The sequence below is a fragment of the Flavobacterium piscis genome, assembly GCF_031457575.1.
GTDB classification, from domain to species: domain Bacteria; phylum Bacteroidota; class Bacteroidia; order Flavobacteriales; family Flavobacteriaceae; genus Flavobacterium; species Flavobacterium piscis_A.
On sequence record NZ_JAVDWQ010000018.1, the window covers coordinates 1 to 57,671 of the forward strand.

A 57,671-nucleotide genomic window follows, 5' to 3' on the forward strand; every position below is an offset into this window, starting at 1 on the left:
AGAAAAAATAGTTTATAAATCGTTTAACAAAAATCAATTGCGGTTATCTTTCGAGTAACGCGATACCTCGAGGCTCTGCCTCGGGGTAATTCATTAGCAATAGATGGTTTTTACTGGCTGGATTAGTTACTTCGGTTGTTTTGCCATTTTTGGTTTACACTAAAATTATTTGGGTTGACCCTACTCCAACTCCAAATTGGAATTTTTCTTCTGGCTATGTACCACAAGCCATTACAGAAGACTCTTTTCAAATAAATTGGGACATGGTTTCATTAATCATTTATGCTATAGGATTTTCGGCCTTTATGATAAAATTTGCAATCGATTTTTATAGTTTAAATTTAATTTTAAAAGGTAAAAAAATTGAACAGCAGGCTGATTTTAAATTCATTGATATAAAAGAAAACATTGCTCCTTTCTCCTATTTTGATTACATCGTATACAATTCATCAATGTATACTGATTCTGAACTGGAGAATATTCTGGAACACGAAAAAGTGCACAGCGATCAAAATCACACTATGGATGTTTTAATTTCAAGGTTGTTTTGTGTCTTATTCTGGTTCAATCCTGTTATCTGGTTATACAAAAAAGCCATTCTTCAAAACCTTGAATTCATCGCAGACAATGAAGCTGCTAAAAAAATATCCGACAAAAAAGCATATCAATACACGCTTTTAAAAATAACAACACATGAAAGCTGTGTTGCAATCACCAATCATTTTTATCAATCATTAATCAAAAAACGAATTGTTATGTTAAACAAAAATCAATCAAAAAAAGGGAATTATTGGAAGTATTATGCTATAATTCCAGCACTTGTAGGCTTTGTGTTATTATTTCAAATTGAAACAATCGCGCAGGAAAAAAAGATAGCTAAAGAAGTTTCTGAAAAAACATCATCTATTGATGTTTACAAAATCAGAAAAAACACCACCGACCAGGAATTAAAAGAATTTACTGAAAAATTAAAGCAAAATCATAATGTAGACATTGTGATATCTGATGTAAAAAGAAACTCTAATAATGAATTAACTGCGATTAAAGTAGACGTTGAAAAAGGTACCGGAAGAGACCAAACCATCCAAATTGAAGGTAGCAATGCAATTAAAAGTTGCGGAATAATAGTCATTACAGATAATAAAGGTTCGAAAAAAATCAATATAATTACAAATGATGATCAATTTCAAATTGCCGAAACAAACGAAGAAAATCAAGAAATTAAAAACATCAATGAAAATTTAACAATACCAACTCCCCCAACACCACCAACACCTCCTGTTTTTCCTAATGGACCAATGCCAATTGCACCTATGCCGGATATGTCTAAAATGCCAAAACCTCCGGTAGCGCCATCAAATCATAACGACAAAGTCGCAATGAAGAATTTTGAAAAAGAAATGGCTGAATTTGAAAAAAAAATGGAAGCTTTTGTACCCGATATGTCAGCTTATGAAAAAGAAATCGAAGAAGTGATGGAAAAGCGTTCGGCTATATTTGAAAAAGAAATGGAAAAATATGATATCGCCATGCAAAAGTTTGATGCCGATATGCAAAAATACAGCCAGCATCTTGAACAAAAGTACGGTAAGGATATGAAGCAATATGAGATCCATATGAAAGAATACGAGAAAAATATGAAGCAACATGAAAAAGATATGAAGATTCATGAAAAAGAATTAAAAAAAATGCAAAAAGAAAGTAAACGATCATAATTCTATTGTTACTTTCTGTAAACCAAAAAGACTTTGCGAAACTGCAAAGTCTTTTTTTATATCTTTGAAAAAAATAATCGTGATGTATAAAATTTTAGCCAAAATAAATAAAGTCCTTTTACCCAGTTTTACTAAGCAAGGTTTAGATATTTCAAAAGCCAAAAAATGGCAAATGGCGATTATTGGATACCGTTATTTTGTAACTAAACGTGCTTTAGATTAATTACAAATATCTTTCTGAAATTACTCTCAAATGATGATTCTGGTGTCCGGTAATAATAAAACCAATTGCTCTTACTGAAATACTGGTATTTGAAGCTGTACCTAAAAATAATAATTGTTCTTCATTTAAACTTTTAAAAAAACTAATTGTAGCTTTTCTGACGTTTTCATATTCTGAAAGTAAACTTTCAATTGAACGGTTATTGGCAAATGCAAACGGAACATAATCATTTTCTTCAAACCCCGGTAAGGGTGTTTTATCACCACGGCTAATCCTCAGAGCACGATACGCAAAAATACGTTCCGTATCCATCATGTGCAAAACAATATCCTTGATTGTCCATTTTCCTTCCGCATATCGATATTCTAATTTATCCGAAGGTATTTTTTTTACAAAATTGATTAACTGTGGCAAACCATCAATAAGCCCTTCCAATAAGGTCTTGTTTTCAGTTGCGTTTATATAGGTTGCGTTAAAAACAGAATATTCATTTGATACTAAATCTGAAGCCTGCATAATTTTAAAATTTAAGCGGAGTTTCTACTTGCATTTGTATTTCCAAAAAGAGAACGCGTAACGATTTTTTCATATACTTTTACCAAATCTTCGTTAACCGCTTTTTCTTTGTTTAATTCATTAATTCTTAGAAGAGCGTATTGTTGTATCGTCAACAAAGGCAGCACAATACGTTCTCTTACCTGAATAGATGCTATACCATCAGGATAATTCTCCATCAGGGTTTTATGACCCGCAATTTTAAGTAGAAGACGTTTGGTTTCTAAAAATTCATCATATATTATTTGCCAGAATTCACCAAATTCAGGATCATTTCTCATGTATGCTGTTAATGGTAAAAATGATTTTGCTAATGACATCATGCTATTTTCTAAAAGCGTTTTAAAGAATAGGGAGTTATGGTATAAATCATTCACTTTATTCCATTGATCAGTTTCCTCAAAATGTTTTAGAGCCGATCCTACGCCAAAAAAGCCCGGTACATTTTGTTTCAGCTGACTCCATGAACCAACAAAAGGGATTGCTCTTAAATCTGCAAAATCTAACTGTTCAGATTTACTTCTTTTTGACGGACGGCTTCCAATATTCGTTTTAGAATAGTATTTTAACGTACTCATTTTTTCCAGATACGGAATAAATTTTGGATGATTTTTAAAACTTAAGTATTTTTCATAACCCAAACCAGCCAATTGCGTTAAAATCTGTGTTTCTTCAGAACTCAATTCGTTTTTTCCTTTACTGAACACCTGGTTTGTTACACCGGCACTTAATAAATTTTCAATATTATAACGGCAGGAATCTAACGTTCCAAAATTAGAACTAATCGTTTGTCCCTGAACTGTAATCTGAATTTCGTTATTCTCTATTTTTGGCCCTAAAGAAGCATAAAATTTATGTGTTTTTCCGCCACCACGTGCAGGAGGCCCACCACGTCCATCAAAGAAAATAACTTTAATTCCATATTTTCTTGAAATTTCTGTAAGCGATATTTTAGCCTGATAAATACTCCAGTTTGCCATTAAATATCCACCATCCTTAGTTCCGTCTGAGAAGCCTAACATAATCGTTTGTTTATTTCCTCTCTCCTCTAAATGCTTTGAATATTCAGGATTTGTATACAATTGCTCCATAATATCATGCGCATTTTGCAAATCGTCAACGGATTCAAAAAGCGGAATAATATCAACTGTTGGATTTTCCCAATTATTTAATCGGATCATGGCAAAAGTCTCCATTACATTCAATGCACTTTCGTTATTACTGATTATATATCGATTAGCGCCAAATTCACCATTATTTTCCTGAATCGTTTTAATTGCCTGAACAGATTCTAAAGTAGATCTTGTTATTTCATCTTCGAAGTCACCAGGATTTAAATCCCCTTTTACTTTTGATAAAACATCTATTTTTTGATCTTCAGTCAATTCAAAGTAATTCTTAGGAAATATATTTGAACCAGAATTCAGGTAAAAATTCACAACGTCCTTAAATACCGCATTATGAATTTTACTGTTTTGGCGAATATCCAAAGTAGCAAAATGGAATCCAAATAAATTAATTTTAACTAAAAATGCTTCTAACTCATCCAGATATAATGATTGGTGCTTTTCAATAATAATTGCCCGAATTTTATTTAATTGAGAGAGTAATTCCTCTAATGTAATATAAATTTCACCTTTAGAATAAAAAACAGATCTATAAAGTTTATGTTCAAGTTCAGAAACCAAAGTATCTACACCAGAGAAAGTTAGTTTTCTTTTTAAACTCCTCATTTCAATATAATAACATTTCAAAATAGAAGTACGTAAACGTTCCGCTACTTTTAAAGTAATTTCTGTTGTAACAAAAGGATTACCATCACGATCTCCTCCCGGCCAGAATCCAAGTTTTATTAATTGATTTTTAATAGAATTCCCCTGTAAGATATTTTTTTGTAAATAATGAACAATTTCACCAGAGGTTTCATAAAAAACATTCTCTAAATACCATATTAAACTCACTGCTTCATCATAAGGATTAGGCTTTTCATTTTGTATAAATGGAGTTTTACCTAATTGAGCCAGCAGTTGTTTTATTTTTAATAAGTCATTGGAACGGATAGCCTCTGTCAAATCATTTATAATTCCAAGAACAGGGCCAGGGTAAAATTGTGTTGGGTGCGCTGTTAAAACCGTTCTTACGTTGAAACTTTCAAGGAATTCAATCAGTTCATCATCTTTTTCTTTTGCGTCTGATTTTTCTTTAATGTCGCGAAGAGAACCACGTCCTTCCATATTGTTTACTGCCGGAAAAGCAGCATCCTCAATAGCATCAAATAATACGATTTGGCGCTCAATATATTGAATAAAACGAAACATTAAATCAATCCTTTCCGTTTCTGAAGCATTATTTAAAAACTTATTGGAAAAAAAATCAAAAATTTCTTTTGGAGTTTCCTGTTTTTTAAACCCAGTCTCACAAGTTTCTGTAAATAAAGGCAGCAAAACCCCTGTATTATCTATAGAATCAAAAGGTAATGTTATAAATACACTATTGTAAATATGATATTTAGAAAGAACATCCTGATTGAAACGCTCAATTTTAGGTAACGTGTACATGTCTTTTTGTAGTTGGTTGGTTAATTAGTCATAAAAAAACCTCAAGCAACAACTTGAGGTTATATTTTAATATAGCATTCAAGAATATTACATGTTTTTAAAGATAGTATGCATCAAACGCTTCTTATCGTTAATACTTTCTTCTAATGAAATCATGGTTTCAGTTCTATAAACTCCCTCAATATCATCAATCATAAAAATCACCTCTTTTGCATGCTTGGTATCTTTTGCCCTGATTTTGCAGAAAATATTAAACTTTCCTGTAGTTACAGATGCTACCGTTACAAATGGAATTTGGTTAATTCGTTCTAATACAAATTTAGTTTGAGATGTATTATTAAGAAATACACCTACATAAGCAATAAATGAATATCCTAATTTATCGTAATCTAAGGCAAGTGAAGACCCCATTATTATACCTGCATCCTCCATTTTTTTTACTCTAACATGTACAGTTCCAGCAGAAATCAACAATTTTTTGGCTATGTCAGTAAACGGAACTCTCGTATTGTCTATTAACATATCTAAAATCTGGTGATCTACTTCATCTAAACGAAATTTACTCATAATTCTTTAATTAATATTACTAATTTGCTGTTACAAAGGATAAAAATATATATAAAAAATAACAAATTCACATAAAAATTAACTTTTTATCAATCCATTAACAAATTTTATGTTTTTATCCAAATAAAAATCTGCTTTTTGATTCACTTTCGGAAAATCATCAATATCATCTGAATAAACAGCTCCTTCACCGTTATATTCATAATGACCTAAATAATTTTCTAATTCACCAACTTCTGCAATATAGGCGTTAAAATGAATCTCATCTTCAATCAATTCTTCTTTGTATTGTGCGACAAAATTCGTAATAATTTCAATACCATCATAATTTATTTTGATATTTTTATACATAAAATCATAAAAAACCGCTTTATTTTGTGAAATATTCAAATAATCAACAATTCCATTATCAACTATATCGTTTTCGAAAAGTGTTTTAAAAGCTGTTACAAATGAGAAAAAGATATATTTCCTTGTTATTTCACGCGAATAATCATTTTCAAAATGACCTGCTTCAAACAAAATAGTTGGTACTCCCAAAAATTGAAAAGTATCACCTATACAATTGATATTAAATGAATCATCAAAACGACCAACCTGGCCGGGAATAAATTTTTGCAATTCATTATTCATTGCTACAATTAAATTGATTGCTTTCAATCTGTTTTCATTAATTTCTCTCTCTTCATTAAAAGAAGGAGCTAAAAAAGAAACTGTTGCAGGTTTGCCGGAATCACCAGTGCCAAAAATTGTTCGTTGATCATGCAGATTAAAACAATAATGAGGTTTAAAAACTTCGAAAACATGACGTAAAACTTTACTTTCCGGCTGAGTCAGATCCTGAGAATCACGATTTAAGTCAATATCGTTCGCATTTGCACGTGTATACAACGTCGCTCCATCAGGATTTAGTATCGGAATACAGTAAAAAGTAAAACTTTTAAGCATATTTTTTGCAAAATCACTATCACTATTTAATAGATTGATAAAATCAAACAAGGCTTTTGTAGTAGTACTTTCATTTCCATGCATTTGGGACCATAAATAAATACGTGTTTTTCCTGTCCCGATTTCGTAACTATATATAGGTTTGTCTAAAACAGACTGACCTATAATTTTAACCCGGTTATCAATATTTAATTTATCCAATAATGGCTTAATGTGGTGTAATGTCAAATAACGCCCCCCTATAGACTGCTCTTTGTATTGATTGAATAATTCTTCTAAATTCATTGTGTTTTGATTTGTTTACAAAAGTAAACATCTTTATTTTTACAATTGTAAACTGCCGAAAAATTAATTAATTTAGATTTGTAAACACTTTATTAGCCCTCAATTGGTTCTTATTACCACTGCCTGTTTACAATTAACACCTATTGTTAAATATTATTACATAATTGTAATAATCAATTAGTTATGAATCATTATCTACACGTATAATTTAAGTTATTTAGTCTTAAAATTATAATTTACAACTGTAAAATTGGTTTATTACTTTCTTTTAATTACATTTGTAAACAATGGGTTGTTCAAAAATAATTTACAATGGTAAACATAGACGATTTTATAAAAAGGCTCGAAATAATACTTGATTATTATGGATTAAATGCATCTTCTTTTGCTGATAAAATTGGTGTACAACGTTCCAGTATGTCTCACCTGCTTTCAGGCAGAAACAAACCTAGTTTAGATTTTGTAATGAAAATTTTAGAGGTTTTCCCCGATGTTGATTTGTATTGGATCTTAAACGGTAAGGGAGATTTTCCAAAAAAGGATGAACAAATTATAATACAACAAAAAGAAAATTTTTCAGATATAATAAAACCAGTTGCTCCTGCTTTCCCAAATGAAAATTTTACAGAACAAGATTTATTTTCAAAAATTAATTTTGAAGATGACAAAAAAATACAATCCAATAGTAATATGGAAATTAAAGATTCCAATAATCGACAAGCTGAAGAGGAAATTGAAAGAATTGTTTTTTTTTATAAAAATGGCACATTTAAGGTATACATACCATAATTTAAAATTTAGCCCACATTTGAAAATTTTTTATTTTATTTTTCATTTAAGCAATTCTCACGAAAGTTTAAAAATTCAGCGATTTTATACTTGAAATCCTTTTTCCGGAATTTTGCCCACCACTCCAATATAATGTTTTTTTAAATTTTGTAAATCTGTTTCGTAATTTCCGGTAGGAAAAAAAGCTTTTCCAAAATTTACTTCTTTTCTGCCCCAATCAAATGCAACGGGAATAATTGGCACATTTGCCTTAAGGGCAATATAATAAAACCCGCTTCTGATTTCTGTTACTTCCTTTCTGGTGCCTTCGGGTGCAACAGCCAAACGAAAAATTTCTTTTTTCTCAAAAATAGAAACAATTGCATCAACCTTATTCAATCCTCCGGAACGATCTAAAGGCTCACCTCCTACACTTCTAAAATAATACCCAAACGGAAATTTAAATAACTCTTTTTTTCCTACCCAATTCATTTCCAATCCGGATATGCCTCTTGTAAAAATTCCCAGATAAAAATCATGATTGCTTGTATGGGGCATTACCATCATCACACATTTTTTTACTTCAGCATTTTCAATCCCTGCTATTTTCCAGCCCATTAGCTTAAAAAAAAGGAATTTATATAATTTTTTCTTCATTTAAATTTAATATATCTGGCAAAATAAAAGATTTAAATATTAAATTTGGTAAAAAGCTTAAAAATGATTCAAAAAATATTTAGTTATTTTATTCCAATAAAAATATTTAAAAAAAAATCGATACGCAGTAAAATAATTGAAGTTACGTGGGCAAATGGAGAATTGGTTTTAGATTCTGAAAACACAAATTACTCTTACGGTAGCCTGCAAAGAATATTAAGATATGGTTTACGAAATATTGGTTACCAAAATATCCTGAATATGCATCACATTTTACTATTGGGTGTTGCTGGCGGAAGTGTTATTAAAACATTAGTTGATGAAATAGAGTATAAAGACAGAATAACTGGTGTTGAAATTGATCCGGATATGATTCAGATTGCAAATGAGTTTTTTAATTTAAATGAAATCAAACAATTAGAAATTATTATTGATGATGCTTTTGATTTTGTTTTAAAAACCAGGGAAAAATATGATTTAATCATAATTGATATTTTTGAAGATACACATATGCCTAATTTTTTATTTGAAAGTTTTTTTACTGATAAAATTTGTTCTCTTTTAAATACGAAAGGATTTGTTCTTTTTAATACAATGATTCTTGATGAGAGCCATAATATCAGAAACAGAAAATATATTGCTAATATTGATATGGAAGCCTACCCAACAAAAATGCTGCCCCGTATAGAAGTACACAACGAATTGATAATTATTGAAAAATTAGCTTAATACCATTTTATGAAAACCTTTTCCTCTATCTTAAAATCTTTACCTCCCACAAAAGTTATTGATCCGGATATTGATTATTCAAAGTATATTCCGTTAGATTTATCTGTTACTAATAAGGAATTAGCTGAAAGCAGTCTCCAAAATTCTGAAGATTTCGAAGTTTTTATTTTAAATTTTTTAGAAAAAAACAATGGTAAAGTGGCCTATGGCGGTTACATCGAAGGCCGTAATATATACAAGAGAAGCAATATTTTCAGAAACGATACTATTTCAGAACGGAATATCCATATTGGTCTTGATTTATGGATAAATGCCGGAACATCAGTTTTGGCTGCTCTTGACGGAAAGATATACAGTTTTAAAAATAATACCGGAATAGGCGACTATGGTCCAACAATTATTTTAGAACATGAAATAGAAAATGAAAAATTTTATACTTTATATGGACATTTATCGTTAGAAAGTATAAAGAATCTTACCGTTGGCACTTTTTATAAAAAAGGAGAAAAACTTGCGACAATTGGAAATTCACAAGTGAATGGTGATTACGCACCTCATTTACATTTTCAGATAATTAAGAATATTGAAAATTATTGGGGCGATTATCCCGGAGTTTGCAGCAGAGACGATTTGAATTTTTATATTGAAAATTGCCCGGATCCAAATTTATTATTAAAAATAACATAAATAGTTATGAAGAAAGCAGGATTGATTATATGTTTGTTGCTATTAATTGGTTGTAAATCGAAAAGTGTGAGCAGGGATACTGATGATTTAAAAATCAAAAGGGTTTCATCTCCTGAAATTAATTCGAATCAGCAAAAAAAAGCCTATGATTTAGGGAAACGCGTTTTAGAAACATGCAATACTTCTAAATTTAAACCCTTTAACGAAACTGAAGTTACAAAGTCTGTAATGGATAATACTACAGAAGATCGTCTGACAAAAACCTGCCAGAGGTTTCGACAATATTATGGAAGTTTTGTTGATTTGAAATTAGATGGAGTTTACAAAACCAAACAGGAGACGATTTATCGCTATCGCGCATTGTATACAAAAAAGGTAGCAAACAAAGAACTTCGTGTTTTTGTGAATGAAGAAAATTTGATCTCTGCTATTAAATCAATGGATTGGGATGAAAAATTTGATTCTAAAATAATTGATAACTAAAAAAACTATGAATTTAAAATTATCCCTGCTTTTCTTTATTTTGATTTCGACTTTTGCAAAAGCCCAGCAAACACTGAGTGTCAAAGGTTCAAAACCTTACCCGGTAACTGAAGAATATATTTTTATTTGTGAAAAATATGTTTATACCGGAGAAATTTATGTACAAATTGCAAAAACAGAAAAAGGAGGAATTTTAAAATTAACTATTTCAGTACCAAATGATAAAGCCATGATTTCCGGTGGAGTGTATGTTGATCTGGCTGATGGCGATGCAATTGCCTGTGTTGATAAAAATGTGAAAGAAACAACAGATGGAAAAACGACTTCATATTACTATTTTACCCCTTCAGAATTTACAAAACTAAAAAAAACAGATATACAATCTATTAGATTTATTATTACGGGAAATTCAAAAGCATTTGGAAATCAAACCGGATATTTTACTGCGGTAAATAGAAAAAATTATTTTTCTACTGCTTTTGATAAATCTAAGAAAACTTTTGACACCGCAGCAGAAATTAGCCTTCTATAAGAGTTTGATTATCAAAATAAATATTACTTTTATAATCAAATTTCTCAAAATGAATTCAAACGAAAATCTAATCGCTAAATTTTACACAGCTTTTGCAAATGCTGATGCAAAAACAATGAATGAATGTTATCATCCAAAAATTCATTTTGTCGATCCTGCCTTTGGACTTTTAAAAGGAGAACAGGTTTCTAAGATGTGGGAAATGTTACTTTTAAAAAGCAAAGGAAACATCAAAATTGAATTTTCAGATATTAAAGCAGACGATTTTACAGGATCTGCCCTTTGGACAGCAACTTATTATTTCAGTAAGACCAACAGAAAAGTTGTTAATAAAATTTCCTCTCAATTTATATTTCAGGATGGGCTCATTATCAAGCATACAGATAGTTTTGATGTTTGGAAATGGTCAAAACAAGCCTTTGGGTTTACAGGATATTTACTAGGATGGACAGGTTTTTTTCAGAAAAAGATTAATGAACAAGCATTGTTATCACTTGAAAAATTCCAACGCTCTAAATAATTTTTAATCAATTCCATTTTTTAAATACAGCACCTTATTTGTTTTTCTGCAAACTGAAAGGCTGCAAAATTCTAACACTATATTAATTATTAGCCACAAATTTTCATAAATTAATCCCGAATTAAAATGATTAATGTCCTAAATTTTCTAATTCTTTAGGATCGTGTTTGTGTTTAAACAAAATTGCAAAGGCTATTGCAATAATAAAAGCATAAGCAGCAAAAGATAACCAGATGTTATGCCAGTCCTTCATTAAAATTTCCTTACTAAAAATACCATCTGTGGAAATTGAATTTCCTTGGGATTTTACAAAATTTAACATTTTAGAATTGGATTCTTCTGTTTGTAAAAATGACGCTAACTCAGACGATGTTGTAAAAGATTTAGTAAAATATTTATCAATTGCCCAACCTGATGTCAAACTTCCCAGAACTGCTCCCACTCCATTTGTCATCATCATAAATAAGCCTTGCGCAGAGGAGCGGATTTTAGAATCGGTATTGCTTTCTACAAACAATGAACCAGATATATTGAAAAAATCAAATGCCATCCCATAAACAATACAAGATAAGATGATCATCCATAAACCACTCACCGGATCTCCAAAAGCAAATAGCCCAAAACGTAAAACCCAGGCTAACATACTGATTAACATTACTTGTTTGATTCCGAAACGTTTTAGGAAAAATGGAATTGCCAAAATAAATAATGTTTCAGAAACCTGAGAAATCGACATAATAATAGTCGAATATTTAATGACGAAAGAATCTGCATATTTTGGAAAATGCTTAAATTCATCAAGAAAAACATCACCATAAGCATTTGTTAATTGTAAAGCTCCACCCAAAAACATAGAGAATATAAAAAACAAAGCCATCTTATAATTTCCAAATAATTTAAAAGCTTCCAGTCCTAAAGTTTCAACCCACGAAGCATTTTCTTTTGTCAGACGTTGTGGTTCGCATTTTGGTAATGTAAAAGAATAAATTCCTAAAACTAAAGCTCCAATTCCTGCAATGTAGAACTGAAATTCAGTTGCTTTACTATCTGTTAAATTAGTAATCCACATTGCCACAATAAAGCCAATAGTCCCCCAAACACGAATAGGTGGAAAATCTTTTACTATATTTTTATTATTTAATTTTAACGAAGTATATGAAATTGAGTTACTTAAAGCAATTGTGGGCATATAACAACACATTGCGGCAAGCATAACATATATAAAATTATCCGGAGTAGTAACCTGAGCAATACCAAATAAAACAACTGCATATAAAATATGCAAAACACCATATAATTTTTCTGCATTTATCCACCTGTCGGCAATTATTCCTGTCAAAGTTGGCATAAATAAAGAGGCAATTCCCATCGTACCGAAAACAAGACCAAATTGTGTCCCTTCCCAATTTTTCGTTCCAAACCAATAATTTCCAATAGTAATAAGCCAGGCTCCCCAAACAAAAAACTGAAGAAAACTCATTACAATCAATCTGTTTTTAATTCCCATAGGATGAATTGTCTTTAAAATAAATGAAGCGGTAAAACTACCATTAAAAATGAGATCTACAAAAAATTAAACTGTTTTAACAACTTCGTTTACCAATTCTAAAACAATGGCAAATTGTTCTTCCCTACTCAGATAAGAATTGTCAATTTCTATCGCATCATCGGCAATTATCAAAGGTGAATCTTCACGGTGCGTATCAATATAATCTCTTTCAACCACATTTTTTAAAACCTCTTCATATGATACGTCGTCCCCTTTTTGCTGTAACTCATCAAAACGTCTTTGGGCACGTGTTTCAGCACTGGCTGTCATGAAAATTTTTAATTCGGCTGCCGGAAAAACTACAGTTCCAATATCCCTTCCATCCATTACAATAGCTTTATTGATTCCCATTTCCTGCTGCTGTTCGACCAGTTTAGTACGAACTTCTGAAACCTCGGCTACCTTACTTACAAAATTGGATACTTCAATTGTCCTGATTAGTATTTCAACATTTACATCATTCAGATACATTTCTGCAAAACCCAGATCTGTATTAAATTTAAATTCTAATTTAATTTTTGGCAAAGCCTCTATCAAAGCCTTTTTATCAAAAAAATCAGTTTTAATGTACTGATTTTGCATTGCAAATAAAGCAACAGCACGGTACATTGCACCAGTATCAACATATACATAAGATAGTTCCTTAGCTAATTGTTTGGCTAAAGTACTTTTTCCTGTTGATGAGAATCCATCAATTGCAATGGTAATATTTTTCAAAATGTAATTTTATTTTAAAGTTAACTATTTTATGGTAAATGATTTTCAATCCTTATTGAAGATTCAACACAAGTCCAAACAGGCTTGTATTTCCTGCCAAAGTATATCTTGAATACGAATAATTGAATTTTAATCGATTCATTTTTAAACCAAAACCTAATGAAATTCCTGAAAAATTTCGCTGTTCTTCTATTCTTAGTTCTTCGGCTCTTCTAAAATTATATCCCAATCTGATATTAAATGGCTTTTTAGGGAAAAGTTCTACTCCAAAAACGACATGTCTTAAGGCATTGTTTACAAACGAAACTTTTTCTTCGTTTACAGAACCATCTATATTAGTCACTCCACGTGCGGAATTAGAAAAGGCAATATTCCATTGCTGCAAGTTTTCCAGTGATAGGTGCCAGCGAACAGGGACATGATCTAATTCTTGTGAAACACCAGCTATAATTTCGAGAGGCAATTTTTCATTAATTCCAGAATAAGTAGTGAATTGTGTTCCAATATTTCGGATTACAAAAGCCCAGTTCACATCATTTCTTTCATCAATAAAAAGAAATCCTAAATCAAGCGCACCACCAAAAGAATTGTAATTTTCTAAAGTTGATGTAATTAATTTTGCATTTGCACCCACATGTATATCGGTATATGGAATGTTATAAGCGTATCCAAAAGAAAGAGCTCCCTCGCTTCCCGTGAAATCAGATGTTGCTTGTCCATTTTCATCATAACCTTCAAAAGTACCATAATTTATATAGCTTATTCCGGCGTAAAAAGTTTGAACATGTCTATCGTAAGTGTATGCGTAAGAAGCTGTACCATATGATGCTTCACCATAATAATTCCCGTAATTCATTGCCAGGTGATTATCCATATCGGGATTTAAAGTAGCGGGATTAAACATTACCTGATTAACATCATCATCATATAGTGTAATTGATTTTCCACCTAAAGCTGCTTGTCTCGGAGAAGTGGTTAAGTTTAAAAATTGATACGTGTAACGTCCTCCTATTTGCCCGAAAGAAACCGAACAAACAAAAAATATAAAAATCAAAACAAGTTTTTTTAACATGTTTATTAGGAGCTATTACTGTATAAAAACGCAGCTGCGAAGATAAAATTATAAATCTATAAAATTAATTAAAATCATATAAATTCGAGATTGAGGTGTAAATAAAAATTATGCCCTAAACTAAAAAAGACCGATTAAAAACTTTAATTATTTAAGCCATTTCTTAAAATTAACTAAACCTATGGGGCTGAAGTCTAAAGATTTGGCTGGCAGACTGAACGCCTGCCATTATTTATCAGCTACAAATTACACGAATTAGCACTAATTATTTTTAGAGGCTAAAGCAAAATACACTAAAATACATAATTGTAAACTATGTCTGAGACCAATAAATTTATATTTCTACAATTTCAAATCTTCAATATCATTGTAGTGCACTTTCTGGCTTACAGTTCCCTTTTGTAAAACAACTATACTGGGATTTGCCCTTTCGATTGTTTTTAAAGTTGTTGCGTCACAAAAATAGAAGTCAACATTTAGTCCATATTGTTTTTTTGCTTTTGCAATTTCATCCGCTCCGGAAGCTGTCATGGCAATTACTTTATACCCTTTTGCTTTTGCTTGCTGATTTACTTTTTCCAGCTTTTTCATGCCGGACGCTTCAGACAAAGTCAAATCGTAGGCAACAAAAATTAATAATTTTGGTTCCTTCAATAACTCTTCTTTATAATCTGAATCCTCTTTAGTCATCGTAAAATCATGAATTGGAGGTACATAACCTTCCGTGATTATTTTATCTTTTCGATCAACAAAAACTGCACCTTCCGGAATATTCATCAAATCTTTTTCTGTAAACTCTTTATCAACACCATTTACTTTGTAAATAAAAATCATTTCAACAACTGTTTTTGGTGCCCCTTCAGGAATTTCCATACCTTTTTCAATATTTGATCCAACCTTGTAAGGTCGAAAATCTTTTATTGGGTTGTGATTTAAAACCCAAACGGCCATAAATGCACACAGAACTACGCTCACATAAACTGTAAAATTAGTTTTAGGGGTTGAAAATAATGGTTGTATTAATTTTTGATTGAAGAATAAAATCAGAATAAAGAATAATAAAACAATATCTTTAGTAAATGACTGCCAAGGTGTTAAGTGTAAAGCGTCTCCAAAACAGCCGCAATCTTTTACCACATCAAAATAAGCTGAATAAAAGGTAAGAAAAGTAAAAAAGACAATTAAAAGTAATAATGCCCAAATTGTAATTTTTGTTTTATACCCAACCAGTAACATGACACCCAAAACTACTTCGAAAATCACCAGAAAGATTGCTAAACCTAAAGCTAAAGGCTCTAAAAATGGCATGTTAAAAACTGGCTCGCTAAAATATTCGGTTAATTTATAAGAGAAACCAACAGGGTCATTTAATTTTATCAATCCGGAAATGATAAATAATATTCCGACAAATAATCTTGAAAATTGGGTAATGATATTCTTCATTTCTATAATTTGGGATTTAATTTGAAATTATTGTTTTGGTGCAAGCGGATTCAAAATCAAAGCAAAAACTGAGTAATTGATCATATCCTGATAGTTGGCATCAATTCCTTCTGAAACCAGCGTTTTGCCTTTATTGTCTTCAATTTGCTTCACTCGAAGTAGTTTTTGCAAAATCAAATCGGTTAAGGAACTTACTCTCATATCACGCCATGCCTCTCCATAATCATGATTCTTGGCTTCCATTAATTCTTTGGTTACCTTAATCTTAGCATCATATAATTCGGTTGCTTTTGTTACATCCAAATCAGGCTGATCAACCACACCTAATTCCAATTGAATTAAAGCCATAATAGAATAATTGATAATTCCGATAAACTCTCCTTTTTCATCTTCATCCACTTTACGGATTTCATTTTCCTGTAAACTTCTTATTCTTTGCGCTTTTATAAAAATCTGATCTGTTAGCGAAGGCAGTCTTAAAATACGCCAGGCACTGCCATAATCTTTCATTTTATTGATAAATAAGGTACGGCAAACCGTAATTACATTATCATATTCAAGGGAAGTATTCTTCATTTATTGCTGTATATTTGCTAAAATTTCTTCAAAAATAAGGATAATATTAAAGAGTTTCAAGTTTCAGGTTTTCTTTGTTTCAAGTTTTTTGAAATAAAGCTTCCTAAACCTGAAACAAAGAAAACCTGAAACAAAATTATGACAATTAACTGTAAAGGCCAGCTTATTGATTTGTCGATTCCTAAAGTAATGGGGATTTTAAATATTACCCCTAACTCATTTTTTGATGGGGGAAAATATAAAAGCGATGATGAAATTATCTCACAAGTTGATAAAATGCTTATTGATGGTGCAACATTTATTGATATTGGAGCTTATTCAAGTAAACCAAATGCCGAATTTGTTTCAGAACAGGAAGAAACTGAACGTATAGTTCGTGTTATCAAATTAATATTAAAGCAATTTCCGGATGTAATATTATCTATTGACACTTTTAGGGCTGAAGTTGCAAAAATAAGTATAGATAATGGTGCAGCAATTATAAATGATATTTCTGCAGGAGAATTAGATACTAAAATGTTTGATGTTATTGGGCGGTATAATGTACCTTATATAATGATGCATATGCGCGGTAACCCGCAAACAATGCAAAAACTCACTCAATATGACGATATTGTAAAAGAAATGCTCTTCTATTTTTCTGAAAAAGTAAAAAAAGCCAGAAGTTTTGGAATTAATGACCTGATTCTCGATCCTGGTTTTGGATTTGCTAAAACCACTGATCAGAATTATGAAGTTTTACAAAAAATGGATTTTTTTAATCTTTTGGAATTACCAGTTTTAGCAGGAATTTCGCGAAAATCCATGATTTACAAAACATTAAATAATACAGCTGAGGAAGCTTTAAATGGTACAACCGTCATTAATACAATTGCTTTGACAAAAGGCGCTAAAATACTTCGCGTTCACGATGTAAAAGAGGCAATACAATGTGTGACTCTGTTTAATAAAATTAACTTATAGGAATTATGAAATATTTTAGTTTACTGCTTATTTGCCTACTTTTTTCTTGTGGAAACAAAGAAGATATTTTATTGCCAAAATCAAATGTTTCGATAGTTAAAAATGTTGAAGACCTCTCGCCTATCTACCTTTTTTTTAAATCAAAAGGTAAAGATACTCTTGCAGAAGTAAATCGTAAAAACAGCATTATTTCAACCAATTGGATTTTCAATATAGACAAACGTTTACCTTTAAAACTAATAATTCCTGAAGTAATAAAACTTCAGGAAAAAAAGCGGGCAGAAAAGGCACATAAAAATGAAAAAGCCCAAAATTATTACTCTTATGCAGATTCAATAAGTAAAAATTTAGCTTTTTTGCCTTTCACCAAAGTGTATTATAAAATGGAAAAACCATCGAAATTGTATAGTTTTTTACATTTTAAAAAAAATGGAATGATACAATTTCATGAATCTAATGAGTATGATTTTCCTAAAAAAGAATTAGAAGATTTTCTAAATAATCTACGAATTGAACATGAATATGAAATTATATTTTCTTTTGATAAAAACATGTCTTATGGAGAATATATTCAAAATAAAATACTCATTAGAAATTTAGTAATCAGTAAAAAAGGAATGTGGATAAACCATGATAAAGAGTTTATATTCTAATAATTCCAACTTTAGCTGCCGTTGCATTCGCTTGTGGTATTAATGATTTTAGATTAGATATTCTTGTTGCATCAGACGGGTGGGTACTTAAAAATTCCGGAGTTCCGGCCCCTCCTCCTGATTTAGCAGACATTCTTGTCCAAAATGCAATAGAATCATCCGGGTTGTAGCCTGCTATTGCCATAAGTGTTAATCCAATTTTATCAGCTTCACTTTCATTGCTTCTGCTAAAAGGCAGCATAACTCCCACTTCAGAACCTAAACCATAATATTTTTGCCACATTTGTTGCTTTTCTGCAGTTTGACTTCCTGTTGCAACTGCTACACCAACTGCTCCTAATTGCTGCAATTGTGCAGCACTCATTCTTTGAGCACCATGATTGGCCAAAGCATGTGAAACTTCGTGCCCCATAACTGTTGCTAAACCTGCATCGTTTTGTGTAATAGGTAAAATTCCTGAATAAACAACAATTTTACCTCCTGGCAGGCACCATGCATTTACTTCTTTATTATCAACCAATTTATATTCCCAACGATAATCTTTAAGATATTGTGTTTGTCCTAAATAAGTCAGGTATTTTTCAGCTGCCGCTTTGATTCTCATTCCAACATTTTCTACCTTTTTAGCATCAGCAGTTCCTGATATTACTTTATTTTCTTTTAGAAAAGTATCGTACTGTTGGAAAGATGATGGAAATAATTCGCTATTGGAAACAAAATTAAGATCTTTTTTTCCTGTAATAGGGTTTGTTGCGCAAGAGAATGCTATCAGTAATACAAAAGCCGATAGAGATAAATATTTTTTCATAATTTTTCTGTTTGAATAGTACAAATTTAATATAATTGATCTTTTAATTTTTATATAATTTAAAGTTAAAGTATTAAAATTATAATTCAATCAGGTAAGAAAATTTCTTCATTAGTTTAAAATTATGATTGTCACATCGTTTCTACATCTTTTATTTAACTAATTTGTTAATATATTTTAGATAAAAAGAATAAATTTAAATTCTATTGTGTTAATTTTAACAGCTTTATTAAAGCATAAAATTTATTTTAATCCTCAGATTTACAAGGCTCTAAATTTATTTATGCATAACCTGATCGCATGGTAATTAATTTTAAATCTCTTTTTTTATTTGTTTCTTTATCATTCACAATCTCTTTGTATTCACAAATAGACAGTAATGATAAAAAACCATTATCTGTTGAAAAAAAATCATTGGAAGCAGAAGAAAAAAAAACGGTAACAGGATTATATACCCTATATAACAAGGGACAGGAAAAAATAGCTTTTAATAATGCCAAAACTTTTTTAAAAAAAGCGAAGTATCCTGCTAATAAAGCCAGCGTTATTTTATTACAAGCTTATTATTATGACAAAAAGGCTATTTTAGATTCTTCAATCTACTTCACTAACGAAGCATTAAAATACAATACTAAAATAACTAATGACTCCTTAAAAAACAGACTTTTTTCTTTGGGCTATAATTTAATGGGACTGAATTATAAAAAGAAAGGATTATTTGACATTAGTAAAAAATGGCATTTAAAAGGGCTTGAAGTTTCACAAAAATATAAAGAAACCAATTTATATTATACTCATTTGCATGGATTGGCCGGCGTTTATAATGCTTTAGGAGACAATGCAAATGCTTTAAAATCATACAAGGAATGTTTAGAGTATAAAAAAGATGAAGAAATATGTTTGGGCAGTTATATCAATATAGGCAACATCTATTCTGATTTAAAAGAGTATGACAAAGCCAATTATTATTACAATCAAGGAAAACAACTAAGTGAAAAAACAAATAATCAACAAGCGAAAGCTGTGATTACACTTAGTATTGGAGCAAATTATCAATTACAGCAAAAAGTAAATGATGCTATTAGCATGTATAGTGAAGCTGTGACCATAGCTGATAAAAATGAATTAAACCAAATAGGATTAATAGCACGTGGTAATATTGGGGATACTTATATTGATTTAAAAAAATATAAAGAGGCAAAAGATATTTTTTCGGCAGCATTACAAAAAGCCATTACTTTTGGCTATTTGGACAATCAGGTATATTTTTATGATGAATTAAAAAAAATCGCTCTTTTGCAAGATGATTATAAATCTGCATTTGCGTATTTAAATAAATCTACCAAATTAAAAGATTCAATAAATAAAGCCCAGCAGATTACAGAAATTAACGAGTTAGAAATCAAATATAAAACTGCTCAGAGAGAAAAAGAAATCAGGCTGTTACAATTTGATAATACTACTAAGAAATTAAAACTTGAAAAACAGGAAGAGGCTATTGAAAATATGAATCTTCAGGAACAGATTTCCCAGAAAATAACTGAAAATACCATATTGTTTTTTCAGAATTCATCTCAAAAAAAACTGAGCGAAATATCTTTACTTAAAAAAGACCAACAGCTTAAGTCATTAGAAATCAATCAACAAAAAGAAACTAAATTATTAACCATTTTTGGGTTTTTAATTGTTTTGATTCCTATCATTGGATTATTACTTCAATATTACAAAAGATTAAAGACACAACGTTTACTCAATATCCAACAAGCTGAAATAAGTACACAAAATATAAATAATCTTTTAAAAGACCAGGAATTAAAATTAATCAAGGCATCAATTAGTGGGCAGGATAAGGAAAGACAGCGTATTTCACAAGAATTACATGACAGTATTGGAGGGAATTTAGCAGCAATAAAACTGCAATTGAACCATTTAGTAATTTCCAGTTCACCAAAAATTAAAAACCTTACTGCTTTATTGGATGAAACGTATCAGCAGGTTCGAAATCTATCGCACACTCTGATACCAAAGAAATTTAAACACCATAAATTTTGTGAAGTATTAGAATCTTATCTCACTAATATTGGGGAAGCCAGTAATGTAAAAACCACTTTTACTGTTTATCCCAAAAAAGATATTGATACATTGAATGAAGAAATTCAGATTGAAATTTTTAAAATAATTCAAGAGCTCCTAACCAATACAATAAAACATGCGAACGCTTCAAAAATTGATTTACAGCTTAACCTGATTGAGAATATACTGAACATTTTATTTGAAGATAACGGAATTGGTTTTAATACTGATAATCACAAACCTGGAATTGGTTTTCTAAATTTAGAAAGCCGCATAGATAAATTGAACGGTTCATTTGTAATAGACTCTAAACTTAAAAGAGGTACTATTGCCAATATTGAGATTCCGGTTTTATCAATATCAAATACTGAAAGTGAAATGACAAAAGGGATTAATGTAAAAAAACAACTTGATAACCTGACTAAATTATAACCAAAAATATCTTTGATCAATGGAAAAATTAAAACTTATTATTGCCGACGACCATACGATGTTCCTTCAGGGAATTACTTCATTAATAGAACATGAATCTTCAATAAAAATAATTGGCAAGGCAATAAATGGTATTGAGGTTTTGAATATCTTAAAAATACAAAAGGCAGACATGATACTCCTGGATATCAGCATGCCTGAAATGGATGGAATTGAATTGAGCAAAATCTTAAAAAAAGAGTATCCATTTATAAAAATTATAATCGTCAGTACACACAGCAATGCGAAAATAATTTCAAGATTAATCAGGATTGGTGTAAATGGCTATTTGCTGAAAAATGCTGAAAAAGCAGAATTATTGGAAGCAATTTATACTATTGCGGAAGGCAAAAATTATTTTTCTAAAGATGTAGAAGAGCAATATCTGAGTAACAATCAGAAAATTGAAAAACAAATTTCAAATTTAACGGAATTAAGTTCCCGTGAAAAAGAAATTTTAGTTTTAATTGCCCATGAATACAATACTGCTGAAATTGCTGAAAAGACCTTTATTAGCCTTAACACTGTCAATACTCATCGTCGTAATCTATTGTCAAAACTGAATGCTAAAAATACAGCCGGACTTGTAAAATATGCGGTTGAAAATGGATTAGTTGATTAACAAATTATTACTGATTTGAAATGAAAATTAATTTCCATAGTACCTCATAAACATCTGACTAAATCTGCCAAATCTGCGCGGAATAATGTAAGTGCGCAGATTTAGTAGATTTTATAAAATTATATTATTAAAGTTTTTTTTAAGCCTATACCATTATAAATTTAGTATGACTTTTTAAAATAATAGTTTATCTGATGTTTTCATAAACCGTTCTGTTATTTATCGGTTGTATTTCACGGAAATTTTCTTCTTCATATTTAGTTGCATAGCTCTCTAACTGGTCATCTGTCATTTCGATATTATTCTTGAATACAATCCAGGTTACCGGTCCCTGGTTTGGTGTTGAATCCAGATTTGGAGTTGTAAGCGAACCGTTGTAGCTATAATATTTTCCAGTATCTGAAGGCAGGATAGAATTCAAATAAAAAATGTCTGTCATCGTATTTATTCCTGTAGTTGCTGGAGATGCGTCGATAAGGGTTTTCATGGCACTACTAACCGATCCGCTTTTGATAACAACCCCTAAAACGGCATAAGCTCCTGTTTCTGATTTGTTTACAAAATGAAGTTCCATTGTACCATATTCTCCGTTTACATTATGCTCGCTATGACGATGAAAATGAAACTGTTGTAATTCATATTTCAATCCCTTAATCATGATATAATTGTTTGCTTTATCAGTAGTTGACAGATTAACTCTTAGGTTTTCGTTTGTATTTTCCACACTGTTTAATGTTATTGCATTATAATGGATAACAGGATCTGTAGTATTCATTTTTTCAGTATCACTTGTATTGATGCTAATAGGTGATTGTCCCTGAATATTGGTTGTTCCAAGAGGGAAATTATAACTTACTATTCCTTCTGGAAATTCCGAATTCAAATTTTCATTCGATTCCTCTTTATTACAAGAAATAAACATTACTGTTACTATTAATGCGATACCTATTTTTTTGATACTTGCTTTCATCTTTTTAAATTTTTAAATCTTTATTTAATTATAGTTTTTGTGCATTTTCTTTAAAAAAAAACCAATAAAGGAACATTCAGACAAAAGATTAAATCGAAATTTACTTCATGATTAATCTGTTTTGACTGTTCTTTGGCTTTTGAACTAAAGGTTTTAGCGGATAATTAAATTAAAGAATTGGTGGACGAAAGACAGAAGAAATAAGGTTGAAAGAATAACAGGTGCTTTTAGAAAGCGTTTTGTTTTGTTGATTACCAAAAACAATTAAACCAGCAAAAAGATTCGCTAGCTGGATTTTCAGGTTCTTTTTTTTGAGGAAACTATGAACCCTGGATTTTTTATGATTATGAGAATTTTTCTTCTCGCCTTTTTGTTTTTTATTGGATAAAGCGTTTGATAGAATTGGCTTTTTTTGAAAAAAAACATTCGAGATATAGCTACTACTGGTTTTGATTGAAGCATCTCCTTTAAACAAATCACCAGATTGCTTAAAGGATATAAAAAGACTTATCGAGATAATAAAAATCCCAAGTGAAAAATAAAAATGTAATGTTCTTTTAAATATATTTTTCAACAATTTTGTTCTGGTTGTTTATTTTAATATTGGTTCAGCAATTTGACTGCAAATTTGCTATAAAACATTCCCACAGCAATATTAATTAACATAATTTTATTTGTTGAAGTAAAGCCTAATGCCTTAAAAACCTATCTCTCAAAACCGTTACCTAAACGGTAATTCAATACTAATCCGAAGGTATCAGGAAGCGCAACATTTTCCAAAGATTTATTGTATGTGAAAATTATTCTTGAATTTGAGTTTATATGAAATCCCGCTAAAAAATTTAAAGCATTTGAAGTACGATAACCTCCTCCTAATTCAATTTTGTTTTTATAGTTTACCAATAAATTTATATCGGCCTGAAATGGTGCTCCCTCTGTATATTTTGCCAAAAAGCTCGGATTTATAAGTACTTCTTCAAAAAGACTGGTAAAAAAACGATACCCGAAATAGCTATAATATGTATTTTTTAAACTGGTGTTGTTTTTAGAATTAAAAGTACTGCTTAATAGATTTGGAGCTGATATACCAAACGAAAAAGCATCTTTATTGAGCAAAAATCCTACTCCGAATGTGGGGGTAAAACTATTTATGTCCTCCTGAAACTCGGGATCATTTTCTAAACCTAGTTCGGATAAATTTTCATTATAAATCATCGCCCCCGCAGTTATTCCAAACGAGATAATATTGGGATCATATGCCCACCATTTTCCGTATTTATAATCGGAATCATAATAAATTTTATATGAATAGGAGCTAAAAAAGCTCATAGTATTGGTAACACCAATCTGATCGTGCGAAATTCCTGCTGCCAAGCCAATTTTTTCTGATCTTGTTAAGGCATTTACAGAAATATCAAAATTTCTTGGACTTCCGTCAACCGAATTAAAATATCCATTCGTTGTCAAAGCAATATCAACATCTTCATAATATCCGGCATGAGCAGGATTTATAAGGACAGTATTATAATTGTAACTGGAAAAAACAGGTGTTTGCTGGGCTGTGATTGTATTAGAAAAAAAAGCTATGAGTAATGCTGTTGAAATTATATCAATTTTACTTTTCATGAATTAACGTTTTAAAACAAGGTATCCCTTTAGTTTTTTGAAATGGTGATGTGTTGAATTGGGATTAATTTCGAAAAAATAGGTCCCTTCAGGAAGCTCATCTGCTCCAAGATTTCTTCTTTTATTGGCAATTCCGCTAAACACATTTGTGGTATTATTATACCCTGTCGTCTGAAAAACCAAATCACCCCAACGATTATAAATTGAAATTTTGTTGTTTGGATATTCTGTAATTTTGTCAATTACCCAAAACTCATTAATACCATCGTTGTTTGGGGAAATACCATATTTAGTCTCATCTTTTTCTTTTGATATAACCGAAATAACAACAGAATCCTGAACTTCACACCCCTCTTTATTTTTGAAAGAAACCGTATAACTAGTAGTTTCAGCAGGATAAACTACAGGATTATAAACCAATGCATTAAACATTCCTTTTGTCGGACTCCATTTGAAGTTTCCTTCTTCTGTGGCAATGGCTTCTAATTGTACTGATTCGCCTTCATTTATTTCTATATCATTTCCGGCATCTACAAGCACAACATCTGAATGAATTTGAAAGGAACAATTTGAAGCATTTAATGAAACATCAGTTGCAGTAATGTTTATGGTCATTCCATCTGTATAAAAACTTCCTGCAATTGGGCTTTGCCTGATGATCGGATTCGGATCTTTATTATCCGTTACTGATACAATCGATGTGAAATCCGGAACTTTATTTGTGCTGCACGAAACTCGTTGATTTGGCAAACAAGTAATAACCGGGGCTTCTGTATCTGTATCTCCCGTAGTATTAATAATAAAAGAGCAATTCGATTCATTTCCGCTGTCATCTGAAACCGTCATCTGAACAATCATTCCATTGCTAACAAGGCTGCCTGATGCAGGAGTCTGAATTAAAGTTAAATTTGCATCACAATTATCCGAAACTACAATCATATTTCTATAGTCCGGAAGTGTTGCATTAGCGGTCAATGTTTGATTTTCGATGCAGATAATAACGGGTTTAGTCGCATCTGCGGAAGCATCAACTTTAAAATTACAGGTTGAAGCATTATTAGAAGCATCTTTGGCAGTAATTGTAACTGTCATTCCAGTAATAAAAGGACTCCCTATTGCAGGGTTCTGAGTAACTATTGGATGACTATCCCTATTATCTGTTACGGTTACCAATGTCGTGTAATCAGGTATTACAGTTGTTGCACAATCAACATTCTGATCTGTTAAACATGTTATTACAGGGGCTTCCGTATCTGGGTTTTCTGTTATCATGAAAGAGCAGCTTTCTATATTTCCGGAAACGTCTTTAGCTGAAATAGTAACCATCATTCCGTCAATAAAAGCGCTTCCCGCTTCAGGATTTTGAGTAATTATTGGTGAAGTATCACAGTTATCTGACACTACTACTGAACTCGAATAATCTGGCAATGCATCCCCAAATGCTAATGTTTGATTACCCGAGCAAGTAATAGCAGGTTTAGTATTATCTGCAGAAACATTCACTTTAAAACTACAAGTTGATTCATTATTTGAAGCATCCCGGGCAGTGATTGTAACTGTCATTCCATCAGTAAAAAAACTTCCTGCAACTGGACTCTGAGTGATTGTTGGTGATGAATCTGTATTGTCGGTCACAATTACTGATGTTGTATAATCCGGAATTACAGATGTTGCACAAGCAACATTCTGATCTGTTAAACATATTATTACAGGAGCTTCCGTGTCTGGGTTTTCTGTTATTACAAAAGAACAGTTTTCTACATTTCCCGAAGCGTCTTCGGCTGAAATGACAACTGTCATCCCATCAATAAAAGCACTTCCTGCAACCGGGTTTTGGCTTATTACGGGTGCGGAATCGCAATTATCTGTTGCTGTGACCAAACCTGAATAGTCTGGCAAAACATTTCCAAATGATAATGTTTGATTGCCAATACAAGTTATAACAGGTTTAGTAACATCTGAGGAAACGTTAACTTTAAAACTACAAGTTGATTCATTATCTGAAGCATCCTTGGCAGTGATTGTAACTGTCATTCCATCAGTAAAAAGACTTCCTGCAACCAGGCTTTGAGTCATTACAGGTAACGGATCTGTATTATCAACAACGGTCACTAAACTCAGATAATCCGGCAACAAACTTCCGCAGGCTAATTGTTGATCCGCAGGACAAGTTAAAACTGGAGCTTCAGTATCTACAGTGTTTGAAATATTAAATTTGCACGTTTCAAAATTACCATTTACATCAGTTACTGTAAGAATAACTTCTTTAGCTATTCCGTTAAAAACAGTTCCGGCAACTGGTGACTGCGTAATAACTGGTTTAGTATCGCAATTGTCTGTTACCGTGATTTCTTTAGTATAATCCGGAACTGGATCGTGTATAGTTAAAATTTTATCAGCAGGACAATTTGTTATTACGGGCTTTTCAGTATCGGCAGTTTTTTTTCCGTAAATAACATACGCCATTCCCGGATTTTGATTCACCTTAATATTGCCTGCGTAAGAATCAAAACTTGTACCGATAATCATATCGCTTATACCGTCATTATTAACATCACCCGCAAAATTTGCACTATATCCCTGAGTAAAAGAAGTTGAGATTACTATTTTTTTTTCTGTAAACATATCAGCAGTTGCAGCCCAGTTTTTTTTACCGAATAAAATTGTAGCAGAACCATAATATTGAAAGAAATAATCATCAATTCCGTCACCATTAAAATCTCCGGCATACCCAAATTTTTCTCCAATACTGGCTTTTTTAACCGTAAAACCATTTGTTCCGTCTAAATTCTTTAAATCGAATACGGCAGGAAAAACTGTTTTTCCAAATACAATATATTGTCCTGTAACAGCGATGTCGTTTATACCATCATTATTGATATCTCCTGCTTTTTCAACCCCGAAATAAGAATTTAGAGGAGTTGTTGAGTTTTCTATCACAAAACCATTACTTCCGTTTAATGCGGATATATTGAAAATTGCGGGAAAGTTTGAAGAACGCCCAAAAACAACATATTTACGATTTTGTCCTGTATCATTATAAGAACCCATACCAATATCTGAAATTCCGTCTCCATTAATATCTCCCAGACCAGCTACTGATCGACCAATTTTTCCCATTGTCGCGTCACCTTCTATAATGAATCCGTTTGTTCCGTTGAGTTCATTGGTTCTAAGTACTGCGGGAAATCCTCCATTTTTTCCATAAACAACATAACACTTACCATTTATTGCCCCTGAACCAGAGGTTATAACCGCTATGTCCATGTATCCGTCTGCGTTTATGTCACCAACTGAGGCAATACTTGTACCTGAGCTTTCGAAATTAGAGATCCCAATTAATGCAAAACCATTATTACCATTGAGTGTTGACAAATTAAATTCGGCAGGAAAACCAGAATTTTTGCCGAAAATAAAATAGGTATGGCCTATTTCAACACCATATGAGGAATGTCTGTAAGGATCACTCAGCATAAAATCACCAATTCCATCTCCATTTATGTCGCCTGCACTACTAACATCGTAACCAGTCCATGGAAAATTTGTACTTATATTATCATTTCGAACAGCAAAGCCATTACTCCCATCAAGCAGCCCTAAATCAATATTCGGGGAAAATCCTGAAGCTTTACCAAACACAACATATGCCGCACCTTTTATAATCTTATATTCTTTTTTAACACCATACCAAGGGTCATAGTCCCCTTTAGCACCAATTATCAAATCGCTTATGCCATCTCCATTGACATCTCCGGCATTATTAACACTAAAACCTGTTTCTCTGGTTAGCTTTTCTCCATGAATAGTAAAACCAGTAGTTCCATTAAGATTGGATACACTGAAAGAAGTTGTCTTGCAATTAATATCCGCTGTATTTGTTTTTAGTTTGACCAAAAATGAACAGGAATTTGCATTTCCGGATTCGTCCTTAACTGTAATTGTAACATTGGTATCGGCTGTAAACAAAGTACCTTGTGGTGGATTCTGCGTAAAAACCAAATCCATGTTGTCTGTAATATCATCGGTCACATTGGGTAAATATGCCACATAATCCGGCAAAGTTGAACCTGCATACAGTTCCTGGCCTGATGGACATACTATTGTTGGAGGTAAATCGCTGCCTGAAGCATTGACAATAAAACTGCAGGTATCAATATTTCCCGAAACATCTGTAGCACGCATCGTTACCGTCATACCGTTTGCAAAAGCACTTCCGGAAACAGGTGCTTGGGTAATTGTTAAATTCGTATCGCAATTATCTGAAACCGTAACTGTCCCAGAATAATCCGGTAGTAAATCTCCAGATGCTAATGTTTGATTACCAGAACAGTTTATCGTTGGTTTGGTCGTATCTGCAGCAGCGTTCACTACAAAACTGCAGGTAGTGGCATTATTAGCTGCATCTCTCACAGTCATTGTAACTGTCATGCCGGGAACAAATGTACTGCCTGCAGTCGGGCTTTGAGAAACTGTCATGTTTTCGAGGCAATTATCAGTTGCTGTTATTAAACCTCTATAATCTGGTAAAATTGAGCCACAAGCTAAACTTTGAGTTCCCGGGCAATAAGTAATTACGGGCTTTGTAATATCCGGTACAGCCATCGCAACAGTAAAATTACAAACAGACCTATTTCCTGATTTGTCAAAATATTCTATTTGAATCGGAATACCGTCAAAAAAATCGGATCCTGGTCCGGGGGTCATGATATAACTCAAGGCAATACTGCAATCATCATCTAAATTCATCATTGGATTGACAGCATAATTCGGAATTACATCACCACAATTCAATGTTAATCCTGTAGGACACGTAAATGTTGGTGGGGTTACGTCAGGAGATGATGCGTTTACGATAATACTACATTCACTTTTATTTCCTGCATCATCGGTCGCTGTAAACTTAATTTCCATTCCATCGTAAAAATCTGAACCTTCACCCGGATTTTGGGTTACATCAATTTCTGTATCAATATTATCGGTAACGGTTAATATGCTAAAATAATCCGGAACTAAACTTCCGCATGCAAGTTGCTGATTGGGGGGACATATTAAAACAGGAGCTTCTGTATCTGCAGCAGGTTTTGCAGTTTTCGAGGATTTTTTATTAAAACTTGCAATAGTTTTATTGGAGCTAACTGTAAGATTATTATCCTTACCAATATAAACTGCACCTTTAGCAGATGAATGGTTAGAATTTGTTTTCGATGCCTCAATTTTTTTATCCTGACTGTAAGAATTAGACATTCCTACCAACAAAATAAAGATGATATGAATCTTTGTTATTACTTTTAATGCAATTTTAAAATTTTCCATTATACGATACTATATTTTTTTGACTCCTTATTATCTGCAAAAATATATCTGGAAAAAAGTTTACACATCACTATAAATAATGATTTATTTTAATAATATCATGTTTTATTAATGATTACAAAGCAAAAAGGTTATTCCGAAAATATTTCCAGAATAACCTTTAAGCCCTCAACTAAAAAGTATTTTTTTACAATACGCTTTCAATTTCTTTTTTAATTCTTTCTTTTTCTTTGTTTGGAAACTCAGAAATGGAACTTTTTTCGATATGAAGTTCTTTATTATTTAAAGTAATATTATTGTTTTCCGTTAATGAAATTTTAATATTTTTTATATTTTCAACAACTGACTTCTTTCCTAATTCATCTTCAATCAAAGATTCAAAAATGGATGGTAAAATTTTAATGGTTTCAAAAACGAAACTCCTGTCTTTTTCAGGATAATTATCTGTTTCTAAAACTAAATTGATTTTCTCGCCTGTACTTTTTTCTAAATCTTCTTCGATTTTTTTAGCCGTACGTTTTAATTCTAAAACACTAACTACCGGATGAATTTCCAGTGCTGCAAAAGTTTTTAAATAGTTATTAGCATCAATAAGGGTCAGAGCTGCTATTTGAGAAGCATGCACTAAAGTTATTTCAGATTTTGAATAAGAATCGGATATTCCTAAAACCATTAATAATTTTTCCTGTCCGGTTTTATCATATCCAATAATACTGCCCCGAATTATATTTCCGGTATGCAACAATAATTCCAGTTTGGGTAAACTGGAATTATCTTCATTATTTTCAGCCAAATCAGCAAGTTTTGTAAACCAGCCTGAAAATTCTATAAACAGATTTTTTTTATATGCTTCAATCATGATTATAGTAAACCTTCTACATACGTTGCGATTTGCGAATCAGTTTGTGAACTAAAAGAAGACTGAACAAGCTGAACCGTCAAATACAAAGTGTTATCTTTTAGTTCCATTTTAACCTCATCATTATTTTCTGTATTCGTAAGTTTAATGGTGGTCATTTTTTCTTTCAAAGCTTCTTTCCCCATATCATCGCTACATATTTTTTTAACGAATGATTCTAAATCATCAAAAATAATATCTAATCTTGAAAGCGGATATTCATCATAAGCTGTAAAAGTATTCCAGTCAATGTCTACTTTTATATCATATCCGGCCTTGTCTTTTAGTTTTGCTTCAAATTGAGGAAGTTTATCCACTTTAATCGATTCTGCTAAACGTTTTTCTGCTAATCCCATGAGTTATTTTTAATTGATTAATAATTTTATATTGCAAATTTAATCCTGAGTTTTTAAGTAACAGTCACTAGAAATAATGATTTTATTTTTCAGATTTTATATTGAGGGAATTAATTTTCATCATTGCCGATTGGAGCATAGCGTATTAGAGTTGCTGATCTCTTTTGATGGTGATTTTCTGTTAATTTCATAGAACAATAACTCTGATAGTATCGATTTATTTATTCAGTTGATAGTTCACTACAACATTTCCAATTAATAAATCAACTGCATTGTTAGGCAGAAGAATAATTTTCATGGGTAAAGTCACTCTAGGATGCACCCAAAAACAGATTCCTGCACTTCCTTGTTTCTCTTCCTTGCACAAGCTGTAGTCGAACGGGAAACCCTGTTCGATTAAACGATTCGTTTTTTTAGTTAAATAACGAAAATGAATGCTGTTTGCTGACCGGACAATTCTTGTTTCGGACTTGTCGGTTGGATTTAGTTCGACTGTACTAATGAGTGAAGATGAATCTTGAAAATAGATCTCGCGTATATTTGATTCACCTCCTGTTTTGTCCTGTACCTCTATTTCACAATTACTAAAAAGTTCGTAATACATACTGACATTATACACGTATTCATATACATATCGAACACTTAAAAAAACAATAATGAAGCACAACGGAATCATGAATACCATTTTGGGTAATTGCTGTTTTGTTAAATAACAAACCGTCCAAAGTCCCAATAGCAATGCGCTAAAAACTACAATCATTGGTGTAATATATTCTGAACCGTCCGGGCCATTGCTTCCTCCATTTGGCGTGGCGTGTTTTAATGAAACATAGATGGATGAAATAAAAAGCGCTATCAAACCCGTAACCGCCAATGCAACCGACCAGTGTGTAAATCGTACAAATAACCATTGAACGCCAGCAATGACAATTGTTACAATGACTAGCATTCCAAGTAATTCCCTTGTATCATTATTCATGTGTTTAAATTTTAGATTTATATTTAATTTTGTGTTTAATTATTCTGCCAGCCATACTTTTTTTCCTGATATTCATTTATCCAATCATGCGGAAATATTTCATAAAGATTAATTAATAGTTTCTTATTCGCCTCAGTATTTTGAAAATCCTTATAAAAAGTTCCCAAAACCCAAACCAAATGATTGGATATTTTTTTTTGATGAAGTTGTAAAAGTGTTTGTTTTGATTCTTCCTCCTCGCTCAACAATAAAAGCAACACACAAGCTGCAAAATAAAAATTAGGCCCTATATTTTGATGGAACTTATTTTCCGAAAAAATAATCACAGCCTTTTTTACCCTTTTTAAAAGTAATGTATCATTTAGAAAGCAATTGAATTTTTTATGTTTATCTAATAAGTTTTCATAAAATTGATTATAATTACTTACCTCTAAAATAAATTCTTTAATAGCAGTATATTCTGTGTAATTTGTTTTTTGTATTTGATCTATATCTTTTTCATTTACTACTTCAAATAATAAATAAGCTAATTGTCTGTTCATTCCACAGACACGGAATTTTGAAGTTTCTAAATCGGGTAATAATAAAGTCATTGCTTTTTGAAGATGCGGATAGTTAACCTCATCGATTTTATATAAAGTACCAAGACGTAGTGTATGATAGAGTGTTTTTACAATTTCATTCTCATCAAAACCTTTCATTTTTGTCTTAAGTATTTTAGCTATTTCATAGTGTGCCATTGGATAAAATTTTCCCTGAAAAACATATTCTTTGGCTACATCTTCACTTTCGATGAAATGACGAATAACTTCCTTTTTATCCGAAAAAACTTTGTGGTAATCGAGCTTGTCATAATACTTGCTCTGCTCTTCGCATAGTCTGTCTGATTCTTGTTCAAAATCAGCATTGTTGTTTGATATTGACATAGTTTTCTATTAATATATTCTAACCATTACACTTTTGATTATTACAGAAATAAGTATCGCTAAAGGCAAAAAATAAACCGGCAAAACCATTACCATCGCTCTGTCTCCGGAATAGGGCCGTCCAAAATTTTCACAGATATAGATTGCCAGATACCAAAAACTAAACCACTCTGCACTGAAAGTGCAGAGGTTTGGTTGGCAGACTAAAAGTCTGCAAGGTTGCAGTACTTATTTATTAGCCACAAATTGCACAAATTTTCACAAATTAATTAGCGCTAATTTGTGTAATTTGTGGTTAAAATATTTTTAGAAGCTAAAGCTAAATGCACTAAAGTGCATAGTTTTAAACTACTTCTGAGACCAATAAAGAAACAGACAGATGATAAAAACCAATAGAGAACAAAATACCAATACCTTTCTGAAAAAAATGAAAGTACAAAATTGACAGTCAGACATACGGCAAACAAATAGATTCCGGATTTGATTATAGCAGTTTCTGAAAATCTGAAAACCAACAATATTACTGTTAATAATGCACAAACAAACAGCAACTGGATATAAATATAATTGCCTCCAAGTAGCATTTCTTCCACATTATTCAAAGTCCTTCCAATTGATGTTAAGCCATGGGGAATTTTTATTAGTAAGCAAATAAGTGATGTTATTTGTTGTTTGTCTCATGGTTACCTCCTTGTATTCATTTCTTGTCCAATATTGTGATCCTACTAAGTAGGACAAACCGAAACTTTCCCAGGAATCAAATGCTTTTTTAATAAGCTTGCCATTTTCTTCCAATAGATTCCATGCCTCTTCTTCTGTAATAAAACTATTGTAAAAAGCATGTCTGATAACCCATGCACAACGTCCGTAATGCCAGGCAGAGTCACTGCCTTTTAAATCATATTGATAATTTCTTGCCATATCAATAGAATTTCGCAATTCCAGCATATTATTTCCAAATTTTTGGGTTTTGCCAAATTCTGATTCACTTAAAAACTCCCAGCTATTTTGTACAGGCAAAAAAGTTTGTTCGTTATGCAGGTATTTTAGTGTATCGCTTAAATCAGCAAGATCTTTAGTCTCCCAATCACGAAGCAGGCATTGTTTACTGTCTTTAAGCAATTCGGGTGTGCTATAAATATGATGTGGCAGCAAAGTATCATGAAACTCTCTGTTTAATTCTGTAAGCATAGCCGAAGTCGCTATAAGCCACAACTGCGATTTACTTAAATTTGTCGGGTTTTCGAATTTATTGTATGTTGTAATTGTACTCATCTTGCTTTGTTTAAAGAATGGATTGATTGAATGAATTGATAAAATCTTCAGAATCCCTTATTTCCTGATAATCCATCGAGACTATTTTCCCAAATTCAAGGCAGCTTTTATGATATTGCAATGCAGTATCCTTTTGTCCTGCTGCCAAATACCTGTTTGCGATAGTATGAGTTATCCAAATATGATTATTATTGGGAAGCCTGATAAAATCCAAATAGGCTTCTCCAAAAAGAATTATATAGTCCTCCATTTGCAATTCCAGACAAGCTTCGAAATTGTTCAAAATATAATTCTCTACCCAGTCAATTGATGGGTTAACCATCTTCATATGGCATTTTACAGATGTCAACGCCCATTGCATTCTGTCTATATTATTTCCGAGCATTCCGTAGGCATGAGAGATATAAAAAGATGATGACCCAACTGAAGGATCATACAGCTTACTTTTAAGTACTTCCTGAGTGGGGATTTCCAGTGATTGTATCAGATTTTCATGCTGCTGCAGTTCGTATAAGCATTGTGGGAGTAATTCAAACTTACATTTTTCCATAAGGTCCCAATTGTACTCTCTTACATTTACAAAAATGCACTCCAGGTATTCTACCGCTTTTACGTAATGACCAGTTTTGTAGCAGATAGTGGCTGCCCAATACATCGATCTCGACCCATTATCATTTGTCCAGAATGTCGCAGGCTTAGGGTATTGGTCAAATATTTCTAATGCCGAAATTATATATTCCAGATTATAATATTTATTTTCGGTCTTATCCATGTAATACGATAAACTCGTTGTAAAGTAAAAGAAATATTTAGGGTCAAATTCATTTCTTCTACAGATGCTTAGCAGCCATTTGGCATTTTTATGCGCACTATAGTAGTCTCTTAATGAGTAGGTACAATCACAATACACTTCATTTGCAATCACATTATACTTATTATATTGCAAATAGATCTTAATATATTCAATCGCTTCAGAATGCAATTGCAGCATTGAAGTAACTCTTGCCAGATTAAAATAGATATCTATATTGTCCGGATCTATTTCTTTTGCTTTTACGAAATACTCATACGCATTTTCAATATCACTTTCAGCAAAATAAAACATTCCCATCTGGTAATTGGCCATAGAATCGTTTGGATAACTTTTGTAATAATCGGTTATAAAATCTTTTTCTGCTTTGATATCCGACCAATTAGGAAAATCCTTAAGATAGTGCTGTTTTATTTTTCTAACTATCTCCTTGTCTGTGGTACGCGACAAAGCCTCCATTAGTTTGTCTTTATCTTTTTTGCCTGTTAATAAATACCCTTCTACATCTTCGGAATACAGCAATAAAGCTTCAATATCACCATCCCCTTTTGGGGCTCCGGCAGCAAAAACAGCAGCTTCATCAAACATTCCCTTTTCGATAAGCGTATCGATCATCTTAATATAATACTGTTTATCATTATCATTCGGATCATGTTCATTTATGCAAAAATCAATGTATTGCCTACTCGCAACAGCTGCAGAAGTGACATACCGCATATTAATCGGACTGATTTTTTTCAAATTTTCAAAGATAATCAGTGCAGCTCTTGGGATTCCAAGCTTCATATAACATTTCCCTAACAGAAAAAGGCATTTTTCGTGATTTGGAATTATTTTTAAAGTTGTTATAATTTCTTTCTTAAAAACCTCAGGTTTATATAATTGAAAAATAAATTTAGCACGCATATACAGTAGCTGTTCATCCTGTGGAAATGAAATTAGTGCACTATTAAGCGTGTTCTTAAAAAGATCGGTAATGTTTTCAATCTTTTCAACAAAAACAGCTTTATATAAAATATTGAGTTCACGGTGCCAGAACAATAATGGCTTTGCATCAGCAGGAATTCCTTCTGCCAGCGAATTGAATGCCTGAGGATATAAACCGTTACGATAATAATAGGATGAATTCATCAATCTGGCAAAAAAGTCATCTAATTGCGATGAAGTAAATTGCCCATTATTGAGTACATCAGCATGTAAATCGAAATCAAAATTGCCAATTTCCAATAATTTATGCACAAATCCGTATTGCTGCCAAAACTCTTTATTCTCTTCATTTCTTGCACGTGAAAAAAAATGACCAAACGGAAATCTATCAGCTAATAAAATTAATACATCCGATTTCAGATAGGGGTTGTTTTTTAGAAAATCAATAACAGGCTTTACATAATCATTGAGTTTTATGGAGTCATCCCATTTTAAGGATTCGATCGCAGATTTCCAAAGGGAGTAATTAAAACGAGTTGACACATTCTCGTACAACGCATTAAAATGGTTTATCAGTTTTTCTGGTGTATCAAAACCTTCTTCAGTATTTAAATCTTTGATTAAGTCCCAATATTCTTCGCTGTATACTGCTTCATCGTTTTCAACCAAATGGTCTTTTTTTTGTATAAGCCGTTGTGAGCAATGCACAAATTTTAAAATAAGTTCGATATCTATTTCAAAATCTAAATCTGAGATTTTTTTAATTAAGGCGTTTTTTATTTCCGTTTTGTCCGAAAGTGAATTTACTCCTAAAAATTGCTGGTCTGTCATTGTGAAGTTTTTATATTGATCCGGTTTGTGTAACACGACAAATATAATTCTGGCTTATTTTTTTACCGTCACTATTTATAATGATATTCCCGCTAACCCAAAGGATTGTTTGTTTTATAAATACAACTCGGGGTATCAACAATTGTTATCAGTTACGCTCCCGCTTCAAATAAAAAGAAACCAGTTTCTCTACCTACTATTAGTAAATAATCATCTTTTACTGCTATACCACTCGGAGATTCTCCAAACTTTACTCTAGGTTTATATTCTAGTTTAGGAGTTTGCAAAACTTTAATACCATTCTCATCCGATGATAGTACAGCAACAACAAATTTGCTTTTAGACGCCGTTTTTCCAAGAACTAACAATTCATTGTCACGTTCAACTAAACCTTCACAAATATCAACTGTTTTTATCTTTGCTGCTTTGTAACGTTTAAGCTTGCTGGTATTCGATACATTATATTGTACTACATTGTCATTACCCAATAATAGCATCTGCTCCCCTTCAGTTTGCCATTGAATGTATGTTGGTGTATAACCGTGAACTGGCTTATCATTGCATTTGAATTCATAAGTACCTGTCTCTTCCGACTGAGTATAAGCATACAAACCACAATGCCTGAAAGCCATAAATAAGTTGTTAGCTACTTTCTTCATATCCATCGGATAACCAAACATCATTGGATTATAGGATGACAAATCAATAATTTTAACAAGAACATCTTTTTCATCAATAGTATAAATGGCCTTTTCAATCATGACAAATAAGAGTTCATCTGCTACATGGAAGTTTACATACTTAGGTAATTTAATTGTTCTCACAAGTATTGGGTTTGTTATATCTGCCAGGTCAAAAACTTTGATGTGATCATTTTGTCCCACATACAGTAAATTACCGTATTTTTTAATGGACTCGCCCGCCCAATCAATCTCAATTGAAGAGATCATTTGTATCTCTGGTAACTTTTTTAGATCCCAAATTTTTATCTTTTTAGGATGTCGGCTTATAAGTATCTCTTCAAAAAAAAGACATGATGAAAAATTTTTCTCCACTTCATGACCTATAATTTCTTCTGGCTGGCTTACCATCACGGGTATTTCAGTATAGGAAGTTACCTTGCTTAATTGAATCATATTTATTATTTATTTGGTTAATATTTCGTATTTCTTAATAGTAGTGTAAGTAAGATAGATAGAAACTTCAAAAAAGTTTTCATACTTCCCTTTGTATTTGAAAAATGTGGATAATCCTAAAAACTGCCAATCTTTCATTGCAAAGTTTTTATATTGATTCAGTTGTTACAACAAGACAAATATTATTCGGGCTTATTTTTTTGCAATCATTACTTATAGTGAAATTTGGCTTTTGTGCTAAAAAACTATTTAATTTTAAATGATTTAGAACTATCCCTTTATCAGAGAAAATCGATTGTCTTTTATACTAAAATCTGCGGGTTATTTTATATTTTTAAAGGGTATTATTTCTCTTTTATATCTTTAATCTTAGGAAGATACTTGTCTAAAAATAGTTTTAGAACAAGTCTTTTATCCTTCTGATTATGGCAGTCTAAAAATACTCCCGTATCTTTCAATACTACATCATAATATTGCAAATCACTCTGGGCATCATGAATCACAATGGTATTATAGTCGGACACTTTTTCAGACAAATTCTCATTCGTGACGTTTATAGACGGATGGATTGGATCCAAATACACATCAAAAGTATCTACTTTATAATGCGGACTGTTGTTATACTTATTACAATAGAATCGTCGATCGCCCTGTTTCAAAACAAATGCGACAATCGTTTGAAATTCTTTTGGTGAAAACTCTTTTGTAATATCGATATACGGATTCTCCATAGTTCTGTTTTTTTGAAAACAACAGGCATTCAGAATAAAAAAGAAAATGATGTAGCTTGAAATTTTATTCATAATAGCCTATTTAATTAGATACATTCAAAGTAAATCACTTAACAATCGTAATATTCTGGTTCAAAGGTCAATTCTTTATTTGTCAACTGCATAATTGTATCTGCAAGACGATTAAAAAAATGACATTCCTGTGAAAATATTTCGTAATGGTTCACATCTTGTTCTAAAATAAGTGCCAAAGTACTGCCTCCTCTGCCTCTTGCTGGCAGTGTATTACGTATGCTAAATGCTTTTATTTCGTCTTTGGAATAAACCTGCGAAAAGGCACCACTTGCAAATCCAATTTTATCATTTACATCATCCATCCATATAATTGTTTTATCTTTAAATTGATTGGCAATTATGGGAGGGCGTCTTTTTATTTTATCATTTTTTTTATAGTCATTGCGCATAGTAACGCTTCCGCCTATAAGTAAAAAAGCGCTCACTACAAGTTTGTTTTCATAGGCTGCATTTACAAGCAATTCCGGATATGTTCTGCGGTTTTGTATAGTAAACGAAGTATATCCGCCATTATACATGTGAGCTGAATCGTAGGTATAACAAATAGATACACTCATATTATCAACATCAAAATGAATGTTTTTTTGATCGGCGCGTTCATAACCTGCTTTATTTGCATTGAGTCCAAGATCACGGACCAATACTTCTTTCAAATCACTATAACTTTTATCGCTGCCTTTTTGATCAAAACAGTCGGTATGAAATTCAAGTACAGGAGCATCCATGCGCACTTCATCGAAGTAGGATGCAACATCGTAAAGTTTAATACTTCCAATACGTATGGGATATTTGTATGTCAGTAACGTTTGTCCATATGGAGAGGTAGCACGAAATACGGAATCATTTTTTTCTAAAGCAGCAAAGCTTATATCCCAAGAAATAAATTGAGGTTCAGGTGACAAAATTTCAAACCCCAAATGATAGTCACTATGCTGCGCCTGAAGGATTGCATAGGTAGGTACATAAGTACGTCTCCAAATTTGTTTTTTTGCTTGTTCTTGTTTGGAAATTGTTTCAAAAAATAGGGCATCATCAAACAAAAAACGTTTGGAAAGTTCGGTATATACCACCTCAAAGCCAGTGCTTGTTGTAGGTATGGTATGTTGATGATGATCAAATATAAACAGAAGGGATTCCTTCTTAGCATTTACAACCACATACACATATTGAATTCTATCAATTGTAACCTCACTATTGGAAAAGTACAAATTTCCTTTACAATGTATTTTGTCATCAACAAGCGTTACACTCCCATTTGTATTTTCCAATGGGAACGTATATTTTTTATTAGGCATATATAATCACTATTTAATTCAAATATTCTATTTATTTGTTGGTAACTAATATGTCGATCCATTGTTTTAGATCTGTTGCAATCTGTTGTTTTATATCATTGTACTGGATTGTTGTTATCCGTTTATGCTGTTTCTGTTTTCTTAATTCCTTTAATCGTCCAATTATTTTTTCAAATTTCACTAAATCAATCAACATAAAATTCTTTTCATAATAATCAACCAGTGTTTGTAACGCCTGTTGTATTTTATTTGATTCTAATAGTGTCTGTACTTCCTTAACAACAGTAAGAGTCAGGTTTTTATAATTCCAGTTATCAATATGTTCTATATACGAATCTATTGAAGAAATAAAAATGGAATAGCAATTCACTTCAAGAAAGCCCAAAACGGCATGGATTCTTTCGGAGAAAATTTCTAATGAAGCGTTTTCTCGTATTTGATTTCTAAGACGTTGCCCTTTAGTAAATCCAACACCGAAACCAACTAACCATTCCCCTTCGAGTTTTTCATACTCAAAATCACGGGTTAGATACCACAAATCAAGATCGGTAACTAAGCCTGTTTTTAATCCTTCTATTTCACCTACGACTATTGGAGCGTATTCACCCATTTGAATAATGCTGTTGTCGCATTATTCATCTTCACAGACGGCATCCATATAATCAAAAATACCCGATGCTATCATTTCAATTTCCTGAACTTCCCAATAGCTATCATCATTTATCTGTTTTCCTTGAAAATTAGATTTGATTTTTTTGCGGTACTTAATAAAGTCCTTCATGTCGTCTTGTCCACCGGCAGAAACAGGAAGCCAAGGCAAAAATTCAATGAATTGATCCATTAATACAAACAAATCTGTGATGTTTTCCTGGGTTAAACCCTCTCCTTCCGGGAGTGCTTCATAAAAATTTGTTATAGCTTCCGCTTGTGTTTTCAAATTTTCTAAATGGTGAATTTTAAACCATGCATAATCATAAGGCCCATCTAAATTGGGCGCATCAGCAGGTGGAATGTTTTGTTTTTTCATAATTCAAAATAATTAATTTCAAGATACTAGTCGGCAACAAATAAAATTTATATAAATTACTTTTACCAGGCATCTCAATAAGTATAAATGGTTAATATTCAAATGAAATTTCATATTAAAAAGCAGCTGCTTGTATTTTTGAAGACAATGTTGCACTATATTTAATAGTCTCTTCTTTGTGCTCAGATATTGCAGCAATCCATGTCTCTGTTTGGAGTTTGATTGGTACACTATGCATTTCTTTATATTTATCAGTTTAAGTTAAGAACAAATATAATTCGGGTTTGTTTTTTTGCAATCATTACTTATAATGAAATTTGAGTTTGTAATAAAAAACTATTTAATTTGAATAATTAGAAATGTATCTTTATCAGAGAAAATGAATTTGTATCATAATCAAAAAGCTAAACCGAATTACTATGAAAAATAACACTGATGCAGATATTTTACAGATCAAATTAGGAAATCTTGCCGCTCAATATAGGTCTTCATCAGAAGGTAGTCCTGAACATTATCAGGCACTTAATGAATATTACGCCGCCTTTCAGGAATTAGTTCAACTCTGTGGAAAAATAGTGGGATTAGACCCTGATGCGGAATTGCCAGATCATCTTATGCCAAAAGAATATGTAGAATATTGGTTAAGATAGAAATCAGGATTTTTATTTTGTTTTATAATGCTGCATTTCTTTATAAAAATCTTCTTCATTGCATTTTTCAAAATCACGTGCCATTACCAAAAAGTGTTTTGATTTGGTAAATGATTTCGAAAAATCAAAATGCATCAATCGCTTGCAAACCCTTAAATAGGTATCAAATACCTGTTTCTCCCATAATTCGCATGCCTCATCGTCCAGCCTTGAAATCTTTTCTCCATATGAAGTTGTGATCAAATAATTGGACTGGATTGCAATTGGATAAAAATCAATATCAATTGGGTTAGGTTCATCATTTTCAGAAAAATACTGCATATCCGGTGCATTGTATAATTCATACAATTCTTTATCCTCGAAGTTCCCTTCTATCTCCGAAGTTATTCCAAAAGCAATTGTTGGCGGAAAAGGCCCCTGCATGCTGTATTCAAACAATATGCAATAAACCGGTTCTGCTATTTTTATCTTTTCCAGAATCTGGTCTGCAATGTTTTCAACCAGAAAATCTTCCAATTCAGCTACTACTTTTTCAATATCCTGATCCGATACTTTTGCATCATAGACAATACGGATTCTTCCATCTGAAGCAGTTTCTGTAATCTTTGCCAAATTTCCTTCAGCATCATAAGTCAATTGACCAATGCAATAATGATCGTGATTAGGCCATTCTGATTTATAACTTTTAATAAAATTTCCTTCGCATGTATAGGTTTTAAGCGACATACCGTATTCACTACATTCTGCAAACTGATAAGGCATTCCTTCTTTAAAATAGAGATAATGCAAGCTGATTGCTTTTATACTCTCCTGATTTTGATATACTTCATAACTTTTGTAGTACTCATCTGTATATTCGTAAAGTGTACTGTAAAAAATACCGCCACCGTGATGTTCCCTCTTAAGATAGGCTTTTCTGTTTTTGAGACTGATTTTGTATTCGTATAAATCATCCGTTTCAGGATTAAAATCATCCTCAGATTCAATTGTCAGCTTTGCATCTGGTGACAAGACCTGATTATAAAGCTCTGCAAAAAAAGGCTGGATTTCATGCAAATTATATTTTGACTGAATTGTAATCAGATTTTCATCTGACAAAACATCAATTTCTCTCTCAACAAAGGTGTCAGCAATTGAATCGAATTCTTTTTGTATTTTACTATATAATGTATCGTGCATATTATTTATTCAATATGATAATAGGAACTAAATCTGTAATAATTATTCGTACCAAATTATAGGCTTCATTTTTATCAAATGAATTATCTGTTAATGATTGACTTAATATTGAAATATTTTTTTCAGGATTCGTTTTGTGCCATTTATATTGAAGTAATTCGGCTATTTCTTCTTTCTTAATTAGAAAAACTAGTAATTGGTTTACTGCTTTTTTATTAATATTATTTTTTGCAGGTTTTTACAATTTCATAAAGATATTCACTTTCTAATTTTTCAGGAATTTTACTGCCTAAACATTTCAATTATTTTAGGAAGGTTATCTTATCTTCTTGCTATTTATTTTCTTCTTTTTTTGCTGAAATTAATGTTTCTAATTCTGGTGAAGCAATATCTATTATTTGTTGTAATAAGGCATCTAAATATTCTTTTCCATAATAAGTTCTCGCCTCTTCTTGATATTTAAACATAATCTCTAATAATTTTTTGTGTAGTGCATCATCATTGGTATTTTTAAAAGCTGGAATAAAAAGATCTTCCATGCCATCACCACCATTGGTGTTTAGCATATCTGTGGAAGCTTTTTCCAAGAGGTTATATAATGCTTCTGAAGTGAATTGAGGAAATAAGTCATCAATTAATTGGTCATAAACAGTAGAACTCCATAAGCGGTGTCCGGCATCATAATATTTGCATGCATTATAAAATTGTTCAACCATATTTTTCTGTGTTTCTACATTTTTCCTTGTAATAATTTCTTCTGAAACAATCAAAGAAGCATTGTAATTATCATAGATTACAGATTTAAAAGTCATTTCAAAAATCGTAATTAGTGTTTTCCCGGAAAGACTTTTTATGTGTTTCTGAATCGCATTGTCTAAAATTTCAATTTTTGTAATTTTTTCTTCTTCAATTTTTAGATTAAAATAATCAGCCAGAGGGTTTTCTTTATTATTATAATTAGCGTCTACTAGTTTGGATAAATAAGAAATAGCTTCTTCAAATTTTGAAATATCGTCACTCTCTAATTGGGTTATAATAGTATTTATTGTGGGTAATTCTCTAATTTCAACTCTTTTTTTCCAGTTTTCTGAAATTTTATATTCTGCTTCTAATTCTTTAATATTTGAGTGATTGTAAACAGGACCAAAATCTTTAATATAACGACAATTTTGGATGCCTAAAGTTTCTAATAACTTTAAAGAGGAGATTATTTCAATTGATTTGATGGGATTAAAAGTGAGCTCTAATTTTTTTAAATGCAAACCTTTTAGACCGTCTATGTCTACTAAATTATAACTTGTTGCCAGGATTAAGTCTTCCAACCGGGTAAAATTTGAAAAACCAGCACAATTTTTTAAAGCAGAATATCGTAAATCAAGTTTTTTTAAATTTTTAAGGGGAGTAATAGGAGTAATATCAAAAACCTTACAAGAACCTAAGCTTAGTTCTTCTAAGCTTTTAAGTTCTCCAATAACTTCAGGTATCGGTTTTAAATATTTGGACTCACGAGTATCACCATGATTGAGAGAGCCGTCTAAATTAAGTTTTTTAAGTTTTTTAAGTTTTTTTAAATTGCTGAAATCATTGGGTAATTTTATTAAGGAACTATCAATTTCTAATACTTCTAAATTTTCTAATTGAGTAATGACTTCTGGAAATGACTTCAAAGGTAGCCCTCTTAGTTTTAATTCTTTAAGCTGTTTTAGATTTACTATAGAATTAGGTATAGTGCTCAATCCACACTCAACTAAGTTTATGGATTCTAATAAATTTTGATTACCAATTGCATCAGGCAATCGTTGTTCTTTCAGGAAGTTCCCCCAAACCTTAATTTTTTTTAGATTAGGGAATAAAATAATTATTTGTTTAGTATCAATTTCTACATTCTTCACACTAGTATCAAGCTCTTCTACATGAGACATTGGTTTTAGTTTGGTAAAATCACAATTTCTCCAAAGTGTTAAATATCTAACATGAATAAGCAGTTCTAAATTATTTGGGGTTTCAAAAAATTCTTCTCTTGATTGACCATGAAAACTTAATTTCGTAATATTGGGATATTCATTTATAATAAGTGGGATTTCAAATTTTTCGGTACAATTGTCAAACAGGATTTCTTCAATTTCGTGTGGATTTAATATTTCTGAAAAATTAAAAGTTTCTTTTGCTAAATCAATTATTGCTTTATGGGTTTTCATATTATTTCTTTATAATTATTTGATTACAAAATTAATTAAATACAGACTTTAAGGAATCACCATAAATAGTGAAATAGAATTAATCCTTAATTTCATCAAAAGGATCAGGGTAATGCGGTTGGGAAAAAATTGAAAGGTGATGTAACTTAAAATCCCCTGAGTTAATTTGTGCATTTAAGAAAAATACATTAAACAATATGAGTATTGCTATTTTACGGTAATGAACCTTTCTTATAAGAAAATAACATTACAATGAATAAAAGATTTCAGGAAGTTCATCATCAAAAGCGCTAAACCCAAAATGGCATGGTGATTTCCTTGGGAGCTTATTGAAAACATCCATTTGTGTTATTTCCGAAATAATTTTTTCAATCACTAATTGAAAGAGGTAGATGATGACGGTGTAGTCATCTCCAACAGTTTCAAAGCTATTTTCTCCAGTACAATCGAAATATTTCTGAAAGAAGGAATTATTGTCAATTGCAGTGTCGGCCATGATGTAACCTTCATCAAAGGCTGTATCTTCATTATTATCCGGAGAAAAATCGATGGTAATATTTCCGTCATATTGGTTCCAGTTAAAACTAACTGCACCGATCTTATCAATATCATTATCTTCTAAGTTTTGAACCGATACCGTATCAAAAAAAGATATAATTTGGTTAAAACAACTTAAGGATAACTCTTCCCAATCTATCTTTTTAATGATTGGTTTGTTGTTTACATTTTCTATCTTTTCGTCAATAACATGGTTCACTTTTTTGTAAAAATTTCCGCTTAGTTTTGTTTTCATGTTTTTTATTCCTCTTCAAAAATTATGTTTAGGGGGACACAAAATCACTATTTATGTTGATTTGCGCTTTAAATTGAGACTCTTTGTCATCTGTATTCTCAATATGAAAAATTCAAATGTTGTTGCAATGAAAAACAGCCACACTTGAAGAAATCAAGAAATAATTATTCGATGAATGACCATCAATAAGGGTAATCCTAATTAATAAATATGATTAGGAGATTTGATTTTAAAATCAGTTGTCACCCGTAGCTCAGTTAAAAAATATTTTTGATTCAATAATAACCCTTCAAATAGTAAATCTTTAGCTGTTCTATTATCGTCTTTTTTTCTTATCAAAAACGATACATCCAGCTCCTTACTATAGTCTATGAAAGGCTCATCTTTTTCCTCCTCAATAGAATGAAATGAAAAATCACCAGGGTTGAATTTTAGATTATTTATTTTTTCGGCAGTATTGTAAGAATTAGGATATTCTTCTTGATATTTTTTAAGCGTAGAAAGAAATTTTTCTTCCGAGTTGGCTTTTAATCTTCCCGCATCAATAGCTAAAACATAAAATGTTTGATTAGCGTGTTTTTTAGCAAAGGAAATTAATGAGCTGATCCAGGAATTAATTTGTGAGATGATTGATTCTTTTTCTACAAGATCAAATGGTGATTTTTGTTCACCAATCAAAAAAGATTCCATCATCTGTTGAAAAGTTCGATCGTAATGTATTTCTTTAGCTGATTCTAACGCACTCCCATATTCTCCTTCCAAGTTTGGATCTGCACCATGAACTAGTAATAAATGTACCATTTTTTGATTTCCATTTCCGGTAGCTAATTGAAGTGCCGACTGATTTTTAAACATAAGATCAACTGGAATTCCATTTTTTAATACTATATCCATCTCTCTGAGGTATTTATCTTCAGACGAATAAGAACGTAGTGCGCTAGCTTTGTCTTCTATACTCGAATTTTCAATAACTAATCTAGTGATTTCGTTAGGTACATTGTATTTCAATTGCGCCAGAACAGCTAGTTTAATGGCTGGAGCCCCATATCCATCTGGTGTTGTAAGTGTCATTTTGTTAAAGTTTCCCCCTTGATTAAGATAGGAATTCAAGAACAATGAATCTCCTGATAAAATGGCTTTGCTAATTGTATCTGTCATAGTATTTTTTATTTATGCCAACTCATGCCCCACTTTCCCAAACCATTGTTCACAGGATGTTTTCAAAAATGTTAAACTCGGTGATGAACTATCGGGACATAATATTAAATGGTTCATAATTTTTAACTTATTCAATATTATGCAGAGGCCTGTTTCTTATTTCTTCTTTTCTCTTTTCCCAGTAAGCGAGCAATTCTTCATCCGACATCTTGCTTAGCTTTTTCCAATTAATTTCCGGGTTATAGTAATAATTTTTATCAACCTCTTCCATAAACTGTTTGGTTTCCTTTAAAAACTTTTTTAGACGACTGAAATCCGAATCTTTAAATTCTTCATAAAGAGCATAAAAGGTAGAATCAGCACATAACTCGTGCAATATTAAACATTTGGTGGCTTGCACTATGGCTTGAAATTCGTCATCTTCATACAATGCAAGATGCATGAGCAGCTTGTATGGGGAGCTCAGGAATCCTTCTGATTGAGTTTCCACTTCACTTGCGCTGATCTTCAATTCTGCCAGGGCAGGTTTATCTGTGTTCCCTTCATAGGTGTAACAATAATCCAGAAACGCAACATAGTGCAAATACGCAGAGGAGTTTGTTTTTATTTGATCGATATGCTTTTCATACAGCGATTTGGCCTCCATGATCGCTTCGTCAGCCAATGCCTGCGCATGATTTTCGATATGGATATCGGCAATCTGTTTCCAAAGGTTCGCGATGTAGTACACTTCCATCGCACAATCATCCGTGGCTTTCAGGACACGCTCGTACAACGAAATTGTTTTTACCAGAAAATCAATTCGTTTGGTTCTTAATCCAATCTTATTAAAAAATTGGGCACACTGATATAAATCAATGCGTGTAATCTCATCCGGATTGTAAGCAATTGCTTTCTCCGCCCAATGCAATAACGAAGTTTCAGGAAAGATGTGTTCAATTTTTTTCCATTCAGGAAGCTCATTCAAGTGTTGGTAGGCCAAAGCTATCTGATAGGAGATTGTCGTCCCTAGAGTTGTTTCCAGGTTTTTCATTTTGGTAATAAACAACTTTTGAGCCTCAGCTTGTCCCTCTTTTATTTTCTGATCTTCTGAAAAAGGTATATAAATCAGTTCCAACAAGGAAGCCCAGGAGGCTTTTTCCGGATCAAAGTCTATTGCTTTTTCTAATTCCTGCACAGCTAGTTGCCAGAATGGAAAGGCTGTATCTTTATCAGTTCCTGTCATCCAGCGGTAGGATAATGAAAGTAAGCGATGAATCTCCAGTTTTTCTTCCGGATGTGAAATCAGATACTGTTCGAATGCTTCAACAGTATCTTTTAAAATCACCAGGGCTGTTTCCGGGGTATCTTTGCATGCTTCTTCTAATAAAATATGTAATGCAAAACTCCGGTGTTGCCATTTTTTTTCTTCCAGCAAAGCTTCCATATTTTCAACCATTGGCAATAAATATTCGATACCGGTTTTAGTAAGTTTACCACAGGCGTGATCATAGTTCATCTCCCAAAACAAATTATCATATCCATTTATGGCGAGATTTTCTTTTTCAAGCTTTGAAGTGGGATTGTTTTTGGTTTTCTCAAACAATTTATCCAAGCCATCTATATCATAATTAGAAACGTATTTCTTTATTTCTTCATGAAAAACAGTAATGACATACGGTTCCTCCAGAACTTGATTTGTTACCAAAGTATGCCTTAGGTATTGCATATAATTTTGTTCAGATACTCCCTGAAAGTATTCTTCATCAATAAAATAATATTTAAAATAAATCTGTTCCGGATCATCTGTAATTTGTATTCGTAATAAATCCATTCGTGCCTGAAGCTCTTCTATTGTGCAAAATTCAAAATAAGATGCTGATCCGTGAGGATTTTCTATATTCTCAATTACAACAAGGGGAAACTTTTTAATTTCGATTTCATAAAAAGAAGCATTACCCTGTATTTCATCAGACAAAGTTTCTAAATATGTCAGAGCATCATTTTTGTGTTGGCAGATAGCCATGAGCCACGCCTCTGTATTTTGTGTGATTTTTATAACATACATGTTGATACTATTTATGTAATGGGACTGTATTTGATGTGTTTCATATAATCAAACAAGTGTTTGTACTCAGCTGGCATTTTATTTTCTAATACTTGCCCGTCAAATATATAAAGTTTCTTCATCTCAATCATCGAGCTTGGTAAGGTGGTAATATTGGTCAGGACAATGTCTAAGTTTTCCAGGTTTTCTAATTGATTTATTTCTTCAGGCAAACTTGAAATTTTATTAGCACCAATTTGTAATCTTTTTAAATTTTTGAGCTCTAAAATAACATTAGGAAATTCTGTAAGCTTATTTGAAAATAAATTCAGGTTCTCCAATTCTTTAAGTTCGCTTAATTTTGATGAAATACGAGATATTTTTCCATGTTGGATTGTTAGCTCTTTTAATTTTGTGAAGGTTGCAATTTCATCCGGAATATCTGCCATTGCAGTATTTAACTCCAAATGAGTTAGGTTTTTTAGACGTTCAATTTCCGGAATCCATTTGGTTATATGTTTGGATGTTATTTTTAGACCGCCGGTATTATCCAGATCCAACAATGCTTCCTGCAAAGTGATTGGCAAACTATTAAAATGCTGCTCTGTCATATCAGAAGGAATGTCGGCAGATGGATTAGTATTTGTAGTGGGCCGCACCACAAATACACCACCACCCAAACGATTGCTGCCACCATTTTGAACTGATTCCATAAACACCAGTGAATTTTTGGTTCTGATAATTTTTGGCAATTGAAAAGTGCGAAGACCTAAATTGTATGCCGGGATAAGGCTTGCTTTTTCAACGTCTAAAATCTTAATCCTGAATGTTTCCCCTTTTGTTTTAAAACGTACATAAGCAGTACCTGATGCTTCTCCGGGCGCATATATGGGAATACCGCCCAGTTCCATAATACCCTGCCAACCTGATGAATATTGGGTTTTGTATTTTTCGATACTAAATTCACGCTTAAAGCCGATTCTCCAATGTACAAAAGGGTTCGTATTTGTTGTTTCCAGCCAGATCATTTCTATTGCGGGTTCTGATTGTGGAAAGGTTTCTTTTTTTGAAATATCCGGCAGGTAATAATCATCAAAATTATTTCTTTTTGTGTCTTCCTGAAATCGGCGAACCATACGGCTGTCCCTAACACCCGAAAGCAAAATCTCAATTTTTCCCTGACGTTTAAAAACCACTCCCGCTTCATGAACCTGGTCACCCAAAACCCGAAGATTTATAAATTCTATATATTCTGATGAAGTGTATAATTGTATAAAAAGTTTTTCAAAATCTCTTTGCCCCAGATTTAAGGCTGAGTTATGGATTTGATCATAAGGAAGTTCTTCTGGTTTGCCCGTTTGTAATAAAGGGATGTATGAAGTTGGACCATAAAAGCAGCCGCTTCTGTTAGAAAATGACAAAGGTGTTTTTAAAACAACAAGATTGTTTCCGTTTTCATCCAATAACGAATATGTTTTTCCGTTCGGTTTAATCTCCATTTTTGATACTCTATAATCTCCCGATTCATCTAAATCCGAATACACCATATATTGTTTTAATAACGGAATATAGAAATAACGAGGATAATAAACACGTCCACGAAGAACTGGAGCCAGTTCATATTTCTTAGATTTGCTTAGTATTGTATTCCGAAACATGTATTTATACTTCGCAGTATTTTGGGTTTGGGCGACTAGTAAAAATCCCAATAATAAAACAGGGGCTAAAATATAAAGGTTTATCATTTTAAGCATTGTGTTTTTTGGCTGGATAAAAATTTTGTAGGTATTGCTTCGTGTATTCAAATACCTGTAAGGTCGAAAAAAGACTTTGCAGGCAAATATATCAATCATAATGATTTTAATAGAATGATTCATAATACTCTTCAAACTCTTCGCTGCCATTCTTTTTTATTGCCCGCAAAACAAACGCATTGTCCGGTTCATGTCCGAGTTCAATTTCTGTAGTACTGCGTTTTCCAAACATCCAGATCATACGATCTTTAGGAGCAGGAGCCTCCTTTTGTGTTTCAAGTCTATGTATGGCTTCAAGAAAGGCTTCTTTAGTAAATGGACTACTAAGTTGAAGAAGTCTTTCTTTCAGGACAGGCAATCCTTCTTTAGCATCAAGATCTGCAAGCGCAGCGGCAACAAGTGATAAATTTTTAGTTCGTTTATGATTGCTCAGATAGTCAAGCGCCCTTGTTTTATCATTTTTTAAGATGCAGAAAGCGTAAAACATCTCAAGAATATCCTCTCTTTCCAGAATATAATGTTCATTAGATACTGCATCATCCAGCGTATCCTGAATTTCTTTTATTTCTCCCTGATATCCCAGTATGCTCAGTGCAATAGCTAAAGTTCCTTTTTCTTCATAATTAATCCGATAAACTGAATCTTCCATGTCCACAAACTCTTTATATAACAGTGGGGCAAGTTCTGTTGCGTTAAGCATTCCGACTGTTCTGCCTATTGCACCAAATATTACATGGTTAACCATTACAAGAGTGTCATAATTCCAAATTTTGTCTTTCTCTGTTTTTTTATCGCAGGCTACTTTTCGCAGAATATCAAAACTGTTTTCTAAGAAGGAGATTATTTTCGGCCTGAGTAAGGGATCATTCCCGAATCCGCTTAATGCATATATATTTTCGGGTGTGGAATAAAAATATGGAAGTGTAAGTTCGTTTTCCGCAATTTTTAAAACTTCATCAAATGATTTACTGTTTATACTCATGTTAGCAGTGTTTATTTACCAAACTTAAATTTTGAATAATCTTTTCATCATGAACTCTTCTAATAAATATCCTGATATTTCTCTTTCAATTGTTTTATAAAACCATGTGCTTCTTCTATCAACTCTAAATACTTTTTTCTCAGACCTTCCTGCCAAACCTCAGAAGATTCTGAATACAATTTTTCGTACTGTTCTATTTTATGGTCGGCACGTTCTAGTAATTTAGTTACTTCATCTAATGGAGCGTCCTCGTCTATGGCAGCATACATATCGTCTAAAAGACTGTGAAACCCGCGACCAACTTGCAACGACCGATCCTGAAATTCATCTATATCCATTTTTTTTAGTTTTTATAATGTCATTTTTTTAGCCTATCCAGTCTTCAGGCAATACAAAATCGAGATTCTCTATACCATGTTCTTCAAGTGCCTTTTTTACATCTTCATGAATCACAATGCCATTTACGGATTCCGCCAGACGAAACAAACGCTGTCCATTTATTTTGTTTTCATCAATGGATAATGAATCAAAATCCGTATCAATCAGGGCAGTACCTCCATGAGTGTCATAATCCGACTTTTCAAAATCTGCAGCCGCAACAAGCCCAATGATATTGATCAGTTTGTAATTTGTGTGGTCTATTTCTTTTACTGTATCACGGATAATGGTATCGAAACATTGAAAATTGGTAACGCCAATTTTGTGCAATATGGCAATCATTTCATCGCTGAATAATAGAACGCCTGAATAAAACATAGGCATCATAAGCCCCGGATTGTCGGGGTCTAACTCTATTATAATTGGTGTAGGGATTTCTTTTGTTACCGGTCTTCCCAACATCCAGTTTACACCTTCAAACTTTGGCCAGGAACCGAGTGCTGCAGCTTCTTCTTCAGCATCCATCCCGTAGCATTCTAACATATAATACGCCATAAATTTCTTTGTTTATAATTGTGGTACATACTTATTTTACTTACCCATCGGTTAATTACTTTCCAGGTATTTCTCTTTCAACTGCTTTATAAAATCATGTGCTTCTTCTATCAACTTTAAATGGTCGTATTCCATCTCTTCTCTCCATACTTTAGAAGATTCCGAATACAACTTTTCGTACTGTTCTATTTTATGGTTGGCACGTTCTAGTAATTTAGTTACTTCATCTAATGGGGCGTCCTCGTCTATGGCAGCATACATATCGTCTAAAAGACTGTGAAACCCTTGACCGATTGCGAGCGAACGTTCTTTGTATTCATCTATATCCATTTGTTCTGTTTTTTACCAATGTCTCTTGTGTTGTATTTACTTTTCAAAGTAAGTCCATTAAAAGATATTATCAGTCACTATAAATAATGATTGATACTGCAATATCTCTACTGATTCTATTCCACATACCCTCTATGAGTTTTACAAGTTGAACATTCAAATGCATAGAATAAACTTTCTGCGTATTCCAACTTATTAGGACTAAATTGTTCTTCATAAAAATCGTCTCCGTGATAATTATCTACTATCTCGTCATAATACTCCTGAGCATTTCCATTGGGAGATTTTTCAACGAAGTCTTCATGTTCCCAGTTACCTATATAGGTCATGAAATCATTGCAATGTATCAGCCATACAGCGCCATGATAGGTACTAAATGGTGGTGAACCCCTTCTGCTTAGGGATTTCTATGAAAATATCTAAGCGGGCTACCTTTTCCATCATAAGAGCCAGATACTCATCCTCCATCCATAGGGTAAAATGTTAGGTAGTTCCTTTAAAAGTTTTGTAACCACATCATCAATAGATAATAATTCTGCATTTTCGCCTTCGTATTCTTCCAAAGACTTCTCAAAAGTTTGTTGAAGTGTATACATAATTTTTGCTGTTAATTATGGATTCTTTTAAAAACTGTTATTCCTCTCTCTCCTCTATGTAATCCTCATACAATTCTGCCAATTCTTTTGATAGAGGTTTTATCTTTTTTAACAAAATTTTTGATGTGTATGTTTTTTCTAATAATGGAATTACGTTTTCTATATTAAATACATCATGATCCAAATCGATAGCAGCCAAGTATCTGAGTACTGTCGTGAAGTATATATCCTCTTTTTTTGCCAATTCATATACTGCATGGCATAATGCTGTTTCCTCCTGGTTTCTATAAACATATTTTATTTTGGGGTATTCAATAAATTTTTCAATTATTGATTTGATTCGTTCAGGATCATGGTTAATTGCCTCTGCAAAGAATTCAGGCTCATACATAATATCTCCTTTTGCATTTTTGATAACAAATGATAATTTAGGGCCAATACCTAACGTGTTTAAATTTAAAACTATTGTTTCAATTTGAAGTAATGCATCTACAAAGCCTTGTTTCAAAGGCAGGTCATTGGCAACAATTTGCTGATAGTCCCTTTGTTCAATTTCCTTTTGTTTTTCACTGGAATAATATAATGCATAAAATTCATCTAAACTTGTGTTCTCTAATTCCAGAGCGATAAGTGTTTCTGTCTTTTCAGAATCAAACTCAGGCAACGGGATTTTAAAAAAATTCAAATGATCAGTAAAAACAATAATTGAGTTATCGATATGATATAAATGAGAATAAAAAAAAGCATGATTGAACATTCCTGTTATAGTCGAGTTTGGTAGAGAAGATGTTACCAATAATGGAGAAAGTATTTGATCTGTATTTATTTTACGAAGAATACCACTACGCCAACACAACCAGATACCATCGGATACTACTTTAATAGTTGTCAGGTTTTCGTGAAAATCCCTTAACGCATTATTATATCCGCTGTTTTTTTCAGCAGCAAGAAAATACTCCTCCATTTCTTCGCAATCATAATCGTTACTGCCTAATTGGCTTTTCGTAAAATCCCTGACAGATAAAATGTTTAGTAATTGAAATGTTTTAAGATCAAAAAATACGATTTTATATTCAAAAACGGTTGCTCCCAAAACATCGGTTTTGCATTCAACATCATACCAGGGCATAATCCCCCTGTTTCTTTCAAGGTCTATAACCGGAGCCTGAATTTCAAATGAAAATTGCGGGGCATATGGCAACTCATACTCTTCAATATTTTTAGTATTGACATCGAGAACCAAATAACCATGTGTATACACTTTATTATCTCCTACATATTTCCAATTGTGCTGGTAAAATAAAAGATTTCCGTCATTTCTAATTTGTATCGTTTTATAAATAATTCGGGGTAATTCATATGTCTTTAAATCAAAAGTACCCAGAGAAAGTTGTGCTAAATAGTTTTGTCCGGAATCAATAGAAAAGGCAATATATAAGGTCGATTTATCCAAAGAAAGTATTGCTCTTGCACCAACCTTGCCATTCAATTTATGATCTAGTAAAAGTTGTTTTGTACCAGTATCATATACACGGATCCAACCATCCCAATTCATTACAATAAATTGTGTTTCATTGTAAAATTCTGAAAAAACGATAGGTTCCTCATCTCCTATTAGTGGGAAATTCCAATCGTTAACATACCCTTTTCCCTCTGCCTTAAAAATCTTTACATGCTGTAATCCTTCCCCTTCAATTATAATTTTGTATTTTTCTGTTTTCATATTTTGATGAATATAGTTAAATTAAAACCCCACTGTTTTCAATAATTTCTAATAGTATTGCTGTCTCATTACCATTCGCAATAGATGCTTTCGCATGTTTAAGTGCTTCTTTGGGTTTACCCAACTTGTAATATATTTCGGCAATATTGGCTATATAAATTGGATCTGTAGGAGCCAATAAGGCCGCTTTATTAAAATAAGCCAATGCTTCTTCGTATTTCTTTTCAGTATCCAGTGCGCAGCCACTTAGGTTGTACAATTGTGCCTGTGCACCCACATCGTGTGCTACTTTTTCCATAAAATATTGCTGTTGCGCCAAGTAAGCAGGAATGCCCTCTCTTAGCCACAACAATCTTGCTTTTAAATAATGTACTTGTCCCATTGTAGGATCCATTATTAATACGGCATCTGCTTTTTGTTCTGCGACATCAAAGTTTTGATTTTTCAGATCGTTCCATGCCGCCTGCAACAACGTGTATTTGTTTTTATCTTTTAGTGCCGGGATGTCAAGTTTGTTACGGAATGCCTCTTTGTTCTTATCAACAGCAAGCATCAATGGTTCTATCAAAGAAGCCATTTCCGGTTTTTTCTGTATATGGTTGTAGGTGTAGCATATAAGTTGATAAGCAAATTCGCGATCGTTTTCATACGATTTATCCAGAGGGATATTTTCCTCCAAACGTTTTATATAGTCTGTTTTAAAAGCGTCACCAAAACTTAGCGTACCTTGTTCTAAAAGTGTTTTTATAGTCTGTTTCCAGGATTCACTAAAGAGTTCAGGAGCTTCTTCCAAAGGCCACACTGACCCGGAAGGTGTCTGGTAATACTCAATCAGGCGTTTCACTTTTGCCTTTCTGTATAATTTTACCAGAAAAATGCTTTCATCTTCGTACTCTCCCTCCTCCTCTTCAAATATTTGTTCATATTGTTCACGTTCTTTTACAGCTCGCAACAATTTGTTGTTAACTATTTCGGGTATTTGCTCATACCCAAGCTTATTTAAAAGCGCATAACAAAAAACGAGTTGTTGTTCTGCTTCAATTCTAAGATTGTCATCTGCTGCTTTTTCATAGGTTTCAAATTTCTCTAATAAAACTGCTTTAAAGGGCTTGATAACTTCAGGAGGAAGAGTGGAGAGATCAATATCTGTGGCTTCACCAACATAGGTATTATAGGAGAAGCCAACCTCTAGCAGTCTTCGAATATGCGTGGCAATAGAAGGGTGGTTGTATTGCTTATACCTGTAGGCAAGACGTGCCTGCAATTCCGGATTTAACAGTTTATCTAATATGGAAAGTAAAAAGAACTTTATTTCCTCATCATTTCCGAAGTCCTCCCACAAATCGTGATAGTCGCTCAAGAATTTTGATATTAATAGCTCGTCATAATGCCCATCATCCGGCATAACATCCAGGTTGTAATGCAGATAGCCGAACTTCATCCCATTGAAAAGAATGTTTCTGACAAGAACTTTATCGGGAAGAAAACACAGGATTTTAAACGCTTTGAATTTTAAATCATTCGTCTCCGGGGTATTTGCCAGAAAGCCTTCGGGGATTTTATTTGCCTCTCCCTCTGTTTCTGCTTTCGGTGTATAATCAGGATCAACAATGTATACAGGAGATGAATACATTATTGGCTCCACTTGCTCCTCAGCAACATCATCTTTAGACAAATTTGTTTTCACATCGGGTTCTTGATGCTCAGCTGTGATCTCAGCAGACCCTTCAGGCATGGTAAACTTATTGGTTAATTTGGGAACAACCTTTGGTATAAATATTTTCATATTTAAAATACCCAAGAGCTCTTCTAAAAGTGCCTTGCTTTCTGAAATTTCTTCGATGAGCAGATCAATTCGATTATCATTCTTGCTAAGGATGATGTCTTTTATTGATTCTTTTGGTTTTTGAGTGGTATTGACCCTAAATGGCTTCCATGGTTTTGTGGGAAAAAATAAGTATGAAGTTTCTTTATCCGTTAATGCAAGCATGTGCCGAGC

The 57,671-nt window shown here is 32.3% G+C and carries 52 protein-coding genes and 1 pseudogene (1 of these 53 running past the window's edge); 13 read left to right on the forward strand and 40 right to left on the reverse strand.

Annotated features, from left to right (window positions below):
- Positions 1-140: 140 nt before the first annotated feature.
- Positions 141-1,715, forward strand: coding sequence for a M56 family metallopeptidase (locus tag J2W48_RS19475; RefSeq protein ID WP_310283461.1), 1,575 nt, complete (start codon positions 141-143; stop codon positions 1,713-1,715).
- Positions 1,716-1,797: 82 nt separating this feature from the next.
- Positions 1,798-1,938 (forward strand): SsrA-binding protein, encoded by a 141-nt coding sequence (locus tag J2W48_RS19480; protein WP_310283462.1) that lies wholly within the window; start codon positions 1,798-1,800, stop codon positions 1,936-1,938.
- On the opposite strand, the gene J2W48_RS19485 is transcribed toward J2W48_RS19480, so the two are convergent.
- The 4 genes from J2W48_RS19485 to J2W48_RS19500 all read right to left on the reverse strand — a co-directional run bounded on the left by J2W48_RS19485 (position 1,939) and on the right by J2W48_RS19500 (position 6,851).
- Positions 1,939-2,454, reverse strand: coding sequence for a DinB family protein (locus J2W48_RS19485; protein WP_310283463.1), 516 nt, complete (start codon positions 2,452-2,454; stop codon positions 1,939-1,941).
- Positions 2,455-2,465: 11 nt separating this feature from the next.
- On the reverse strand, positions 2,466-5,051 hold the full coding sequence (locus J2W48_RS19490; RefSeq protein WP_310283464.1) for a phosphoenolpyruvate carboxylase: 2,586 nt from the start codon (positions 5,049-5,051) through the stop codon (positions 2,466-2,468).
- Between the two features lie 87 nt (positions 5,052-5,138).
- On the reverse strand, positions 5,139-5,618 hold the full coding sequence (locus J2W48_RS19495; protein ID WP_007805990.1) for an Lrp/AsnC family transcriptional regulator: 480 nt from the start codon (positions 5,616-5,618) through the stop codon (positions 5,139-5,141).
- A gap of 78 nt (positions 5,619-5,696) precedes the next feature.
- A complete protein-coding gene (locus J2W48_RS19500) occupies positions 5,697-6,851 on the reverse strand; it encodes a M14 family metallopeptidase (protein WP_310283465.1) in 1,155 nt (384 codons plus the stop codon).
- 312 nt (positions 6,852-7,163) lie between these two features.
- On the opposite strand from J2W48_RS19500, the gene J2W48_RS19505 reads away from it, so the two are divergent.
- Positions 7,164-7,640, forward strand: coding sequence for a helix-turn-helix domain-containing protein (locus J2W48_RS19505; protein ID WP_310283466.1), 477 nt, complete (start codon positions 7,164-7,166; stop codon positions 7,638-7,640).
- 84 nt (positions 7,641-7,724) lie between these two features.
- On the opposite strand, the gene J2W48_RS19510 is transcribed toward J2W48_RS19505, so the two are convergent.
- Positions 7,725-8,276 (reverse strand): 1-acyl-sn-glycerol-3-phosphate acyltransferase, encoded by a 552-nt coding sequence (locus J2W48_RS19510; RefSeq protein ID WP_310283467.1) that lies wholly within the window; start codon positions 8,274-8,276, stop codon positions 7,725-7,727.
- 63 nt (positions 8,277-8,339) lie between these two features.
- Between J2W48_RS19510 and J2W48_RS19515 the strand changes: the two genes are divergently transcribed.
- From J2W48_RS19515 to J2W48_RS19535, 5 genes are read left to right on the forward strand one after another with little or no spacing between them, the layout of a single operon-like run.
- Positions 8,340-9,005, forward strand: coding sequence for a spermidine synthase (locus J2W48_RS19515; RefSeq protein ID WP_310283468.1), 666 nt, complete (start codon positions 8,340-8,342; stop codon positions 9,003-9,005).
- Between the two features lie 9 nt (positions 9,006-9,014).
- Positions 9,015-9,692, forward strand: a complete 678-nt coding sequence (locus tag J2W48_RS19520) for a peptidoglycan DD-metalloendopeptidase family protein (RefSeq protein WP_310283469.1) — start codon at positions 9,015-9,017, stop codon at positions 9,690-9,692.
- Between the two features lie 6 nt (positions 9,693-9,698).
- A complete protein-coding gene (locus J2W48_RS19525; protein WP_310283470.1) occupies positions 9,699-10,175 on the forward strand; it encodes a hypothetical protein in 477 nt (158 codons plus the stop codon).
- Positions 10,176-10,182: 7 nt separating this feature from the next.
- Positions 10,183-10,707: a hypothetical protein gene (locus J2W48_RS19530; RefSeq protein ID WP_310283471.1), complete on the forward strand. Its 525-nt coding sequence runs from the start codon at positions 10,183-10,185 to the stop codon at positions 10,705-10,707.
- 49 nt (positions 10,708-10,756) lie between these two features.
- Positions 10,757-11,227 (forward strand): nuclear transport factor 2 family protein, encoded by a 471-nt coding sequence (locus J2W48_RS19535; RefSeq protein ID WP_310283472.1) that lies wholly within the window; start codon positions 10,757-10,759, stop codon positions 11,225-11,227.
- A 130-nt stretch (positions 11,228-11,357) separates the two neighbouring features.
- On the opposite strand, the gene J2W48_RS19540 is transcribed toward J2W48_RS19535, so the two are convergent.
- From J2W48_RS19540 to J2W48_RS19560, 5 genes are all read right to left on the reverse strand, one after another.
- A complete protein-coding gene (locus J2W48_RS19540) occupies positions 11,358-12,734 on the reverse strand; it encodes a nucleoside permease (protein ID WP_310283473.1) in 1,377 nt (458 codons plus the stop codon).
- Between the two features lie 66 nt (positions 12,735-12,800).
- Positions 12,801-13,493, reverse strand: coding sequence for a (d)CMP kinase (gene cmk / locus J2W48_RS19545; protein ID WP_310283474.1), 693 nt, complete (start codon positions 13,491-13,493; stop codon positions 12,801-12,803).
- Between the two features lie 52 nt (positions 13,494-13,545).
- Positions 13,546-14,565 (reverse strand): type IX secretion system protein PorQ, encoded by a 1,020-nt coding sequence (gene porQ, locus J2W48_RS19550; RefSeq protein ID WP_310283475.1) that lies wholly within the window; start codon positions 14,563-14,565, stop codon positions 13,546-13,548.
- Between the two features lie 342 nt (positions 14,566-14,907).
- The gene (locus J2W48_RS19555; protein ID WP_310283476.1) at positions 14,908-16,008 is read right to left on the reverse strand and encodes a BT_3928 family protein; all 1,101 of its coding nucleotides are present in this window, start codon (positions 16,006-16,008) and stop codon (positions 14,908-14,910) included.
- A 27-nt stretch (positions 16,009-16,035) separates the two neighbouring features.
- A complete protein-coding gene (locus J2W48_RS19560; protein WP_310283477.1) occupies positions 16,036-16,584 on the reverse strand; it encodes a DUF1599 domain-containing protein in 549 nt (182 codons plus the stop codon).
- A 138-nt stretch (positions 16,585-16,722) separates the two neighbouring features.
- Here J2W48_RS19560 and folP point away from each other — a divergent pair, with 138 nt between their 5' ends.
- A complete protein-coding gene (gene folP, locus J2W48_RS19565; protein ID WP_310283478.1) occupies positions 16,723-17,547 on the forward strand; it encodes a dihydropteroate synthase in 825 nt (274 codons plus the stop codon).
- A 5-nt stretch (positions 17,548-17,552) separates the two neighbouring features.
- Complete coding sequence (locus tag J2W48_RS19570) at positions 17,553-18,200, forward strand: hypothetical protein (protein ID WP_310283479.1); 648 nt, start codon at positions 17,553-17,555, stop codon at positions 18,198-18,200.
- Here J2W48_RS19570 and J2W48_RS19575 read toward each other — a convergent pair.
- Positions 18,190-19,008 carry a M48 family metallopeptidase gene (locus tag J2W48_RS19575; protein WP_310283480.1) on the reverse strand — a complete coding sequence of 273 codons (819 nt, stop codon included), beginning with the start codon at positions 19,006-19,008 and terminating at the stop codon, positions 18,190-18,192. The genes J2W48_RS19570 and J2W48_RS19575 overlap by 11 nt on opposite strands.
- Before the next feature lie 300 nt (positions 19,009-19,308).
- Between J2W48_RS19575 and J2W48_RS19580 the strand changes: the two genes are divergently transcribed.
- On the forward strand, positions 19,309-21,513 hold the full coding sequence (locus tag J2W48_RS19580) for a tetratricopeptide repeat-containing sensor histidine kinase (RefSeq protein WP_310283481.1): 2,205 nt from the start codon (positions 19,309-19,311) through the stop codon (positions 21,511-21,513).
- Positions 21,514-21,532: 19 nt separating this feature from the next.
- A complete protein-coding gene (locus J2W48_RS19585) occupies positions 21,533-22,174 on the forward strand; it encodes a response regulator (RefSeq protein WP_310283482.1) in 642 nt (213 codons plus the stop codon).
- A gap of 187 nt (positions 22,175-22,361) precedes the next feature.
- Here J2W48_RS19585 and J2W48_RS19590 read toward each other — a convergent pair whose 3' ends face one another.
- The 15 genes from J2W48_RS19590 to J2W48_RS19660 all read right to left on the reverse strand — a co-directional run bounded on the left by J2W48_RS19590 (position 22,362) and on the right by J2W48_RS19660 (position 41,350).
- Positions 22,362-23,144 (reverse strand): carbonic anhydrase family protein, encoded by a 783-nt coding sequence (locus J2W48_RS19590; protein WP_310283483.1) that lies wholly within the window; start codon positions 23,142-23,144, stop codon positions 22,362-22,364.
- A gap of 705 nt (positions 23,145-23,849) precedes the next feature.
- Positions 23,850-24,770, reverse strand: coding sequence for a PorP/SprF family type IX secretion system membrane protein (locus J2W48_RS19595; protein WP_310283484.1), 921 nt, complete (start codon positions 24,768-24,770; stop codon positions 23,850-23,852).
- 3 nt (positions 24,771-24,773) lie between these two features.
- Positions 24,774-30,083 carry an HYR domain-containing protein gene (locus J2W48_RS19600; RefSeq protein WP_310283485.1) on the reverse strand — a complete coding sequence of 1,770 codons (5,310 nt, stop codon included), beginning with the start codon at positions 30,081-30,083 and terminating at the stop codon, positions 24,774-24,776.
- Positions 30,084-30,270: 187 nt separating this feature from the next.
- Positions 30,271-30,942: a hypothetical protein gene (locus J2W48_RS19605; protein ID WP_310283486.1), complete on the reverse strand. Its 672-nt coding sequence runs from the start codon at positions 30,940-30,942 to the stop codon at positions 30,271-30,273.
- Positions 30,943-30,944: 2 nt separating this feature from the next.
- On the reverse strand, positions 30,945-31,337 hold the full coding sequence (locus J2W48_RS19610) for a hypothetical protein (RefSeq protein WP_310283487.1): 393 nt from the start codon (positions 31,335-31,337) through the stop codon (positions 30,945-30,947).
- Positions 31,338-31,554: 217 nt separating this feature from the next.
- On the reverse strand, positions 31,555-32,316 hold the full coding sequence (locus J2W48_RS19615; RefSeq protein ID WP_310283488.1) for a hypothetical protein: 762 nt from the start codon (positions 32,314-32,316) through the stop codon (positions 31,555-31,557).
- Positions 32,317-32,351: 35 nt separating this feature from the next.
- Positions 32,352-33,242, reverse strand: coding sequence for a hypothetical protein (locus J2W48_RS19620; RefSeq protein WP_310283489.1), 891 nt, complete (start codon positions 33,240-33,242; stop codon positions 32,352-32,354).
- Positions 33,243-33,836: 594 nt separating this feature from the next.
- Complete coding sequence (locus J2W48_RS19625) at positions 33,837-34,517, reverse strand: DUF1266 domain-containing protein (protein WP_310283490.1); 681 nt, start codon at positions 34,515-34,517, stop codon at positions 33,837-33,839.
- 10 nt (positions 34,518-34,527) lie between these two features.
- Positions 34,528-37,086: a tetratricopeptide repeat protein gene (locus J2W48_RS19630; protein WP_310283491.1), complete on the reverse strand. Its 2,559-nt coding sequence runs from the start codon at positions 37,084-37,086 to the stop codon at positions 34,528-34,530.
- 152 nt (positions 37,087-37,238) lie between these two features.
- Positions 37,239-38,222: an LVIVD repeat-containing protein gene (locus tag J2W48_RS19635; protein WP_310283492.1), complete on the reverse strand. Its 984-nt coding sequence runs from the start codon at positions 38,220-38,222 to the stop codon at positions 37,239-37,241.
- Between the two features lie 9 nt (positions 38,223-38,231).
- On the reverse strand, positions 38,232-38,360 hold the full coding sequence (locus J2W48_RS19640) for a hypothetical protein (protein ID WP_310283493.1): 129 nt from the start codon (positions 38,358-38,360) through the stop codon (positions 38,232-38,234).
- Between the two features lie 206 nt (positions 38,361-38,566).
- Positions 38,567-39,025: a hypothetical protein gene (locus tag J2W48_RS19645; protein ID WP_310283494.1), complete on the reverse strand. Its 459-nt coding sequence runs from the start codon at positions 39,023-39,025 to the stop codon at positions 38,567-38,569.
- A gap of 38 nt (positions 39,026-39,063) precedes the next feature.
- Positions 39,064-40,323: a hypothetical protein gene (locus J2W48_RS19650; RefSeq protein WP_310283496.1), complete on the reverse strand. Its 1,260-nt coding sequence runs from the start codon at positions 40,321-40,323 to the stop codon at positions 39,064-39,066.
- 31 nt (positions 40,324-40,354) lie between these two features.
- A complete protein-coding gene (locus J2W48_RS19655; protein ID WP_310283497.1) occupies positions 40,355-40,933 on the reverse strand; it encodes a hypothetical protein in 579 nt (192 codons plus the stop codon).
- Between the two features lie 21 nt (positions 40,934-40,954).
- Positions 40,955-41,350, reverse strand: coding sequence for a hypothetical protein (locus J2W48_RS19660; protein ID WP_310283498.1), 396 nt, complete (start codon positions 41,348-41,350; stop codon positions 40,955-40,957).
- Between the two features lie 419 nt (positions 41,351-41,769).
- Here J2W48_RS19660 and J2W48_RS19665 point away from each other — a divergent pair, with 419 nt between their 5' ends.
- Positions 41,770-42,000: a hypothetical protein gene (locus J2W48_RS19665; protein WP_310283499.1), complete on the forward strand. Its 231-nt coding sequence runs from the start codon at positions 41,770-41,772 to the stop codon at positions 41,998-42,000.
- Between the two features lie 12 nt (positions 42,001-42,012).
- Here the strand turns inward: J2W48_RS19665 and J2W48_RS19670 are convergent, their stop codons facing one another.
- The 14 genes and pseudogenes from J2W48_RS19670 to J2W48_RS19730 form a co-directional block, all read right to left on the reverse strand.
- Positions 42,013-43,179: a hypothetical protein gene (locus J2W48_RS19670; protein ID WP_310283500.1), complete on the reverse strand. Its 1,167-nt coding sequence runs from the start codon at positions 43,177-43,179 to the stop codon at positions 42,013-42,015.
- Positions 43,180-43,511: 332 nt separating this feature from the next.
- The gene (locus J2W48_RS19675) at positions 43,512-45,377 is read right to left on the reverse strand and encodes a leucine-rich repeat domain-containing protein (protein WP_310283501.1); all 1,866 of its coding nucleotides are present in this window, start codon (positions 45,375-45,377) and stop codon (positions 43,512-43,514) included.
- A gap of 247 nt (positions 45,378-45,624) precedes the next feature.
- Positions 45,625-46,170 (reverse strand): hypothetical protein, encoded by a 546-nt coding sequence (locus J2W48_RS19680; RefSeq protein ID WP_310283502.1) that lies wholly within the window; start codon positions 46,168-46,170, stop codon positions 45,625-45,627.
- A 201-nt stretch (positions 46,171-46,371) separates the two neighbouring features.
- Positions 46,372-47,328 carry a DUF4303 domain-containing protein gene (locus tag J2W48_RS19685; protein ID WP_310283503.1) on the reverse strand — a complete coding sequence of 319 codons (957 nt, stop codon included), beginning with the start codon at positions 47,326-47,328 and terminating at the stop codon, positions 46,372-46,374.
- Positions 47,329-47,455: 127 nt separating this feature from the next.
- Positions 47,456-49,375 carry a hypothetical protein gene (locus J2W48_RS19690; RefSeq protein ID WP_310283504.1) on the reverse strand — a complete coding sequence of 640 codons (1,920 nt, stop codon included), beginning with the start codon at positions 49,373-49,375 and terminating at the stop codon, positions 47,456-47,458.
- 11 nt (positions 49,376-49,386) lie between these two features.
- Complete coding sequence (locus J2W48_RS19695; RefSeq protein WP_310283505.1) at positions 49,387-51,099, reverse strand: leucine-rich repeat domain-containing protein; 1,713 nt, start codon at positions 51,097-51,099, stop codon at positions 49,387-49,389.
- Between the two features lie 115 nt (positions 51,100-51,214).
- Entirely contained in the window at positions 51,215-52,090 is an 876-nt protein-coding gene (locus J2W48_RS19700; RefSeq protein WP_310283506.1) for a hypothetical protein, read from the reverse strand.
- Between the two features lie 59 nt (positions 52,091-52,149).
- Positions 52,150-52,428: a hypothetical protein gene (locus J2W48_RS19705; protein ID WP_310283507.1), complete on the reverse strand. Its 279-nt coding sequence runs from the start codon at positions 52,426-52,428 to the stop codon at positions 52,150-52,152.
- 28 nt (positions 52,429-52,456) lie between these two features.
- Positions 52,457-53,023: an imm11 family protein gene (locus J2W48_RS19710; RefSeq protein ID WP_310283508.1), complete on the reverse strand. Its 567-nt coding sequence runs from the start codon at positions 53,021-53,023 to the stop codon at positions 52,457-52,459.
- Positions 53,024-53,074: 51 nt separating this feature from the next.
- Positions 53,075-53,353, reverse strand: coding sequence for a hypothetical protein (locus tag J2W48_RS19715; RefSeq protein WP_310283509.1), 279 nt, complete (start codon positions 53,351-53,353; stop codon positions 53,075-53,077).
- Between the two features lie 116 nt (positions 53,354-53,469).
- Positions 53,470-53,727: pseudogene (locus J2W48_RS23165) on the reverse strand (CbrC family protein); the annotation flags it as partial.
- 66 nt (positions 53,728-53,793) lie between these two features.
- Complete coding sequence (locus J2W48_RS19720) at positions 53,794-53,949, reverse strand: hypothetical protein (RefSeq protein WP_310283510.1); 156 nt, start codon at positions 53,947-53,949, stop codon at positions 53,794-53,796.
- A gap of 37 nt (positions 53,950-53,986) precedes the next feature.
- Complete coding sequence (locus J2W48_RS19725; protein WP_310283511.1) at positions 53,987-55,672, reverse strand: hypothetical protein; 1,686 nt, start codon at positions 55,670-55,672, stop codon at positions 53,987-53,989.
- Positions 55,673-55,688: 16 nt separating this feature from the next.
- Positions 55,689-57,671, reverse strand: the 3' end of a protein-coding gene (locus J2W48_RS19730; protein WP_310283513.1) for a hypothetical protein. 2,904 nt of this gene lie beyond the right edge of the window; the window shows 1,983 of its 4,887 coding nt (coding positions 2,905-4,887); its start codon lies beyond the right edge, outside the window; the stop codon is at positions 55,689-55,691.

Excerpts from the sequence above, each read along its gene's own strand:
- J2W48_RS19480 (WP_310283462.1), top strand. The coding sequence starts at position 1,798 with ATGTATAAAATTTTAGCCAAAATAAATAAAGTCCTTTTACCCAGTTTT.
- J2W48_RS19485 (WP_310283463.1), bottom strand. The coding sequence starts at position 2,454 with ATGCAGGCTTCAGATTTAGTATCAAATGAATATTCTGTTTTTAACGCA.
- J2W48_RS19490 (WP_310283464.1), bottom strand. The coding sequence starts at position 5,051 with ATGTACACGTTACCTAAAATTGAGCGTTTCAATCAGGATGTTCTTTCT.
- J2W48_RS19495 (WP_007805990.1), bottom strand. The coding sequence starts at position 5,618 with ATGAGTAAATTTCGTTTAGATGAAGTAGATCACCAGATTTTAGATATG.
- J2W48_RS19500 (WP_310283465.1), bottom strand. The coding sequence starts at position 6,851 with ATGAATTTAGAAGAATTATTCAATCAATACAAAGAGCAGTCTATAGGG.
- J2W48_RS19505 (WP_310283466.1), top strand. The coding sequence starts at position 7,164 with ATGGTAAACATAGACGATTTTATAAAAAGGCTCGAAATAATACTTGAT.
- J2W48_RS19510 (WP_310283467.1), bottom strand. The coding sequence starts at position 8,276 with ATGAAGAAAAAATTATATAAATTCCTTTTTTTTAAGCTAATGGGCTGG.
- J2W48_RS19515 (WP_310283468.1), top strand. The coding sequence starts at position 8,340 with ATGATTCAAAAAATATTTAGTTATTTTATTCCAATAAAAATATTTAAA.
- J2W48_RS19520 (WP_310283469.1), top strand. The coding sequence starts at position 9,015 with ATGAAAACCTTTTCCTCTATCTTAAAATCTTTACCTCCCACAAAAGTT.
- J2W48_RS19525 (WP_310283470.1), top strand. The coding sequence starts at position 9,699 with ATGAAGAAAGCAGGATTGATTATATGTTTGTTGCTATTAATTGGTTGT.
- J2W48_RS19530 (WP_310283471.1), top strand. The coding sequence starts at position 10,183 with ATGAATTTAAAATTATCCCTGCTTTTCTTTATTTTGATTTCGACTTTT.
- J2W48_RS19535 (WP_310283472.1), top strand. The coding sequence starts at position 10,757 with ATGAATTCAAACGAAAATCTAATCGCTAAATTTTACACAGCTTTTGCA.
- J2W48_RS19540 (WP_310283473.1), bottom strand. The coding sequence starts at position 12,734 with ATGGGAATTAAAAACAGATTGATTGTAATGAGTTTTCTTCAGTTTTTT.
- porQ (WP_310283475.1), bottom strand. The coding sequence starts at position 14,565 with ATGTTAAAAAAACTTGTTTTGATTTTTATATTTTTTGTTTGTTCGGTT.
- J2W48_RS19555 (WP_310283476.1), bottom strand. The coding sequence starts at position 16,008 with ATGAAGAATATCATTACCCAATTTTCAAGATTATTTGTCGGAATATTA.
- J2W48_RS19560 (WP_310283477.1), bottom strand. The coding sequence starts at position 16,584 with ATGAAGAATACTTCCCTTGAATATGATAATGTAATTACGGTTTGCCGT.
- folP (WP_310283478.1), top strand. The coding sequence starts at position 16,723 with ATGACAATTAACTGTAAAGGCCAGCTTATTGATTTGTCGATTCCTAAA.
- J2W48_RS19570 (WP_310283479.1), top strand. The coding sequence starts at position 17,553 with ATGAAATATTTTAGTTTACTGCTTATTTGCCTACTTTTTTCTTGTGGA.
- J2W48_RS19575 (WP_310283480.1), bottom strand. The coding sequence starts at position 19,008 with ATGAAAAAATATTTATCTCTATCGGCTTTTGTATTACTGATAGCATTC.
- J2W48_RS19580 (WP_310283481.1), top strand. The coding sequence starts at position 19,309 with ATGGTAATTAATTTTAAATCTCTTTTTTTATTTGTTTCTTTATCATTC.
- J2W48_RS19585 (WP_310283482.1), top strand. The coding sequence starts at position 21,533 with ATGGAAAAATTAAAACTTATTATTGCCGACGACCATACGATGTTCCTT.
- J2W48_RS19590 (WP_310283483.1), bottom strand. The coding sequence starts at position 23,144 with ATGAAAGCAAGTATCAAAAAAATAGGTATCGCATTAATAGTAACAGTA.
- J2W48_RS19595 (WP_310283484.1), bottom strand. The coding sequence starts at position 24,770 with ATGAAAAGTAAAATTGATATAATTTCAACAGCATTACTCATAGCTTTT.
- J2W48_RS19600 (WP_310283485.1), bottom strand. The coding sequence starts at position 30,083 with ATGGAAAATTTTAAAATTGCATTAAAAGTAATAACAAAGATTCATATC.
- J2W48_RS19605 (WP_310283486.1), bottom strand. The coding sequence starts at position 30,942 with ATGATTGAAGCATATAAAAAAAATCTGTTTATAGAATTTTCAGGCTGG.
- J2W48_RS19610 (WP_310283487.1), bottom strand. The coding sequence starts at position 31,337 with ATGGGATTAGCAGAAAAACGTTTAGCAGAATCGATTAAAGTGGATAAA.
- J2W48_RS19615 (WP_310283488.1), bottom strand. The coding sequence starts at position 32,316 with ATGAATAATGATACAAGGGAATTACTTGGAATGCTAGTCATTGTAACA.
- J2W48_RS19620 (WP_310283489.1), bottom strand. The coding sequence starts at position 33,242 with ATGTCAATATCAAACAACAATGCTGATTTTGAACAAGAATCAGACAGA.
- J2W48_RS19625 (WP_310283490.1), bottom strand. The coding sequence starts at position 34,517 with ATGAGTACAATTACAACATACAATAAATTCGAAAACCCGACAAATTTA.
- J2W48_RS19630 (WP_310283491.1), bottom strand. The coding sequence starts at position 37,086 with ATGACAGACCAGCAATTTTTAGGAGTAAATTCACTTTCGGACAAAACG.
- J2W48_RS19635 (WP_310283492.1), bottom strand. The coding sequence starts at position 38,222 with ATGATTCAATTAAGCAAGGTAACTTCCTATACTGAAATACCCGTGATG.
- J2W48_RS19640 (WP_310283493.1), bottom strand. The coding sequence starts at position 38,360 with ATGAAAGATTGGCAGTTTTTAGGATTATCCACATTTTTCAAATACAAA.
- J2W48_RS19645 (WP_310283494.1), bottom strand. The coding sequence starts at position 39,025 with ATGAATAAAATTTCAAGCTACATCATTTTCTTTTTTATTCTGAATGCC.
- J2W48_RS19650 (WP_310283496.1), bottom strand. The coding sequence starts at position 40,323 with ATGCCTAATAAAAAATATACGTTCCCATTGGAAAATACAAATGGGAGT.
- J2W48_RS19655 (WP_310283497.1), bottom strand. The coding sequence starts at position 40,933 with ATGGGTGAATACGCTCCAATAGTCGTAGGTGAAATAGAAGGATTAAAA.
- J2W48_RS19660 (WP_310283498.1), bottom strand. The coding sequence starts at position 41,350 with ATGAAAAAACAAAACATTCCACCTGCTGATGCGCCCAATTTAGATGGG.
- J2W48_RS19665 (WP_310283499.1), top strand. The coding sequence starts at position 41,770 with ATGAAAAATAACACTGATGCAGATATTTTACAGATCAAATTAGGAAAT.
- J2W48_RS19670 (WP_310283500.1), bottom strand. The coding sequence starts at position 43,179 with ATGCACGATACATTATATAGTAAAATACAAAAAGAATTCGATTCAATT.
- J2W48_RS19675 (WP_310283501.1), bottom strand. The coding sequence starts at position 45,377 with ATGAAAACCCATAAAGCAATAATTGATTTAGCAAAAGAAACTTTTAAT.
- J2W48_RS19680 (WP_310283502.1), bottom strand. The coding sequence starts at position 46,170 with ATGAAAACAAAACTAAGCGGAAATTTTTACAAAAAAGTGAACCATGTT.
- J2W48_RS19685 (WP_310283503.1), bottom strand. The coding sequence starts at position 47,328 with ATGACAGATACAATTAGCAAAGCCATTTTATCAGGAGATTCATTGTTC.
- J2W48_RS19690 (WP_310283504.1), bottom strand. The coding sequence starts at position 49,375 with ATGTATGTTATAAAAATCACACAAAATACAGAGGCGTGGCTCATGGCT.
- J2W48_RS19695 (WP_310283505.1), bottom strand. The coding sequence starts at position 51,099 with ATGATAAACCTTTATATTTTAGCCCCTGTTTTATTATTGGGATTTTTA.
- J2W48_RS19700 (WP_310283506.1), bottom strand. The coding sequence starts at position 52,090 with ATGAGTATAAACAGTAAATCATTTGATGAAGTTTTAAAAATTGCGGAA.
- J2W48_RS19705 (WP_310283507.1), bottom strand. The coding sequence starts at position 52,428 with ATGGATATAGATGAATTTCAGGATCGGTCGTTGCAAGTTGGTCGCGGG.
- J2W48_RS19710 (WP_310283508.1), bottom strand. The coding sequence starts at position 53,023 with ATGGCGTATTATATGTTAGAATGCTACGGGATGGATGCTGAAGAAGAA.
- J2W48_RS19715 (WP_310283509.1), bottom strand. The coding sequence starts at position 53,353 with ATGGATATAGATGAATACAAAGAACGTTCGCTCGCAATCGGTCAAGGG.
- J2W48_RS19720 (WP_310283510.1), bottom strand. The coding sequence starts at position 53,949 with ATGTATACACTTCAACAAACTTTTGAGAAGTCTTTGGAAGAATACGAA.
- J2W48_RS19725 (WP_310283511.1), bottom strand. The coding sequence starts at position 55,672 with ATGAAAACAGAAAAATACAAAATTATAATTGAAGGGGAAGGATTACAG.